Source organism: Pseudomonas sp. HAR-UPW-AIA-41 (genome assembly GCF_002304225.1).
In the GTDB taxonomy this organism is placed as follows: domain Bacteria; phylum Pseudomonadota; class Gammaproteobacteria; order Pseudomonadales; family Pseudomonadaceae; genus Aquipseudomonas.
This window is the reverse complement of sequence record NZ_NSLB01000007.1, coordinates 1-56,460: the sequence shown is the minus strand read 5'-3', so window position 1 is coordinate 56,460 and position 56,460 is coordinate 1. Positions and strand designations below refer to the sequence as shown.

Annotated in this window: 53 protein-coding genes (1 of these 53 only partly in view); 30 read left to right on the top strand and 23 right to left on the bottom strand. The window is 61.6% G+C overall.

All coding sequences use genetic code 11. The features are described 5' to 3' along the window. Positions 1–2,257, top strand: partial view of a BPTD_3080 family restriction endonuclease gene (locus CK486_RS13960; protein ID WP_095940921.1) — the 3' portion only. 881 nt of this gene lie to the left of the window's left edge; the window shows 2,257 of its 3,138 coding nt (coding positions 882–3,138); the start codon falls outside the window, past its left edge; the stop codon is at positions 2,255–2,257. A gap of 4 nt (positions 2,258–2,261) precedes the next feature. Here CK486_RS13960 and CK486_RS13955 read toward each other — a convergent pair whose 3' ends face one another. After that, entirely contained in the window at positions 2,262–2,564 is a 303-nt protein-coding gene (locus tag CK486_RS13955; protein ID WP_095940920.1) for a hypothetical protein, read from the bottom strand. A 70-nt stretch (positions 2,565–2,634) separates the two neighbouring features. On the opposite strand from CK486_RS13955, the gene CK486_RS13950 reads away from it, so the two are divergent. Beyond that, positions 2,635–4,872, top strand: a complete 2,238-nt coding sequence (locus CK486_RS13950) for an NERD domain-containing protein kinase family protein (protein WP_095940919.1) — start codon at positions 2,635–2,637, stop codon at positions 4,870–4,872. 522 nt (positions 4,873–5,394) lie between these two features. On the opposite strand, the gene gyrB is transcribed toward CK486_RS13950, so the two are convergent. From gyrB to dnaA, 4 genes are read right to left on the bottom strand one after another with little or no spacing between them, the layout of a single operon-like run. Then, positions 5,395–7,815, bottom strand: coding sequence for a DNA topoisomerase (ATP-hydrolyzing) subunit B (gene gyrB, locus CK486_RS13945; RefSeq protein ID WP_095940918.1), 2,421 nt, complete (start codon positions 7,813–7,815; stop codon positions 5,395–5,397). Positions 7,816–7,817: 2 nt separating this feature from the next. After that, positions 7,818–8,912 carry a DNA replication/repair protein RecF gene (gene recF / locus CK486_RS13940; RefSeq protein WP_095940917.1) on the bottom strand — a complete coding sequence of 365 codons (1,095 nt, stop codon included), beginning with the start codon at positions 8,910–8,912 and terminating at the stop codon, positions 7,818–7,820. Between the two features lie 10 nt (positions 8,913–8,922). Next, entirely contained in the window at positions 8,923–10,026 is a 1,104-nt protein-coding gene (gene dnaN / locus CK486_RS13935) for a DNA polymerase III subunit beta (RefSeq protein ID WP_095940916.1), read from the bottom strand. Positions 10,027–10,062: 36 nt separating this feature from the next. Further along, positions 10,063–11,553, bottom strand: coding sequence for a chromosomal replication initiator protein DnaA (gene dnaA / locus CK486_RS13930; RefSeq protein WP_095940915.1), 1,491 nt, complete (start codon positions 11,551–11,553; stop codon positions 10,063–10,065). A 503-nt stretch (positions 11,554–12,056) separates the two neighbouring features. On the opposite strand from dnaA, the gene rpmH reads away from it, so the two are divergent. The 23 genes from rpmH to CK486_RS13815 all read left to right on the top strand — a co-directional run bounded on the left by rpmH (position 12,057) and on the right by CK486_RS13815 (position 34,728). Further along, positions 12,057–12,191 (top strand): 50S ribosomal protein L34, encoded by a 135-nt coding sequence (rpmH, locus tag CK486_RS13925; RefSeq protein ID WP_021702523.1) that lies wholly within the window; start codon positions 12,057–12,059, stop codon positions 12,189–12,191. Positions 12,192–12,204: 13 nt separating this feature from the next. Beyond that, on the top strand, positions 12,205–12,609 hold the full coding sequence (gene rnpA / locus CK486_RS13920; protein ID WP_095940914.1) for a ribonuclease P protein component: 405 nt from the start codon (positions 12,205–12,207) through the stop codon (positions 12,607–12,609). After that, positions 12,602–12,847 (top strand): membrane protein insertion efficiency factor YidD, encoded by a 246-nt coding sequence (gene yidD, locus CK486_RS13915; RefSeq protein WP_095940913.1) that lies wholly within the window; start codon positions 12,602–12,604, stop codon positions 12,845–12,847. Before rnpA ends, yidD (CK486_RS13915) begins: the two co-directional genes overlap by 8 nt. Positions 12,848–12,849: 2 nt before the next feature. After that, positions 12,850–14,520: a membrane protein insertase YidC gene (yidC, locus tag CK486_RS13910; protein ID WP_095940912.1), complete on the top strand. Its 1,671-nt coding sequence runs from the start codon at positions 12,850–12,852 to the stop codon at positions 14,518–14,520. A 75-nt stretch (positions 14,521–14,595) separates the two neighbouring features. Then, a complete protein-coding gene (gene mnmE / locus CK486_RS13905; RefSeq protein ID WP_095940911.1) occupies positions 14,596–15,963 on the top strand; it encodes a tRNA uridine-5-carboxymethylaminomethyl(34) synthesis GTPase MnmE in 1,368 nt (455 codons plus the stop codon). Between the two features lie 470 nt (positions 15,964–16,433). After that, complete coding sequence (mnmG, locus tag CK486_RS13900) at positions 16,434–18,326, top strand: tRNA uridine-5-carboxymethylaminomethyl(34) synthesis enzyme MnmG (protein WP_095940910.1); 1,893 nt, start codon at positions 16,434–16,436, stop codon at positions 18,324–18,326. Then, the gene (gene rsmG, locus CK486_RS13895; protein ID WP_095940909.1) at positions 18,326–18,970 is read left to right on the top strand and encodes a 16S rRNA (guanine(527)-N(7))-methyltransferase RsmG; all 645 of its coding nucleotides are present in this window, start codon (positions 18,326–18,328) and stop codon (positions 18,968–18,970) included. Before mnmG ends, rsmG begins: the two co-directional genes overlap by 1 nt. Before the next feature lie 12 nt (positions 18,971–18,982). Continuing rightward, entirely contained in the window at positions 18,983–19,771 is a 789-nt protein-coding gene (locus tag CK486_RS13890) for a ParA family protein (RefSeq protein ID WP_095940908.1), read from the top strand. Between the two features lie 8 nt (positions 19,772–19,779). Beyond that, positions 19,780–20,652 carry a ParB/RepB/Spo0J family partition protein gene (locus tag CK486_RS13885; protein ID WP_095940907.1) on the top strand — a complete coding sequence of 291 codons (873 nt, stop codon included), beginning with the start codon at positions 19,780–19,782 and terminating at the stop codon, positions 20,650–20,652. A gap of 148 nt (positions 20,653–20,800) precedes the next feature. Continuing rightward, on the top strand, positions 20,801–21,205 hold the full coding sequence (locus CK486_RS13880) for a F0F1 ATP synthase subunit I (protein ID WP_371915504.1): 405 nt from the start codon (positions 20,801–20,803) through the stop codon (positions 21,203–21,205). Positions 21,206–21,221: 16 nt separating this feature from the next. Further along, positions 21,222–22,091: a F0F1 ATP synthase subunit A gene (gene atpB / locus CK486_RS13875; protein ID WP_095940906.1), complete on the top strand. Its 870-nt coding sequence runs from the start codon at positions 21,222–21,224 to the stop codon at positions 22,089–22,091. A 90-nt stretch (positions 22,092–22,181) separates the two neighbouring features. Continuing rightward, positions 22,182–22,439 (top strand): F0F1 ATP synthase subunit C, encoded by a 258-nt coding sequence (atpE, locus tag CK486_RS13870; protein WP_003097235.1) that lies wholly within the window; start codon positions 22,182–22,184, stop codon positions 22,437–22,439. Positions 22,440–22,492: 53 nt separating this feature from the next. Further along, the gene (locus CK486_RS13865) at positions 22,493–22,963 is read left to right on the top strand and encodes a F0F1 ATP synthase subunit B (protein WP_095940905.1); all 471 of its coding nucleotides are present in this window, start codon (positions 22,493–22,495) and stop codon (positions 22,961–22,963) included. Between the two features lie 12 nt (positions 22,964–22,975). Continuing rightward, entirely contained in the window at positions 22,976–23,512 is a 537-nt protein-coding gene (locus CK486_RS13860) for a F0F1 ATP synthase subunit delta (RefSeq protein ID WP_095940904.1), read from the top strand. Between the two features lie 21 nt (positions 23,513–23,533). Continuing rightward, a complete protein-coding gene (gene atpA / locus CK486_RS13855) occupies positions 23,534–25,078 on the top strand; it encodes a F0F1 ATP synthase subunit alpha (RefSeq protein WP_095940903.1) in 1,545 nt (514 codons plus the stop codon). 50 nt (positions 25,079–25,128) lie between these two features. Next, positions 25,129–25,989, top strand: coding sequence for a F0F1 ATP synthase subunit gamma (atpG, locus tag CK486_RS13850; RefSeq protein WP_095940902.1), 861 nt, complete (start codon positions 25,129–25,131; stop codon positions 25,987–25,989). A 30-nt stretch (positions 25,990–26,019) separates the two neighbouring features. Continuing rightward, positions 26,020–27,396, top strand: a complete 1,377-nt coding sequence (gene atpD, locus CK486_RS13845) for a F0F1 ATP synthase subunit beta (protein ID WP_095940901.1) — start codon at positions 26,020–26,022, stop codon at positions 27,394–27,396. Positions 27,397–27,437: 41 nt separating this feature from the next. Next, complete coding sequence (locus CK486_RS13840; protein ID WP_095940900.1) at positions 27,438–27,857, top strand: F0F1 ATP synthase subunit epsilon; 420 nt, start codon at positions 27,438–27,440, stop codon at positions 27,855–27,857. A gap of 96 nt (positions 27,858–27,953) precedes the next feature. Beyond that, positions 27,954–29,312 (top strand): bifunctional UDP-N-acetylglucosamine diphosphorylase/glucosamine-1-phosphate N-acetyltransferase GlmU, encoded by a 1,359-nt coding sequence (gene glmU, locus CK486_RS13835; RefSeq protein ID WP_095940899.1) that lies wholly within the window; start codon positions 27,954–27,956, stop codon positions 29,310–29,312. A 163-nt stretch (positions 29,313–29,475) separates the two neighbouring features. Next, positions 29,476–30,246: a DeoR/GlpR family DNA-binding transcription regulator gene (locus CK486_RS13830; protein WP_095940898.1), complete on the top strand. Its 771-nt coding sequence runs from the start codon at positions 29,476–29,478 to the stop codon at positions 30,244–30,246. Between the two features lie 12 nt (positions 30,247–30,258). Continuing rightward, positions 30,259–32,094: a glutamine--fructose-6-phosphate transaminase (isomerizing) gene (glmS, locus tag CK486_RS13825; protein WP_095940897.1), complete on the top strand. Its 1,836-nt coding sequence runs from the start codon at positions 30,259–30,261 to the stop codon at positions 32,092–32,094. Positions 32,095–32,246: 152 nt separating this feature from the next. Further along, positions 32,247–32,810: a LemA family protein gene (locus CK486_RS13820; protein WP_095941009.1), complete on the top strand. Its 564-nt coding sequence runs from the start codon at positions 32,247–32,249 to the stop codon at positions 32,808–32,810. Between the two features lies 1 nt (position 32,811). Then, positions 32,812–34,728 (top strand): DUF2207 domain-containing protein, encoded by a 1,917-nt coding sequence (locus CK486_RS13815; protein ID WP_095940896.1) that lies wholly within the window; start codon positions 32,812–32,814, stop codon positions 34,726–34,728. 53 nt (positions 34,729–34,781) lie between these two features. Here CK486_RS13815 and CK486_RS13810 read toward each other — a convergent pair whose 3' ends face one another. The 11 genes from CK486_RS13810 to folE2 all read right to left on the bottom strand — a co-directional run bounded on the left by CK486_RS13810 (position 34,782) and on the right by folE2 (position 46,531). Beyond that, complete coding sequence (locus CK486_RS13810; RefSeq protein ID WP_095940895.1) at positions 34,782–36,212, bottom strand: 4Fe-4S binding protein; 1,431 nt, start codon at positions 36,210–36,212, stop codon at positions 34,782–34,784. Positions 36,213–36,427: 215 nt separating this feature from the next. Further along, on the bottom strand, positions 36,428–38,215 hold the full coding sequence (locus CK486_RS13805; RefSeq protein WP_176481712.1) for a TonB-dependent siderophore receptor: 1,788 nt from the start codon (positions 38,213–38,215) through the stop codon (positions 36,428–36,430). Positions 38,216–38,716: 501 nt separating this feature from the next. Then, entirely contained in the window at positions 38,717–39,298 is a 582-nt protein-coding gene (locus CK486_RS13800; protein WP_095940893.1) for a 6-carboxytetrahydropterin synthase, read from the bottom strand. Next, positions 39,292–41,217 (bottom strand): threonine--tRNA ligase, encoded by a 1,926-nt coding sequence (gene thrS, locus CK486_RS13795; RefSeq protein WP_095940892.1) that lies wholly within the window; start codon positions 41,215–41,217, stop codon positions 39,292–39,294. The genes CK486_RS13800 and thrS overlap by 7 nt, the downstream gene beginning before the upstream one ends. A gap of 34 nt (positions 41,218–41,251) precedes the next feature. Continuing rightward, complete coding sequence (locus CK486_RS13790; RefSeq protein WP_095940891.1) at positions 41,252–42,592, bottom strand: dihydroorotase; 1,341 nt, start codon at positions 42,590–42,592, stop codon at positions 41,252–41,254. Then, on the bottom strand, positions 42,585–42,830 hold the full coding sequence (gene yidD, locus CK486_RS13785) for a membrane protein insertion efficiency factor YidD (RefSeq protein WP_095940890.1): 246 nt from the start codon (positions 42,828–42,830) through the stop codon (positions 42,585–42,587). Before yidD (CK486_RS13785) ends, CK486_RS13790 begins: the two co-directional genes overlap by 8 nt. Beyond that, on the bottom strand, positions 42,827–43,234 hold the full coding sequence (gene hisI / locus CK486_RS13780; protein WP_095940889.1) for a phosphoribosyl-AMP cyclohydrolase: 408 nt from the start codon (positions 43,232–43,234) through the stop codon (positions 42,827–42,829). The genes yidD (CK486_RS13785) and hisI overlap by 4 nt, the downstream gene beginning before the upstream one ends. Continuing rightward, positions 43,231–44,103 (bottom strand): metal ABC transporter substrate-binding protein, encoded by an 873-nt coding sequence (locus CK486_RS13775; protein ID WP_095940888.1) that lies wholly within the window; start codon positions 44,101–44,103, stop codon positions 43,231–43,233. Before CK486_RS13775 ends, hisI begins: the two co-directional genes overlap by 4 nt. Before the next feature lie 9 nt (positions 44,104–44,112). Next, positions 44,113–44,973 (bottom strand): metal ABC transporter permease, encoded by an 861-nt coding sequence (locus CK486_RS13770; RefSeq protein ID WP_095940887.1) that lies wholly within the window; start codon positions 44,971–44,973, stop codon positions 44,113–44,115. Then, positions 44,973–45,638 carry a metal ABC transporter ATP-binding protein gene (locus CK486_RS13765; RefSeq protein ID WP_095940886.1) on the bottom strand — a complete coding sequence of 222 codons (666 nt, stop codon included), beginning with the start codon at positions 45,636–45,638 and terminating at the stop codon, positions 44,973–44,975. The genes CK486_RS13770 and CK486_RS13765 overlap by 1 nt, the downstream gene beginning before the upstream one ends. Beyond that, on the bottom strand, positions 45,635–46,531 hold the full coding sequence (gene folE2 / locus CK486_RS13760) for a GTP cyclohydrolase FolE2 (RefSeq protein WP_095940885.1): 897 nt from the start codon (positions 46,529–46,531) through the stop codon (positions 45,635–45,637). The genes CK486_RS13765 and folE2 overlap by 4 nt, the downstream gene beginning before the upstream one ends. A gap of 85 nt (positions 46,532–46,616) precedes the next feature. Between folE2 and dksA the strand changes: the two genes are divergently transcribed. The 3 genes from dksA to CK486_RS13745 are packed head-to-tail and all read left to right on the top strand — an operon-like array spanning position 46,617 to position 48,878. Continuing rightward, complete coding sequence (gene dksA, locus CK486_RS13755; protein ID WP_076424528.1) at positions 46,617–47,039, top strand: RNA polymerase-binding protein DksA; 423 nt, start codon at positions 46,617–46,619, stop codon at positions 47,037–47,039. After that, positions 47,032–48,237 (top strand): zinc metallochaperone GTPase ZigA, encoded by a 1,206-nt coding sequence (gene zigA, locus CK486_RS13750; RefSeq protein ID WP_095940884.1) that lies wholly within the window; start codon positions 47,032–47,034, stop codon positions 48,235–48,237. Before dksA ends, zigA begins: the two co-directional genes overlap by 8 nt. After that, positions 48,237–48,878 carry a DUF1826 domain-containing protein gene (locus tag CK486_RS13745; RefSeq protein ID WP_095940883.1) on the top strand — a complete coding sequence of 214 codons (642 nt, stop codon included), beginning with the start codon at positions 48,237–48,239 and terminating at the stop codon, positions 48,876–48,878. Before zigA ends, CK486_RS13745 begins: the two co-directional genes overlap by 1 nt. Here the strand turns inward: CK486_RS13745 and CK486_RS13740 are convergent. Then, a complete protein-coding gene (locus tag CK486_RS13740) occupies positions 48,875–49,228 on the bottom strand; it encodes an NADH:ubiquinone oxidoreductase (protein ID WP_095940882.1) in 354 nt (117 codons plus the stop codon). The two genes, CK486_RS13745 and CK486_RS13740, sit on opposite strands and share 4 nt — an antisense overlap. 123 nt (positions 49,229–49,351) lie before the next feature. Here CK486_RS13740 and CK486_RS13735 point away from each other — a divergent pair, with 123 nt between their 5' ends. Continuing rightward, on the top strand, positions 49,352–50,314 hold the full coding sequence (locus tag CK486_RS13735) for a GTP-binding protein (RefSeq protein ID WP_095940881.1): 963 nt from the start codon (positions 49,352–49,354) through the stop codon (positions 50,312–50,314). A gap of 19 nt (positions 50,315–50,333) precedes the next feature. Here CK486_RS13735 and CK486_RS13730 read toward each other — a convergent pair whose 3' ends face one another. Beyond that, on the bottom strand, positions 50,334–50,693 hold the full coding sequence (locus tag CK486_RS13730; protein ID WP_095940880.1) for a hypothetical protein: 360 nt from the start codon (positions 50,691–50,693) through the stop codon (positions 50,334–50,336). 112 nt (positions 50,694–50,805) lie between these two features. Here CK486_RS13730 and CK486_RS13725 point away from each other — a divergent pair, with 112 nt between their 5' ends. After that, the gene (locus CK486_RS13725) at positions 50,806–51,678 is read left to right on the top strand and encodes an alpha/beta fold hydrolase (protein WP_095940879.1); all 873 of its coding nucleotides are present in this window, start codon (positions 50,806–50,808) and stop codon (positions 51,676–51,678) included. Between the two features lie 14 nt (positions 51,679–51,692). Here CK486_RS13725 and CK486_RS13720 read toward each other — a convergent pair whose 3' ends face one another. From CK486_RS13720 to CK486_RS18095, 5 genes are all read right to left on the bottom strand, one after another. After that, positions 51,693–52,103: a DUF3301 domain-containing protein gene (locus tag CK486_RS13720; RefSeq protein WP_095940878.1), complete on the bottom strand. Its 411-nt coding sequence runs from the start codon at positions 52,101–52,103 to the stop codon at positions 51,693–51,695. A 109-nt stretch (positions 52,104–52,212) separates the two neighbouring features. Beyond that, positions 52,213–52,695 (bottom strand): acyl-CoA thioesterase, encoded by a 483-nt coding sequence (locus CK486_RS13715; protein ID WP_095940877.1) that lies wholly within the window; start codon positions 52,693–52,695, stop codon positions 52,213–52,215. Positions 52,696–52,862: 167 nt separating this feature from the next. Then, positions 52,863–53,618: an SDR family NAD(P)-dependent oxidoreductase gene (locus tag CK486_RS13710; RefSeq protein WP_095940876.1), complete on the bottom strand. Its 756-nt coding sequence runs from the start codon at positions 53,616–53,618 to the stop codon at positions 52,863–52,865. 167 nt (positions 53,619–53,785) lie between these two features. After that, a complete protein-coding gene (locus CK486_RS13705) occupies positions 53,786–55,423 on the bottom strand; it encodes a ShlB/FhaC/HecB family hemolysin secretion/activation protein (RefSeq protein ID WP_095940875.1) in 1,638 nt (545 codons plus the stop codon). 17 nt (positions 55,424–55,440) lie between these two features. Beyond that, positions 55,441–56,460 (bottom strand): MBG-2 domain-containing protein (locus CK486_RS18095; RefSeq protein WP_176481711.1); only part of this gene is annotated, 1,020 nt, incomplete at its 5' end.

Below are 56,460 nucleotides of genomic sequence, written 5' to 3'. Positions count from 1 at the left end.
GGACAAAGGCAAAGTCGAAGTTAAATACTTTGAGTCAGACGCTGCCTGGTTCAAGCGCATACGCCAGGAGTTGGGCACAGGTCGCGGTCGTAGCCCACATTGGTTGGTGTTCAATGACGAAGCACATCATGCCTATCGTCGTGGCGATAACATTGATGACGAGAGTGAAGCCTCACTCGAAGATGACAAAGACACTGCCAAGAAAAACGCCAAAGAAGCGACCATCTGGATCGAAGGCCTCGACCGTATCAACAAGCTGGCCAATGGCCGTAAGAACGGCATCAACCTCTGCATCGACCTCTCCGCCACGCCGTTCTATATCCAGGGATCTGGCAATGAGGTCGGAAAGCCTTTCCCCTGGATCGTTTCCGACTTCGGTTTGCTCGACGCTATTGAGTCCGGCCTGGTGAAGATTCCGGAACTGCCGACGGCGGACGTGGGTGGCACTGAAGAGGCTGCCTATTTCAACGTCTGGCGCTGGGTGGAGGCCAAAGCTGAAGAGGACGGTCACGGCAAGAAGCTCACTCCTCAGCTGGTCATGAACTACGCCAGCACACCGATTACCTTGCTTGCCACTGACTGGCACAAGAAGTTCCAAGAATGGGAGCTACTCCATAAAGAGAAGCAACGTTATCCCATTCCTCCCGTTTTCATCGTGGTTTGCCGTGATACCAAGGTGGCGAAGGAAGTCCATGGTTGGCTAGCCGATAACGAAGGCGGCTATGGCGAAGCACCTGAGTGGTTCCGCAATGAGCCGGGTCGTGAGGTCACAGTGCGAGTCGACTCCAAAATCGCGGAGGAGATGGAGGCTGGTAGTGGTAGCGATGAGGTAAGGCGTATGCGTTTTATCCTCGACACTATCGGTAAAGCCAAATGGCCGGGCGATAAAGTGCCTGAAGAGTGGTCAGAGCTGGTGCGCAAGCACAATGACAAGCTCAACAACGATGACGATGAGCAAGAGGACGATACTCAAGACTTGCAATGGATCGACGAGCGCATTCCGCCTGGTCGAGACATTCGCTGCATCGTATCCGTAGCCATGCTGGCGGAGGGCTGGGATGCCAACACTGTGACCCACATCGTTGGATTACGTCCGTTTGGCTCACAGCTGCTCTGCGAGCAGGTCGTAGGGCGGGCATTACGGCGTGCGAGCTACGTTGTTGATGAGGAGACAGGGCTCTTCACAGAGGAAACGGCCAAGGTATTTGGTGTTCCATTCGAGCTCGTTCCCTTCAAAACACGGTCTGTTGGCCCTGCTCCTGTACAACGAGAGCAACACCATATTTTCTCAATGCCAGAGCGCGAGCAGTACCGCATCGATTTCCCCATCGTCATGGGTTACCAAGAGGTCAACCAGTTCGACGTCGTGGTCGATTGGACTCAGGTAGCTCAGGTCACCATCGACCCGATGACACTGCCGACAACCGTTCAGGTTGGGCAGATGGTGGCGCCGGATGGACACCTGACGGCTTTTGGCGCTGGTAAGAAGTCTTCCGTGACACTGGCTGAATGGCGCGCGCTGTTCCGCGATCAGCAAGTCGCCTTCATTCTGGCTAAAGAAATCTGTAAGCAGTGGCGCACCGAACGTGGCGACAGCGTGCCAATAGGAACCTTGTTTCCAAAGGTACTGAATGCCTGTGCACGGTTCCTACGAGAAAAACTCGTGCTGAAGGGCGACTCTTGCGCCTGTGATGTATTGGCCAGCGGTAACTATACCCAGTCGGTAATCGGCAGCCTGTACAACGCGTTGCAGAGTGGTACCGAGGAAAAGCACGGGTTCTTGCCGGTCATTCCACAGGGTTCTGCTGGTCTCGGAAGCACGCTATACGTGGACTTTCATACGACCAAACCTATACGCGCAGTCACTAAGTGCCACCTGAACCTGATGGTGGCGGACACGAGTAAGTGGGAGCAGAGCGCAGGCTTCTTGCTCGATATCCATCCTGGCGTATTGAAGTGGGTAAAGAACGACCGTTTAGGCTTTGCCATCAGCTACCGCAAACAGAATATCAAGCACAGTTATGTGCCTGATTTCATTGCAGAGTTGGATATCGGGCTGAAGGTCATTATCGAGATCAAGGGTCAGTATAACGACGACGCGGATCTCAAGGCCAAAGCAGCTCAGCGCTGGGTTGACGCGGTAAACCGCAGCGGCGAGCACGGGCTATGGCATTACCTGGTGGTTCAGGATCCGTCCAAACTAGGTGTAGAACTCAATCAGTTGAGTTTGGAAAAGCTTCAAGGAAACGCGGCTTAACCTCTCACAACCAATGAGAAGGAATCTCCAGGGAGTAGTTCTTGGCCACTGTACTCAGCGTGGCCAGGATCTCTTGGTGGCGCACGGCATCTTCAGGCTGCCAGGATGTTTTCCGATCCAGCAGCCCCTTCAACTCGACCAGGTTGTACATCCCCAGCCGGTGAAAATTCCCCCAGCTGGGTATTCCGAACAAGTTGTAAATCACCACGGTGGAATCTCGCTCACTGGCCAGGCGTTTCTCGCCAACCAGCTTTTCAGCGGCTTCCTTGGCATCGTCATGATCGTCATAGGTGCTCAGCAGTTTCACGGTGTCTCTCTCTTAAAACTCACCTTCCATTTTACCGGATGGTTTTGGTAGTCAGGACAAGGAGTAAGTCATGGCAAAGCACGTCCCCTTCGCCAAAGCAGTCAACGTCGCAGAAGAGTGGGCATTTTCTCTGCTGAAAAACTCTCTCCCTGATCACTATTGGCTGCTGACCAACATCGAGCTGCTGACAGAAACCGGTCAGGCAATGGAAATTGATGCGGTCGTTGTTGGTGACTGGGGCGTATATTTGATCGACGTAAAGGGCTACAACGGGACGCTAGAGGCGGGTAAGGACGTTTGGCTACTGGATGGTCACCCTGTAGAGAACGCGTTGCGCAAGGCCAATCAGAACTCTCGTGTACTTGCAGGCCGTATCCGTAACCGAGCTGGAATTGGTTTGTACGCGCCATGGTGTCAGGGAGTGGTGCTGGTGACCGGTGATAAAGGTCATAGCATCTCGCTCATTAAGGATGAGCCCTCGTTACAGGTGTGGACTCCAGACACCATCACCAAGGCGTTGACCAGCGCTGAGGGGCTGACAGCCACCAAAGCCTACGAGCTGATCGATGCTCAGCGTGAACTTGTCCTCGCCACTCTTGGGCAATTGCGTCAGCAGATAGCTGAAAACAATAGATTCCAGCAGTACCAAAAAACACAGTGCCTGCTGGATCAAAATGGCCTTGAGCTATGGATGGCTGAGTATCGCCTGGAGAACTGGAACTCCAAGTGGATGCTGAAAATCGTTAACCGCCCCAATTGCACAAGCCAGGAGCGGCGCGAACAGCTGAAAACGCAATTGCGTGAGGAGTTTCGGCTACTGCAAGAGCTAGCTGGGTTAACCGGTGTGACCTATAGCGCACCGCTGATTGATGACGGTGAGCTGATGGTTTTGCCAATCAGCATGCCCAAGGGAAAACCACTTTCGCTGGTTGATCTCTCGGAGTATTCCAAGGAGTCAGCCAGGTCGACGCTGATTTCAGCCCTAACAGCGATCCAGGGCATCCATCGCCGTGGCGCCACACTGGGTAGGGTTTCCGCAAACTCGATCTATCTCACCGACGCGGGTGAGGTTTGCTTCATTGATGTACTAAACAACCATAGTGCTGGCGAAGACATCGACCTCATCACCTCACTGTTTAAACCCTTGATCGAAACTCTTCGATTAGCAATCTCAGAAAGCAGCGAAGCAGAAGGGCAGGAGGCCTCAGAGTGCCTATCACAGTTGATAGCGAACCTTATGAACGAGAGCGCCTCAACTGCACTGGCCTCGTCAGACGCTCCTTTTGCGGCTGAACCAGGCGCAATTCTCGACAATCGTTATGAATTGGTCGAACAGGTCGATGAAGATGCTTTTTCAAGCATCTGGCGGTCTCGTCACGTAGCTGGACGCTTCGATTGCGCGGTTCAGATCTACGACGATGCAGATGAAGTTTGGGAGTTGGTGGCTGATCAATATCATCAGCTCGCTCAGATTTATCATCCTGCACTGGAGCGGGTTTTCGATCTTGCTCGAATTCCCAGTACCGATGCTTATTTCATCAGTCGAGCATGGGCGAGTGGTGAGACGCTCTTTGACCAAGCGTCTATAAGTGCCGACGAGTTCCGGCACTGGCTGGAGCAATTACTCGCGGGCCTTGGCTACCTACACAAGCTGGGGTTCACCCACAGGAACATAACCCCCCTCAATATCCTAGTGGATGGCATCAGGGCAACCTTGGTTGGCATGAGCTCCTTGCCAGCAGAGGATCGTCGAGTAGGTGATCTTCGATATAAGTTTCCAGGCGTCATCGAGCATGGCTGGTCTCCTTTTGCAGATTTGTATGCGCTTTGGGCTTCATTGCTAGATGGCCTTCAACCCGGCGTATTGAAGCAAGCAGGGGGGGATCTTGAACGAGCGCTTGAGCAAATTACTCATCCTGCTCTTAATGAAGGACTGAAAGCCAAAGTAGCGAAACTGCTGAACGATGGCCCTGCATTCCATGCTGACGATTACGTTGTATGGTTTGGTTTGGAAATCGCTACCCAGCAAATTAAAGATTTACCTGAGGCATTCGCAAAAAGGTGGAGCATCAGCAAGGGGTACATGACGTTCATGGTTGTAGACATGCTGAACGATCAACGTCCCCGCATTCGCAGCCAATGGGTTCTCGATGCCTTAAGAACTAGGCGCATACCAGGAAACAAAACCAACAAAGCCTCGATGAATGCGACCTTCAGCAGAATGAAATCTGCCGGGATCGTCGAGGAGCACAAGACTAAGCATCGCCTGACTGAAGCCTTCTTGGTCGACTGGAACGCCTGTCAGTAGCTGCTCCAAAACTTAGCAAAAAGCCCCAGCGGACTCACGTCAGCAGGGGCTTCTACTTTCAAGCTACTGGCAGATTACTTTGGCAGAACCGCTTAACTTTGGCCGAAGTGGCAAATAACTTTGCCCACCTACAGCAGGGTGGCAGGGTGGCAGGGTGGCAGGGTGGCAGGGTGGCAGGGTGGCAGGCACATCAGCATGCGGTTCGTTTTAAAGAAGCCGCAAGCGTGTCGCATCGTACTGCCCATCAAGTCATCACTGATGGGCGATGCCCTTTTGATTGGCATAAATTGAAGCGCCCTTGCCGTCCTGCCGAATCTCCCAGAATTCGTCCACGCCAAAACGAGATTTTTCGCCTCATCCTTGTAGCTTCACTACACGGCTCGCCTGTGGGTGGTTGTGCGGCTATGCCTAAAAGACTGATCTACAAAGAAAAACCCCGGCGCTAGGCCGGGGTAGTGACAGAAATTGTCATGACAATAACTCGTTAAATCATGCCAATTAACCTGCCCGTCGACACAATCCTCAGACGTCGAGGTTGGACACCGCCAGAGCGTTGCTTTCGATGAAGTCTCGGCGGGGCTCTACGGCATCACCCATCAGGGTGTTGAAGATCTGATCGGCAGCGATCGCGTCCTCGATGGTCACCTTGAGCATACGGCGCACGTTCGGATCCATGGTGGTTTCCCACAGCTGTTCCGGGTTCATCTCGCCGAGACCCTTATAGCGCTGAATGTTGTGGCGCTTGGTGCTTTCCGTCATCAGCCAGTTGAGTGCGTCCTTGAACGTGGACACCGGCTTCTTGCGCTCACCGCGCTGGACGTAAGCACCGTCCTCCAGCAGGTTGTTCAGCTGCTCGCCCAGCGTGGTGACCGTCTTGTAGTCATTGCTGGCGAAGAAGTCACGGTTGAAGGTGATGTAGTTGGAGAGACCATGGGCCACCAGCTCCACCTCAGGCAGCCACAGGTGGCGCTCGCGGTCTTCACGCAGGCTGACGTTGTAGTTCAGACCGGAACGCTCGGCGTTCTTCAGGCGGGCATTGAAGCCGTCCAGCCAGGTCTGCATGGCGCTCTGGTCGCTCAGCTGCTCGACGCTCACGCGCGGCAGGTAAACCATGTGCTCGGTCAGATCCTGCGGATACAGGCGCGACAGGCGCTTGAGGGTGCGCATTACGGCACGGTAATCGTTAACCAGACGCTCCAGCGCGGCACCGGAAAGGCCCGGGGCGCTTTCGTTGACGTGCAGGCTGGCATCCTCCAGTGCTGACTGGGTCATGTATTCATCCATGGCCTCGTCGTCCTTGATGTACTGCTCCTGCTTGCCCTTCTTGACCTTGTACAGCGGCGGCTGGGCGATGTAGATGTAGCCACGCTCGATCAGTTCCGGCAGCTGACGGAAGAAGAAGGTCAGCAGCAGGGTACGGATGTGCGAACCGTCGACGTCGGCGTCGGTCATGATGATGATGTTGTGGTAACGCAGTTTCTCGATGTTGTACTCCTCGCGCCCGATACCACAGCCGAGGGCGGTGATCAGGGTGCCGACTTCCTGGGAGGAGAGCATCTTGTCGAAACGGGCTTTTTCCACGTTGAGGATCTTGCCCTTGAGCGGCAGGATCGCCTGGGTCTTGCGGTTACGTCCCTGCTTGGCAGAGCCGCCCGCGGAATCCCCTTCCACGATGTACAGTTCGGACAGCGCCGGGTCTTTTTCCTGGCAGTCGGCCAGTTTGCCGGGCAGACCGGCAATATCCAGCGCGCCCTTGCGGCGGGTCATCTCGCGGGCCTTGCGCGCGGCTTCACGGGCACGGGCGGCATCGATCATCTTGCCGACCACGGCCTTGGCTTCGTTGGGGTTCTCCAGCAGGAAGTCGCCGAAGTACTTACCCATTTCCTGCTCGACCGCAGTCTTCACTTCGCTGGAAACCAGCTTGTCCTTGGTCTGCGAGCTGAACTTCGGATCCGGAACCTTGACCGAAATGATGGCGGTCAGACCTTCACGGGCGTCATCCCCGGTGGTGGCGATCTTGAATTTCTTCGCCAGGCCTTCGGATTCGATGTAGTTGTTCAGGTGGCGGGTGAGGGCAGAGCGGAAGCCCGCCAGGTGGGTACCACCGTCGCGCTGCGGAATGTTGTTGGTGAAGCAGAGAATGTTCTCGTTGAAGCTGTCATTCCACTGCAGTGCCACTTCCACGCCAACGCCATCTTCATCGCGCTGCACATTGAAGTGGAACACCTGATTGACGATGGTCTTGTTGGTATTGAGGTACTCGACGAATGCCTTCAGACCGCCTTCGTACTTGAATAGCTCCTCTTTGCCGCTGCGCTCGTCCTTGAGGACGATGCCCACGCCGGAGTTGAGGAAGGACAGTTCGCGCAGGCGCTTGGCCAAGATGTCCCAGCTGAAGTGGATGTTCTTGAAGGTTTCATCCGACGGCTTGAAGTGAATCTGGGTGCCAGTGCCTTCACTGTCACCAACCGGTGCCAGGGGCGCCTGCGGTACACCGTGTACGTAGGTCTGTTCCCAGATTTTCCCGCTGCGGCGAATGGTCAGGACCAGCTCTTTGGAGAGCGCGTTGACCACTGAAACACCCACGCCGTGGAGACCGCCGGAAACCTTGTAGCTGTTGTCGTCGAACTTACCGCCCGCGTGCAGGACGGTCATGATGACTTCCGCCGCCGAAACACCTTCTTCCTTGTGCATGTCCACCGGGATACCGCGGCCGTTGTCGCGGACGGTGATGGACTCGTCGGTATGAATGGTGATGCTGATATCGGAGCAGTGCCCGGCCAGCGCTTCGTCGATGGAGTTATCCACCACTTCGAACACCATGTGGTGCAGGCCGGTGCCATCGTCGGTATCACCGATGTACATGCCCGGGCGTTTGCGTACGGCATCCAGACCTTTGAGCACCTTGATGCTTGTCGAGTCGTACGTGTTGTTTTCGCTCATGCCTACACTCCCACTGGTGTAATTCGACCTTGTTCCACGTGGAACATGGCGACCGGCGTATCCGTGCGCCAGCCATCCTGTAATAGTTCTTGGTCAACGCAGGTGATGAATACCTGACATTGCAAATCTTCCAGCAAGCGACACAGCGCCTGACGGTGCTGATCGTCGAGCTCCGAGGGAAGATCGTCGACCAGATAAACACAACGGCCTTTCTTGGCCTGATTGAGCAGATGGCCCTGGGCAATCCGCAACGCACACACCACCAGCTTCTGCTGGCCTCGCGACAGAATATCTGCCGCGCTGTGACTGTCTAAACGCAGGCGCAAATCGGCACGTTGCGGCCCGGCCTGCGTATGACCCAACTGCTGGTCCCGCGGCAAACTGGCGGACAGAACATCCTGCAGATCCCGGTCCTTGTCCCAGCCCCGGTAATAACTCAGGGTCAGCTCCGGCAGCTCTATCAACTGTGCCAGCGTCGCCTCGAACTCTGGCTTTAGCGCCTGAATATAACTTCGACGATAACCATCAAGCTCGTCGCTGGCCGCACAGAGTTCACGGTCCCAGGCAGCCTGCGCAACGGCGTCCAGTTTACCATGCCGCAGCCACGAGTTCCGCTGGCGCAGGGCTTTCTGCAAGCGTTGCCAGGCTGGCAGAAACCTTGGTTCCACGTGGAACACACCCCAGTCGAGAAACTGCCGGCGAACCTTGGGCGAGCCTTCCAGCAAGCGGAAGCTGTCGGGATTGATGAGCTGAATCGGCAGGGTCTCGGCCAGTTGCGCCGCACTGCGCGCATTCTGCCCGTCGATACGAATCTGAAACTCCCCCTCACGCTCACGCGCTACGCCGAGATTGCTCAGACGACCATCTTCCTGGCACACCTGACCGAACACGGTACAGCCAACCTGTTCGTGCTGGATAACCGGTTGCAACCGGGTGCTGCGAAAGGAACGGGCCAGCCCGAGCAGATGCACAGCCTCAAGCAGACTGGTCTTGCCGCTGCCATTGGCGCCAAAGAGGATATTGATGCGTGGGGAGGGGGAGATCGTCACCGGGTGCAGATTGCGCACCGCGGTGACGGAAACACGGGTGAGGGACATTCAGTCGGGATCAGAGGCGCATCGGCATAACGACATACGCGGAGTCGTCGTTGCCCGCTTCCTGTACCAGTGCACTGCTGTTGGAGTCGGAAAGGGTCAGACGAACCTGATCGGTCGTCATCACACCCAGCACATCCAGCAGATAGCTGACATTGAAACCGATTTCCAGATTGCCGCCGTTGTAGTCGACAACCACCTCTTCCTCAGCCTCTTCCTGCTCCGGGTTGTTAGCCTGGATTTTCAGCAGACCAGCCGCCAGCGTCAGACGGATACCGCGGTACTTCTCGTTGGAGAGAATGGCCGTACGGCTGAAAGCTTCACGCAGCGACTGGCGCTCGCCAATGACCAGCTTGTCGCCACCGCGCGGCAGTACACGCTCGTAATCCGGGAACTTTCCGTCGACCAGCTTCGAGGTGAAGGTGAACTCACCGGTGGTAGCGCGGATGTGGTGCTGACCCAGGACGATAGCCACTTCGGCTTCCTGTTCGGTGAGCAGGCGCGCCAGTTCAAGAATACCTTTACGCGGCACGATGACCTGATGACGACCTTCGTGTTCGATCTCGGCCTGCATGGAACACATGGCCAGACGGTGGCCGTCGGTAGCCACTGCGCGCAGCACGCCGGTGCTGACTTCAAGTAACATGCCATTGAGGTAGTAGCGGACATCCTGCTGAGCCATGGCAAAGCTGGTGCGCTCGATCAGTCGGCGCACCTTGGCCTGGGGCAGGTTCAGGGTGAACGAGCCCGGGCCTTCTTCGACAGTGGGGAAATCATTGGCCGGCAGCGTCGACAGGGTAAAACGGCTACGACCGGCTTTGACCAGCAGCTTCTGATCGTCGATGCGGATATCGATCAACGCATCACTCGGCAGGCTCTTGCAGATATCCATCAGCTTGCGCGCCGGCACGGTGATCTCACCAGCCTCGGCAGGCTCTTCAAGAGTCACCCTACCCACCAGCTCAACTTCAAGGTCGGTACCTGTCAGCGACAGTTGCTGGCCTTCAACCACCAGCAGCACATTAGACAGCACCGGCAGGGTCTGCCGGCGTTCCACGACGCCCGCGACCAGTTGCAGGGGTTTCAACAGGGCCTCGCGTTGAATGGTGAAGTGCATGGTCTAGTCCCTTGCCTCAAGGCGTAAGTATTGGAATCAGGTAGTCAGGGTACGCAGCAGATTCTTATAGTCTTCGCAGATGTCCGCGTCAGATTCCCTCAGCTCGGCAATCTTACGACAGGCATGCAGCACTGTGGTGTGGTCACGTCCACCAAAGGCATCACCAATTTCCGGCAGGCTGTGGTTGGTCAGCTCCTTGGACAAGGCCATGGCCACCTGACGCGGACGTGCCACCGAGCGCGAGCGACGCTTGGACAGCAGGTCGGAAATCTTGATCTTGTAGTATTCAGCCGTGGTGCGCTGGATATTGTCGATACTGACCAATTTATCCTGCAACGCCAACAGGTCTTTGAGCGACTCTCGAATCAGTTCGATGGTGATCGGCCGGCCCATGAAATGCGAGTGAGCAATCACCCGCTTGAGAGCACCTTCCAGTTCACGCACGTTGGATCGAATGCGCTGGGCGATGAAGAAAGCCGCGTCATGGGGCAGATCAACCTTGGCCTGGTCGGCCTTCTTCATCAGGATCGCCACGCGGGTTTCCAGCTCGGGCGGTTCGACCGCTACGGTCAAGCCCCAACCGAAACGCGACTTCAGGCGCTCCTCCAGTCCTTCGATTTCCTTCGGATAGCGGTCGCTGGTGAGGATCACCTGCTGGCCACCCTCAAGCAGGGCGTTGAAGGTATGGAAGAACTCTTCCTGGGAGCGCTCTTTCTTGGCGAAGAATTGAATGTCGTCGATCAGCAGCGCATCGACCGAACGGTAGAAGCGCTTGAACTCATTGATCGCGTTGAGCTGAAGAGCCTTGACCATGTCGGCGACAAAACGCTCGGAATGCAGGTAGACCACCTTGGCATTCGGGTTTTTCTTCAGCAGGTGGTTACCCACCGCATGCATCAGGTGGGTCTTACCCAAACCCACACCACCATAAAGGAACAGCGGGTTGTAACCGTGCTTGGGGTTATCTGCCACCTGCCACGCCGCAGCGCGGGCCAGCTGGTTGGATTTACCCTCAACGAAATTCTCAAAGGTAAAGGTACGGTTCAAGTAGCTGGTGTGCTTGAGCGCGCCTTCCACCTGAACTTCACGCTCGCTGCGCACCGGCTGCTTGGGCGCAACTGCCTGCAGCGGATCCTCGCCGCGTGCCGCCGCCTCGTCAGCCCCGGGCGTCTCGCCCCGCACCACGGTCACAGTGGGCTGCACATTGGCCGAGGCGGGGGCCACAGTAGCGTTCACTTCATTATTGGCCGGCGCAACAGCCGCCACTTTCGGGGCAGCTGCACGCTTGCTGCCGATCAGCAGTGACAAGGCCGGCACGCTGCCGTTACCTCGCTCGGCAAGCAGCTCCAGCAGACGTCCCAGATACTTCTCGTTGACCCAGTCGAGCACAAAGCGGTTAGGCGCAAAGACACGCAACTCATCCGCTGCGGCTTCTACCTGCAAAGGACGGATCCAGGTGTTGAATTGCTGGGCCGGCAGTTCGTCGCGCAAAAGCTCGATGCACTGCTGCCAAAGTTCCACAGACACGGACCATCCCCCAGGACAAGGCAAAAAACAGCCGCCATTGTAGCCCTGCGCGGGGCTAGTTATCCACACCCGAATGCGCGGCAAGCCCAAGTAAAATCAAGGCTTTATTCAGCAAATCAATAAACGGCGAAGGTTGTGGATAAGGCCTCCGGAGCTCCCCCTGGAAAGCTGTGCACAAAAAACCGCGAAACCGCCCTGTAGATAAATCGCCCTTTAATCCCCAGCTTTCCAGCAGGCTTGGCACAGTCCATACCCAGTTTTGACACTCACTTGTCCTGCGCTGGAAATCACGCTCCACGGGCGCTTGAACGACTTACCCACAGAAAGGGTGATGACCATTAAGCTCTATAAGTTCAAGCTCTTTTTCAAAGAGAAAAACCTTCTATCTATTATTCGAAGGCAAAGCGGATGAGAAATTGACCTTGCCGGCACATTTCTCTAGAATCGCGTGCTCTTTGAACCGGGGGCCCACTGGCCACCAGTGAACTTTCAGGTAAATCAACATGAAACGCACTTTCCAACCCAGCACTCTGAAGCGCGCTCGCGTTCACGGTTTCCGCGCACGTATGGCCACCAAGAACGGTCGTGCCGTCCTGTCGCGTCGTCGCGCCAAGGGCCGCAAGCGCCTGACCGTCTGATAGTCCGGAACGGGTGGTGAATCGGGGCTTCGGCCGGGAAAAGCGCCTGCTGACTCCTCGGCAATTCAAGGCAGTCTTCGATTCACCCACCGGCAAGGTTCCCGGTAAGAACCTGCTGATCCTCGCTCGCGACAACGGTCTCGATCATCCCCGTCTGGGACTGGTGATCGGCAAGAAGAGCGTCAAGCTCTCCGTTGAACGCAATCGCATCAAGCGCCAGATTCGTGAATCACTTCGCCTGAACCAGGACCAGTTGTCCGGTTGGGATATAGTCGTGGTTGCCCGCAAGGGCCTGGCTGACGCGGAAAACGCCGAACTCAGCCAACACTTCAGCAAACTCTGGAAGCGCTTGTCGCGAAGCCGCAGCAAACCGGAGAACCCTGCCGTCGCCCGTCAGGCAGGATCTGATCATGCGTAAACTGGCCATCGCTCCGATCCAGTTCTACCGCTACGCCATCAGCCCCTTGATGGCCAGTCACTGTCGTTTCTATCCCAGTTGTTCCTGCTACGCCCAAGAAGCCATTGAAACTCATGGTTTCCTGCGTGGCAGCTGGCTCGCCGTGCGCCGACTCGGTCGCTGCCACCCCTGGAACCCGGGCGGTTATGATCCGGTTCCAGCTGCACCCACTTCCAAATCCTCTTCGATGGCCGAGTAATCATGGATATCCAACGCTCGATCCTGATCGTCGCCCTGGCAGTCGTGTCCTACCTGATGGTTCTCCAGTGGAACAAGGACTACGGCCAGCCAGTCATGCCGACTGCACAGACCACCACCAGTACTCCGGCAAGCACTCTGCCGGACACCACCGCAGCAGGTCAGGCTTCGGCTGATGTACCGCCGGCCAGTACTGAAGGCGCAGTGGTTCCTCAGGCCTCGGTCAGCACCAATACCGCGCTGATCAATGTGAAGACCGACGTACTCACTCTGGCCATCGATCCGCTTGGTGGTGATGTGGTTCAGCTGAGCCTACCGAAGTTTCCGCGCAGCCTGCAGTACAAAGACGTGCCGTTCCAGCTGTTCGATAACGGTAACGAGCGTACCTACCTGGCCCAGAGCGGCCTGACCGGCGCCAACGGCCCGGATGCACGCTCCACTGGCCGTCCGCTGTACAGCAGCGAAGCAAACAGCTACAGCCTAAATGAGGGTAAGGACCAACTGGTAGTCGACCTGCGCTTCAGCGAAGCCGGTGTCAGCTACATCAAGCGCTTTACCTTCAAGCGCGGGCAGTACGATTTCGCTGTCCGTTACCTGATCGACAACCAGAGCACTCAGCCCTGGACCGGCAGCCTGTTTGCCCAGATCAAGCGTGACAACAGCTCGGATCCATCCTCGACTACCGCCACTGGCACCGCCACTTATCTGGGTGCTGCTCTGTGGACTGCCGACGAGCCTTACAAGAAGGTTTCGCTGGATGACATGGACGACAAGGCCATTCGCGAGAGCGTGCAGGGCGGTTGGGTAGCCTGGCTGCAGCACTACTTCGTCACCGCCTGGATTGCCGACAAGGATCAGACCAATCAGGTCATGACCCGCAAGGACGCTCAGGGCAACTACATCATCGGTTATACCGCGCCGGCCCTGAACATTCCGGCGGGTGGCAAGGCGGAAGTCGGTGCGACCCTGTATGCCGGTCCGAAGGATCAGGACAACCTGGGCAAGCTCTCTCCCGGTCTGGAACTGACCGTCGACTACGGCTTCCTCTGGTTCATCGCCCAGCCGATCTTCTGGCTGCTGGAACATATCCACAGCATCTTCGGTAACTGGGGCTGGTCGATCATCGCCCTGACCATCATCATCAAACTGGCCTTCTTCCCGCTCTCGGCCGCCAGCTACAAATCGATGGCGCGCATGCGTGCGGTAGCGCCGAAGATGCAGGCGCTTAAAGAGCAGTACGGCGACGACCGTCAGAAGATGTCGCAAGGCATGATGGAGCTGTACAAGAAGGAGAAGATCAATCCGCTGGGTGGCTGTCTGCCGATCCTGGTGCAGATGCCGGTGTTCCTGGCCCTTTACTGGGTGCTGCTGGAAAGCGTGGAAATGCGCCAGGCCCCCTGGCTGGGCTGGATCGTCGACCTGTCGATCAAGGACCCGTACTTCATCCTGCCTTTGATCATGGGTGCCACCATGTTCATTCAGCAGCAGCTTAACCCGACGCCGCCGGACCCCATGCAGGCCAAGGTACTGAAGCTGATGCCGGTAATCTTCACCTTCTTCTTCCTGTGGTTCCCGGCTGGTCTGGTGCTGTACTGGGTGGTCAACAACATCCTGTCCATTGCCCAGCAGTGGTACATTACCCGGCAGATTGAGGCATCCGGCGCCAAAGCCTGATCCTGATACCGCCTGACAACGACGCCCCCTTGTGGGGCGTCTTGCTATCCGCCATTCGCATTGAGGGAGCGCGCCATGAATCCCAACCAGGACACCATCGCCGCTGTCGCCACCGCTACCGGTCGTGGCGGCGTCGGCATTATCCGCGTCTCTGGCCCGCGTGCCCGCGCCATGGCGATCACCCTCGGCGGACGCGAGCCGAAACCCCGCTATGCCCATTACGGCCCGCTGTTCGCTGACAATGGCGACGTGCTGGATGAAGGCTTGCTGCTGTTCTTCCCTGGCCCTCACTCCTTTACCGGGGAAGATGTGCTGGAGCTGCAGGGCCATGGCGGGCCGGTAGTGCTCGATATGCTGCTGCGCCGCTGCCTGCAGCTGGGCGCACGCATGGCCCGCCCGGGTGAATTCAGCGAACGTGCCTTCCTCAACGACAAACTCGATCTGGCGCAGGCCGAAGCCATTGCCGACCTGATCGAAGCCAGCTCGGAACAGGCGGCGCGCAATGCCTTGCGTTCGCTGCAAGGGGAGTTCTCCCGGCGCGTACATGCGCTGACCGAGAAACTCATTGAGCTGCGCATCTACGTCGAAGCCGCGATCGACTTTCCGGAAGAGGAAATCGATTTTCTGGCCGACGGCCATGTGCTGTCGCAGCTGGATGCCGTGCGTCAGGAACTGGCCGGCGTGCTGCGTGAAGCCGGGCAGGGGGCCCTCCTGCGCGATGGCATGACCGTGGTCATCGCCGGCCGCCCGAATGCCGGCAAGTCGAGTCTGCTCAATGCCCTGGCCGGACGTGAAGCCGCTATCGTCACCGATATCGCCGGTACGACCCGTGATGTCCTGCGCGAACATATCCACATCGATGGCATGCCACTACACGTGGTGGACACCGCGGGGCTGCGCGATACCCATGATCAGGTTGAACGCATAGGCGTCGAGCGGGCGCTCAAGGCCATTGGCGAGGCCGATCGTATTCTGCTGGTGGTCGATTCCACAGCTCCCGAGGCGGATGATCCCTTCGCCTTGTGGCCGGAGTTTCTCGAACAACGCCCCGATCCGCACAAGGTCACCCTGATCCGCAACAAGGCGGATCTGTCGGGCGAGACCGTCGGTTTGGAAACCTGCGTTGATGGCCATGTTACGCTGACCCTCAGCGCCCGTGGTCTGGAGGGGCTGGATCTGCTGCGGGAACACCTCAAGGCCTGCATGGGCTACGAACAGACCAGCGAAGGCAGTTTCAGTGCCCGCCGTCGGCACTTGCAGGCCCTGCAGCAGGCTTCGGCGAGCCTCGAACATGGGCGCAGCCAACTGACCGTTCTGGGCGCTGGCGAACTGCTGGCCGAAGACCTGCGCATGGCCCAGCAGGCACTGGGCGAGATCACCGGCGCCTTTACCCCCGATGACCTGTTGGGCCGGATCTTCTCCAGCTTCTGCATCGGCAAGTAACTACACAGTCATACTCATACCTGAATAAAGCTCTGTGAGTGCCGCGCAGGGCTCGCTTTCGCCTGCCAGAAACCGGCCAAGCCCTGTGGATAAGCAACCGTGAGCAGGCTGGATAAGCCCGGTATGAAAAAGTGGATAAGGGCCTCTGTGTATAAGTTATGATTCCATCCACAGGCTCAGGGCGTTTTTCCCAAAGGCTCAATCCCGGTTATACGCAGAGTTATTTCAGGCTGAAAGCCTTTACTGACATGAGCTACAGCAATCTATCCACAGAAAGTGGTCTCTAAAGAAATAAACATAAAAATAAGTCTTTAAAAGAAAAACTCTTCTTTAAATCTTTTAAGAGCACCAGCAAGAGCTGGTTATTTTTTGTCCAAAAGGCTTCTGTCCACAGCGTGAAGTCCCTATAATGCGTGCCCTTCCCGCTTTTCAATCAAAAAGCCCCCTTCAGAACAGGCACGAGGTGCGTGGTGGATTTCCCTTCCCGTTTTGACGTGATCGTGATCGGTGGCGGCCATGCCGGTACCGAAGCTGCACTGGCAGCTGCACGCATGGGGGTGAAGACCCTGTTGTTGACCCACAACGTGGAAACCCTCGGTCAGATGAGCTGCAACCCGGCTATCGGCGGGATCGGCAAAAGCCATCTGGTCAAAGAGATCGACGCTCTGGGCGGCGCCATGGCGCGCGCTACCGACAAAGGTGGCATTCAATTCCGCGTGCTCAACAGCCGTAAAGGGCCAGCCGTGCGGGCTACCCGTGCCCAGGCCGACCGGGTTCTGTACAAGGCGGCTGTTCGCGAAATTCTGGAAAACCAGGCCAACCTGTGGATATTTCAGCAGGCCTGTGATGATCTGATCGTCGAGCAGGGTCAGGTCAAAGGTGTGATCACCCAGATGGGCCTGCGTTTTCATGCGGAAAACGTCGTGCTCACTGCTGGAACCTTCCTCGGCGGCCTGATTCATATCGGCCTGCAGAATTATTCCGGTGGCCGTGCCGGCGACCCACCCTCGATCGCCCTGGCCAAGCGGTTACGCGAATTACCACTGCGCGTCGGTCGTCTGAAGACCGGCACACCGCCGCGCATTGATGGCCGTTCGGTGGATTTCTCGGTGATGACCGAGCAACCGGGTGACACACCGATTCCGGTCATGTCGTTCCTCGGTTCGCGTGAAGATCATCCACGGCAGGTCAGCTGCTGGATTACCCACACCAATGCGCGCACACACGAGATCATCGCCAGCAACCTCGATCGCTCGCCGATGTATTCGGGTGTGATAGAAGGCATCGGGCCACGTTACTGCCCGTCAATCGAAGACAAGATCCATCGCTTCGCCGACAAGAGCAGTCATCAGGTGTTCCTCGAGCCCGAAGGGCTGACCACCCACGAGCTGTATCCGAACGGTATTTCCACCTCGCTGCCCTTCGATGTGCAGCTGGAGATCGTGCGCTCCATCCGTGGCATGGAAAACGCCCACATCGTGCGTCCCGGCTACGCCATCGAGTACGACTACTTCGATCCGCGCGATCTGAAGTACAGCCTGGAAACCAAGGTCATCGGCGGGCTGTTCTTCGCCGGGCAGATCAACGGCACCACCGGTTACGAAGAAGCCGGCGCCCAGGGCCTGCTGGCCGGTTGTAACGCTGCGCTGCGTGCACAGGGCAAGGACAGCTGGTGCCCGCGCCGCGACGAGGCCTACATCGGCGTTCTTGTGGATGATCTGATCACCCTCGGCACTCAAGAGCCGTACCGCATGTTCACCTCGCGCGCCGAGTACCGTCTGATCCTGCGTGAGGACAATGCCGACCTGCGCCTGACCGAAAAGGGCCGCGAGCTCGGCCTCGTCGATGATGAGCGCTGGGCCGCTTTCGAAGCTAAACGCGAAGGCATCGTCCGCGAAGAGCAGCGCCTGAAGAGCACCTGGGTTCGTCCGGGCACACCACAGGGCGATGCCATTGCCGCGCGATTCGGTACGCCGCTGGCCCACGAGTACAACCTGCTCAATCTGCTGTCGCGCCCGGAAATCGATTACGCCAGTCTGATCGAGGTCACCGGGGAGGCCGAGGTGGACGCCCAAGTCGCCGAGCAGGTCGAGATCAAGACCAAGTACGCCGGCTACATCGATCGCCAGCAGGAAGAGATCGAGCGCCTCCGCGCCAGTGAAAACACCCGTCTGCCGGCTGATATCGACTATGCCGGTATCTCCGGGCTGTCCAAGGAAATTCAGCACAAGCTCGGCAATGCCCGTCCGGAAACTCTCGGTCAGGCCGGACGGATTCCGGGCGTGACCCCGGCGGCGATCTCGCTGCTGCTGATCCACCTGAAAAAACGCGGCGCCGGCCGCCAGCTGGAGCAGCGCGCCTGATGTCGGTTACTGCACAACACGCCGCCGAACTGCAGCAGGGTGCGGCTGAACTGGGGGTAACGCTCACGGAGCGTCAGCACGAGCTGCTGCTGGCCTACCTGGCGCTGCTGATCAAGTGGAACAAGGCTTACAACCTGACCGCCGTGCGCAATCCGGACGAAATGGTTTCACGCCATCTGCTCGACAGCCTATCGGTGGTGCCCTATGTGGCTGCAGGTGGCGACACCTGGCTGGATGTGGGGAGCGGAGGCGGCATGCCGGGTATTCCGCTGGCCATCCTGTTTCCCGAGCGGCAGTTCACCCTGCTCGACTCCAACGGCAAGAAAACCCGCTTCCTCACCCAGGTCAAACTCGAGCTCAAGCTCGACAACCTGCAGGTGGTGCATGCCCGGGTTGAGGCCTTTCAGCCGGAACAGCCCTTTGCCGGCATCTGCTCGCGGGCCTTCAGTTCGCTGGAAGACTTCAGCAACTGGACCCGTCACCTCGGCAACGAGGCGACCCGCTGGCTGGCAATGAAGGGCGTGCAACCGGATGACGAGCTGCAGGCGCTGCCGCAGGACTTCCGTGTCGAGCACTGCCATGTGCTCAAGGTTCCCGGTTGCCAAGGTCAGCGCCATCTGCTGATACTGCGCCGCACGATTTAAGGGAGAAGCAGCATGGCCAAGGTGTTCGCAATCGCCAACCAGAAAGGCGGAGTGGGCAAGACCACTACCTGCATCAATCTGGCCGCTTCGCTGGTGGCGACCAAGCGCCGCGTGCTGCTGATCGACCTCGACCCGCAAGGCAACGCCACCATGGGCAGCGGTGTCGACAAGCAGGCTCTCGATTATTCGATCTACGACGTGCTGATCGGCGAATGTTCGGTTGGTGATGCCATGCAGTTTTCCGAGCATGGCGGCTACCAGCTGTTGCCGGCCAACCGCGACCTGACCGCCGCGGAAGTCGCGCTGCTCGACATGCCCGGCAAGGAACAGCGTCTTCGTCAGGCCCTGCAGCCGATTCGCGACAACTACGACTTCATCCTCATCGACTGCCCGCCGGCGCTGTCGATGCTGACGGTCAACGCGCTGGTTGCCGCCGATGGTGTGATCATCCCCATGCAGTGCGAGTACTACGCACTCGAAGGGCTGTCCGACCTGCTCAACAGTGTGCAGCGCATTGCCGAGCGCCTCAATCCGACGCTGAAGATCGAAGGCCTGCTGCGCACCATGTACGATCCGCGCATCGGTCTGACCAACGATGTCAGTGCCCAGCTCAAGCAGCACTTTGCCGACAAGCTGTACGACGCGGTCATCCCGCGAAATGTGCGCCTGGCCGAAGCCCCCAGTTACGGTATGCCTGCACTGGTTTACGACAAGCAGTCGCGTGGCGCCCTTGCCTATCTGGCGCTGGCCGGCGAAGTGGTTCGCCGTCAACGCAGCAAAGCCAACTCAGTTCCCGCCTAAGGAAAACCATGGCCATCAAGAAACGCGGACTCGGACGTGGTCTCGACGCGCTGCTGGGCGGTTCGAGCCCGGCGACCCTGGAAGAAGAAGCGGCCAAGGTCGACAGCCGTGAGCTGCAGCACCTGCCCTTGGACCTGATTCAGCGTGGCAAATACCAGCCGCGCCGCGACATGGATCCGCAGGCGCTGGAAGAGCTGGCCAACTCGATCAAGGCCCAGGGCGTGATGCAGCCGATCGTGGTCCGTCCGATCGGCGCTGGTCGCTTCGAAATTATTGCGGGTGAACGCCGCTGGCGCGCCAGCCAGCAGGCCGGACTGGACAAGATTCCGGCCATGGTGCGTGAAGTACCCGATGAAGCGGCCATTGCGATGGCGCTGATAGAAAACATCCAGCGCGAAGACCTCAACCCGGTGGAAGAGGCGGTTGCCCTGCAGCGGCTGCAGCAGGAGTTCGAACTGACCCAGCAGCAGGTCGCCGATGCCGTGGGTAAATCGCGCGCGACCGTGACCAACCTGCTGCGCCTGATCGCTCTGCCGGAAGAGATCAAGACCATGCTGTCGCATGGTGACCTGGAAATGGGCCATGCCCGTGCCTTGCTCGGCTTGCCACTGGAGCAGCAGGTGGAAGGTGCGCGGCACGTTGTCGCACGCGGCCTGACCGTGCGCCAGACCGAGGCACTGGTTCGTCAGTGGCTGAACAGCAAAAGCCAGCCTGTGGAGAAGCAAAAGGCTGATCCGGACATCGCTCGCCTGGAGCAGCGTCTGGCCGAGAAACTGGGCTCTCCGGTACAAATCAAGCATGGCCAGAAGGGCAAAGGGCAACTGGTCATTCGTTACAGCTCGCTGGATGAACTGCAGGGCGTGTTGGCTCACATTCGCTAACAAATGTACCGGCCGGCGAATGATCGGAAATAGTGCGTCAGCAGTTGAATAGGGGGGGTTAGCCACCTATACTCTGCGCGCAATTTTGTCGGCACAAAGTATGCCAAGTTGCAGACTTAACCGGCCGACAGAGAGGACTGTGAGCACGATGGGAACCCGCAAGCCAGATAGCCTGCCCTTCCATCGATCGCCGGCGATTCGCCTGTTGCTCGTCCAGTTGTGTGTGCTGCTGAGTGCAGCTTTGGCCCTGTATGGACTGCGTGGGCATGTAGCCGGGTATTCCGGTGTGGCGGGCGGCCTGATTGCGCTGCTGCCGAATGCGTATTTTGCCCACAAGGCCTTCCGCTATCGCGGTGCCCGGGCAGCCCGGGAAATCGTCCGTTCTTTCTACGCGGGTGAAGCCGGCAAACTGATTCTGACGGCAGCGTTGTTCACGCTGGCGTTTGCAGGAGTGAAACCACTGGATGTACCGGCGCTGTTCGGTACATACCTGCTGACCCTGATGGTCAGCTGGTTCGCCCCCCTGCTGATGGGCAAACTTTCGAGACCTTAGAGCGTTTGAGGCAAACATGGCAGAACAAACCGCTTCGGGCTATATCCAGCACCACCTGCAGAACCTGACCTACGGGCAACTGCCGAATGGTGACTGGGGCTTCGCCCACACTGCAGCTGAAGCAAAGGCAATGGGCTTCTGGGCCTTTCACGTCGACACCCTGGGCTGGTCCCTGGCGCTCGGCCTGATCTTTATCATGCTGTTCCGCATGGCCGCCAAGCGTGCCACCAGCGGCCAGCCGGGTGCCCTGCAGAACTTCGTTGAAGTCATCGTCGAATTCGTCGATGGCAGCGTCAAAGACACCTTCCATGCGCGCAACCCGCTGATCGCGCCGCTGGCTCTGACCATCTTCGTCTGGATCTTCCTGATGAACCTGATGGACCTGGTGCCGGTGGACTTCCTGCCGATGCTGGCCGCCAAGATCAGTGGTAATGACCATCTGTTCTTCCGCGTGGTGCCGTCCACCGACCCGAACGCTACCCTGGGTCTGGCCTTCTCCGTATTTGCCCTGATTGTCTACTACAGCATCAAGGTCAAAGGTATCGGCGGCTTCCTGGGTGAACTGACCCTGCACCCGTTCAGCAGCAAGAACATTGCTGTTCAGATCCTGCTGATCCCGGTGAACTTCCTGCTTGAGTTCGTGACTCTGGTAGCCAAGCCGATTTCGCTGGCCCTGCGTCTGTTCGGCAACATGTATGCCGGCGAACTGATCTTCATCCTGATTGCCGTGATGTTCGGCAGTGGCATGTTCCTGCTCAGCACCCTGGGTGTTGCGCTGAACTGGGCGTGGGCTGTGTTCCACATCCTGATCATCACCCTGCAGGCCTTCATCTTCATGATGCTGACCATCGTGTATCTGGCGATGGCACACGAAGACAGCCATTAAGAGGCTTTTGCCTCTGTAGGTAACAAAAAAGCTTTACCGCTTTACTTTGAAAAACCCTAACCAATACGACGTAAAAAGTCGGGAGGAAAAATGGAAACTGTAGTTGGTCTCACCGCGATTGCTGTTGCCCTGCTGATCGGTCTGGGCGCTCTGGGTACTGCCATTGGCTTCGGCCTGCTGGGCGGCAAGTTCCTGGAAGGCGCTGCTCGTCAGCCGGAAATGGTTCCGATGCTGCAAGTTAAAATGTTCATCGTGGCTGGTCTGCTCGACGCCGTAACCATGATCGGTGTGGGTATTGCCCTGTTCTTCACCTTCGCGAACCCCTTCGTTGGTCAAATCGCCGGCTAATCACTCGTTTCGAGTGATTGGTGTGACGAACAACGAACGAGCGAGGTGTTGGCGTGAACATTAATGCAACCCTGATTGGTCAGGCCATTGCCTTCTTCGTTTTTGTACTGTTCTGCATGAAGTTCGTATGGCCGCCGGTCATTACTGCTCTGCGCGAACGTCAAAAGAAGATTGCTGATGGCCTGGACGCTGCCAACCGTGCGGCTCGTGACCTGGAGCTGGCCCAAGAGAAAGTGGGTCAGCAACTGCGCGAAGCCAAGACACAGGCAGCCGAAATCGTTGAGCAAGCCAAGAAGCGTGCTACCCAGATCGTCGACGAAGCTCGCGATCAGGCTCGCACCGAAGGCGAGCGCCTGAAGGCGCAGGCTCAAGCCGAGATCGAACAGGAACTGAACAGCGTCAAAGACGCCCTGCGTGCCCAACTGGGTGCTCTGGCCGTCACCGGTGCTGAGAAGATCCTGGGTGCCAGTATCGATCAAAACGCGCACGCGGAGCTGGTTAACAAACTGGCCGCCGAAATTTAAGCGAGGGCGATCATGGCAGAACTGACCACGTTGGCCCGACCTTACGCTAAGGCAGCTTTTGAGCACGCCCAGGCAAATCAGCAGCTGGCCTCCTGGTCGGCCGTGCTGAACCTGGCTGCTGCAGTTTCGCAAGACGAAACAGTGCAGCAGGTGCTCAAGGCCCCGCGTCTGACGAGCGTAGAAAAGGCCAATACCTTTAACGAGGTAGTTGGCGACAAGTTCGACGCCCAGGCACAGAATTTCATCCACGTGCTGGCCGAAAATGAGCGTCTCCTGCTGTTGCCGGAGATTGCCGCCCTGTTCGAGGTCTTCAAGGCCGAGCAGGAAAAATCGGTAGACGTGGAAGTCACCAGTGCCTTCGCATTGAGCACAGAACAGCAAGACAAACTCGCCAAGGTTCTCAGCGCACGGCTCAGCCGAGAAGTGCGTCTGCACGCTGCGGAAGACTCCTCCCTTATCGGTGGTGTCATCATCCGCGCGGGCGACCTGGTTATCGATGGCTCGGTTCGCGGCAAAATCGCGAAACTGGCCGAAGCGTTGAAATCTTGAGTTTGAAGGGGCAGCAGAGCAATGCAGCAACTCAATCCTTCCGAAATTAGTGAAATCATCAAGGGACGTATCGAGAAACTCGACGTCTCTTCCCAGGCCCGCAACGAAGGCACCATCGTCAGCCTGTCTGACGGTATCGTGCGTATTCACGGTCTCGCCGACGTTATGTACGGTGAAATGATCGAGTTCCCGGGCGGCGTCTATGGCATGGCCATGAACCTTGAGCGCGACTCCGTCGGTGCTGTGGTTCTGGGTTCCTACCAGTCGCTGGCCGAGGGCATGAGCGCCAAGTGCACCGGCCGCATCCTGGAAGTACCGGTTGGTCCGGAACTGCTGGGTCGCGTCGTTGACGCACTGGGTAACCCGATCGACGGCAAAGGCCCGCTGAACAACGTCGCTACCGACGCTGTTGAAAAGGTTGCACCGGGCGTGATCTGGCGTAAGTCGGTCGACCAGCCGGTACAGACCGGTTACAAGTCGGTTGACGCCATGATCCCGGTAGGCCGTGGCCAGCGCGAGCTGATCATCGGTGACCGTCAGATCGGTAAGACCGCTCTGGCCATCGACGCCATCATCAACCAGAAGAACAGCGGCATCCGCTGCGTCTACGTTGCCATCGGTCAGAAGCAGTCGACCATCGCCAACGTGGTACGCAAGCTGGAAGAAGCTGGCGCTCTGGCCAACACCATCGTGGTAGCCGCTTCGGCTTCCGAATCCGCTGCGCTGCAGTTCATCGCACCGTACGCTGGTTGCACCATGGGCGAATACTTCCGCGACCGCGGTGAAGACGCCCTGATCGTGTACGATGACCTGTCCAAGCAGGCTGTTGCCTACCGCCAGATCTCCCTGCTGCTGCGCCGTCCGCCGGGCCGCGAAGCTTACCCGGGCGACGTGTTCTATCTCCACAGCCGTCTGCTGGAGCGCGCTTCCCGCGTATCCGAAGAGTACGTTGAGAAGTTCACCAATGGCGCTGTGACTGGCAAAACCGGTTCCCTGACCGCTCTGCCGATCATTGAAACCCAGGCTGGCGACGTTTCCGCGTTCGTTCCGACCAACGTGATCTCCATCACCGACGGCCAGATCTTCCTGGAATCGGCCATGTTCAACTCGGGCATCCGTCCGGCGGTCAACGCCGGTATTTCGGTATCCCGCGTGGGTGGTGCTGCTCAGACCAAGATCATCAAGAAGCTCTCCGGTGGTATCCGTACCGCTCTGGCTCAGTACCGCGAACTGGCGGCCTTCGCCCAGTTCGCTTCTGACCTGGACGAAGCCACCCGCAAGCAGCTTGAGCATGGTCAGCGTGTTACCGAGCTGATGAAGCAGAAGCAATACGCGCCGATGTCCATCGCCGACATGTCTCTGTCGCTGTATGCCGCTGAGCGTGGCTTCCTGGTAGACGTAGAAGTCGCCAAGATCATCAGCTTTGAGCAGGCCCTGATCGCCTACTTCAACCGTGAGAACGCCGTTCTGATGGCGAAGATCAACGAGAAGGGCGACTTCAATGACGATATCGACGCTCAGCTGAAAGCTGGCATCGAGAAGTTCAAGGCCACCCAAACCTGGTAAGCCGCAGCGGGGGTCGCAAGATCCCCGCTTGCTAACCTGATAGGTGTCAAATGGCAGGCGCAAAAGAGATTCGCAGCAAGATTGCGAGCATCAAAAGCACGCAGAAGATCACCAGCGCCATGGAAAAGGTGGCGGTCAGCAAAATGCGCAGAGCTCAAATGCGCATGGCGTCGAGCCGTCCCTATGCGGAGCGTATCCGCCAGGTAATTGGTCATCTGGCCAACGCCAACCCGGAATACCGCCACCCGTTCATGATCGAGCGCGAAATCAAGCGCGTAGGTTATGTCGTGGTGAGCTCGGACCGTGGTCTGTGCGGTGGTCTGAATACCAACCTGTTCAAGGCTCTGGTCAAGGACATGTCGAGCAATCGTGAGCAAGGCGTGGAGATCGATCTCTGCGTGGTTGGCAGCAAGGGTGCGGCATTCTTCCGCAACTTTGGTGGCAACGTTGTTGCTGCGATCAGCCACCTGGGCGACGAACCGTCGATCAACGATCTGATCGGTAGCGTCAAGGTCATGCTCGATGCTTACCTCGAAGGTCGCATCGATCGTCTGTCCGTGGTCTCGAACAAGTTCATCAATACCATGACGCAAAAGCCGACGGTGGAACAACTGGTTCCGCTGGTGGCTACTCCGGAAGCTGAACTCAAGCACCACTGGGACTACCTGTACGAACCCGACGCCAAACAGCTGCTCGACGGCCTGATGGTGCGTTATGTGGAGTCGCAGGTGTACCAGGCAGTGGTTGAGAATATCGCTGCTGAACAGGCAGCCCGGATGATCGCGATGAAGAACGCCACCGACAACGCCGGCGAACTCATCAAAGAGTTGCAGTTGATCTACAACAAGGCTCGTCAGGCTGCGATCACCCAGGAAATTTCGGAAATCGTCGGCGGCGCTGCCGCGGTTTAAGAACGGTTCAAATATTCAGAGGAACCAAAGATGAGTAGCGGACGTATCGTTCAAATCATCGGCGCCGTTATCGACGTGGAATTCCCGCGTGATCAAGTGCCGAATATCTATGAAGCGCTGAAAGTAGTCGGCGCTGAAACCACTCTGGAAGTTCAGCAGCAGCTGGGCGACGGCGTGGTTCGTTCCATCGCCATGGGTTCGACCGAAGGTCTGAAGCGTGGTCTGGACGTTACCAGCACTGGTAAAGCCATCTCCGTACCGGTCGGTAAAGCGACCCTGGGCCGGATCATGGACGTACTGGGCAACCCGATTGACGAAGCCGGCCCGATTGGCGAAGAAGAGCAGTGGGAAATCCACCGCGCTGCGCCGTCCTATGCCGAGCAAGCTGGCGGCAACGAGCTGCTGGAAACCGGCATCAAGGTTATCGACCTGGTTTGCCCGTTCGCCAAGGGTGGTAAGGTCGGTCTGTTCGGTGGTGCCGGTGTAGGCAAGACCGTAAACATGATGGAACTGATCCGTAACATCGCCATGGAACACAGCGGTTATTCCGTGTTCGCTGGTGTGGGTGAGCGTACTCGTGAGGGTAACGACTTCTACCACGAGATGAAGGATTCCAACGTTCTCGACAAAGTGGCCCTGGTTTACGGCCAGATGAACGAGCCGCCAGGCAACCGTCTGCGCGTGGCACTGACCGGCCTGACCATGGCCGAGAAGTTCCGTGACGAAGGTCGTGACGTTCTGCTGTTCGTCGACAACATCTACCGTTACACCCTCGCCGGTACCGAAGTATCCGCACTGCTGGGCCGTATGCCTTCCGCAGTAGGTTACCAGCCGACTCTGGCCGAAGAGATGGGCGTTCTGCAGGAGCGTATTACCTCCACCAAGAACGGCTCGATCACCTCGGTACAGGCCGTATACGTACCTGCGGACGACCTGACCGACCCGAGCCCGGCGACCACCTTCGCCCACTTGGACGCCACCGTCGTACTGTCGCGTGACATCGCCTCCCTGGGTATCTACCCGGCCGTGGATCCGCTGGACTCCACCTCCCGCCAGCTCGATCCGCTGGTTGTAGGTGTGGAGCACTACGAAACCGCGCGTGGCGTGCAGTACGTTCTGCAGCGTTACAAGGAACTGAAGGACATCATCGCGATTCTGGGTATGGACGAACTGTCGGAAGCCGACAAGCAGCTCGTATCCCGTGCGCGTAAGATCCAGCGCTTCCTGTCGCAGCCGTTCTTCGTGGCCGAAGTCTTCACCGGCTCGCCAGGCAAGTACGTTTCCCTGAAGGACACCATCGCTGGTTTCAGCGGCATTCTGAAAGGTGAGTACGATCACCTGCCGGAGCAGGCGTTCTACATGGTTGGCAGCATCGACGAAGCCATCGAGAAAGCCAAGAAACTGTAATCCCCTGTGCGCCCGGCAACGGGCGCTCGTGAGGCAAGCGTATGGCTATTACTGTCCATTGCGATATCGTCAGCGCCGAAGCGGAGATTTTCTCCGGTCTGGTGGAGATGGTGGTTGCGCACGGCAACCTGGGCGATCTGGGTATCGCTCCGGGTCACGCCCCGCTGATCACCGATCTCAAGCCGGGTCCGATCCGTGTGATCAAGCAGGGCGGCGAGCAGGAGGTGTTCTACATCTCCGGTGGTTTCCTCGAAGTGCAACCGAACATGGTCAAGGTTCTTGCCGACACCGCGATTCGCGCTGCCGATCTCGATGAAGCCGCTGCTCAGCAGTCGCTGCAGGAAGCGGAGAAGGCTCTGCACGCCAAGGGCGCGGAGTTCGACTACGGTTCTGCCGCCGCTCGTCTGGCGGAAGCCGCTGCTCAGCTGCGTACCGTGCGTCAGATGCGTAATCGCTACTGATCTGCGGTTGCAAGGCAAAGCGTAAGAGAAGGGTAGCCTCGGCTACCCTTTTTCTTGTCTGTGATTTACCCGTTCCAGGGATTTAAGGAAGTCATCATGTCTCTCGATATCGTCATTCTCGCAGCCGGTCAGGGCACACGCATGCGCTCGGCGCTGCCCAAGGTGCTGCACCCGGTAGCCGGCAAATCCATGCTCGCTCATGTGATCGATACGGCCCGTCAGCTCTCGCCGCGCAAGATCCATGTGGTGATCGGTCATGGCGCTGAACTGGTGCGCGAGCGCCTGGCGGCAGACGATGTCGACTTTGTTCTGCAGGCCGAACAGCTCGGTACCGGGCATGCTGTGGCGCAGGCATTGCCGCATATCGAGGCGGACAAGGTTCTGATTCTTTACGGTGACGTGCCGCTGACCCAGGTGGAAACCCTCAGCCGTCTGCTGGCACAGGCCAGCGACTCCCAGTTGGGCCTGCTCACCGTCAATCTGGCCGATCCAACCGGCTACGGACGCATCATTCGCGACGAGGCCGGCATTGTGCAGGCCATTGTCGAACACAAGGATGCCAGCGAAGCCCAGCGCACCATTCGCGAAGGCAACACCGGCATTCTCGCCGTACCGGGCAAGCACCTGGGTGACTGGCTTGGGCGTTTGTCCAACAGCAATGCCCAGGGCGAGTACTACCTGACCGACGTGATTGCCATGGCTGTGGCCGACGGACTGGTGGTGGCCACGGAAACCGCGCAGGAAGAAATGGAAGTGCTGGGTGCCAACGATCGCATCCAGCTGGCGCAACTGGAGCGTTACTACCAGCAGCGGGCCGCCCGCCGCCTGATGACCCAGGGCGTGACCCTGCTCGACCCGGCCCGCTTCGATCTGCGGGGCGAAGTGACTGTAGGTCGTGATGTGCAGATCGACATCAACGTGATCCTCGAAGGCAAGGTAGTCATCGAGGATGGCGTGCAGATCGGCGCCAACTGTGTGATCAAGGACTCCATCCTGCGCCGCGGCGCCATCGTCAAAGCCAACAGCCATCTGGAAGGTGCCGAGTTGGGCGAGGGCGCCGATTGCGGTCCGTTTGCCCGCTTGCGTCCGGGCGCGAAGCTCGGCGCCAAAGCGCATGTCGGCAACTTCGTCGAACTGAAGAATGCCGTACTGGGCGAAGGCGCCAAGGCCGGTCACCTGAGCTATCTGGGGGATGCCGAGATTGGTGCGCGTACCAACATCGGCGCCGGCACCATCACCTGCAACTACGACGGTGCCAACAAGTTCAAGACGGTGATGGGCGAGGACGTCTTCATCGGCTCCAACAGCTCCCTGGTTGCGCCAGTGACCCTGGGCGATGGCGCCACCACCGGGGCGGGCTCCACCGTGACCCAGGACGTGCCGTCCAAGGCCCTGGCCGTCGGCCGTGCCAAGCAGCGCAATATCGAAGGCTGGAAGCGCCCGACTAAAAAGTAGGCTGGGTGGAGCGTAGCGATACCCTGCAGTGGGTTAAGCCGCGTCGCGGCGAAACCCGGCGATTGAAAGGCGGCTCAGGCCGCCTTTTGTCGTTTTCCGGGTTGACCTTGTAAGCGTCTTAGGTTTTGATTTGCGTCATTATCTTTCGAATCGAAACTTAAAGATGTCGAAACGCAATACCCCCCAGCGGCGCCATGCCATCCTTGCCTTGCTCAACGAGCAGGGCGAGGTGAGTGTCGATGCTCTGGCCAAGGCGTTCGCCACGTCGGAAGTGACCATTCGCAAGGACCTTGCCGAGCTGGAGAAGAACGGCCTGCTGCTGCGCCGCTATGGTGGGGCGCAATCGATGCCGCAGGAGCTGATTGGCGAGCCTGCGCAACCCTTGTCGCCGTACAAGCTGGCGATTGCCCGGGCGGCGGTACAGCTGATTCGCGAACACGCACGAGTCATCATAGACAGTGGCAGCACCACGGCGGCGATGATTCCGCAGCTGGGCCACAAGCCCGGTCTGGTGGTGATGACCAACTCGCTGAACGTGGCCAATGCCCTGCGCGAGCTGGAGCACGAGCCGGTGCTGCTGATGACCGGTGGCACCTGGGATCCTCACTCGGAATCCTTCCAGGGCCAGGTGGCCGAACAGGTGCTGCGCTCCTACGACTTCGACCAGCTGTTCATCGGTGCCGCAGGGCTCGATCCTGAGCGCGGCACCACCACCTTCAATGAGCTGCTGGGCCTGTCACGGGTTATGGCCGAGGTGGCGCGCGAAGTCATAGTGCTGGCCGAGAGCGACAAGCTCGGGCGCAAGATGCCCAACCTGGAGCTGCCCTGGAGCAGCATCCACACCCTGATTACCGATACGCGCCTGCCCAAGGCAGCGCAGGAACAACTGGCTGAGCGAGGGATCAGAGTGATTCTCGCCAGTCCGACTGCTTAAGGAGCATTGCCTATGTGTGGCATCGTTGGCGCTATTGCCGAGCGCCAGATCAGTGCGATCCTGATCGAAGGCCTGAAACGTCTGGAATACCGGGGTTACGACAGCGCCGGTGTGGCGGTGTTTACCGATGAGCAGCAACTGCAGCGCTGCCGTCGCATCGGCAAGGTAGCCGAGCTGGAGCAGGCGCTGACCGCCGCGCCGTTGGTCGGCCGTTTGGGCATCGCCCATACACGCTGGGCCACCCATGGCGCGCCGACTGAGGCCAATGCCCACCCGCACTTCTCTGCAACCGATCTGGCCGTGGTGCACAACGGCATCATCGAGAACCACGAAGAACTGCGTACCCGCCTGCAGGGGCTGGGCTATGTATTCAGCTCGCAAACCGATACCGAAACCATCGTGCACCTGCTGCATCACCTGCAGAAGACCCACGTGGATCTGGCCGATGCACTCAAGGTGGCGGTGCAGCAGCTGCATGGTGCCTACGGTCTGGCCGTCATCAGTGCCAGTCAGCCGGATCGCCTGCTCGCGGCGCGCAGCGGCAGCCCGCTGGTCATCGGTCTGGGCATTGGTGAAAACTTCCTGGCCTCCGACCCGCTGGCTTTGCGCCAGGTCACCGACCGCTTCATCTACCTGGAAGAAGGCGATATCGCCGAGATCCGCCGCGACAGCTTGCAGATCTGGGATCAGGCCGGCCAACCGGTACAGCGCGAGACGGTGCACTACAAGGAAAGCGCCGAGGCCGCTGAGAAGGGCGCCTACCGCCACTTCATGCTCAAGGAAATCCACGAGCAGCCCAAGGTTGTGCAGCGCACCCTGGAAGATCGCCTGGCTGCCGACCATGTGCTGATCCAGGCCTTCGGCCCGCAGGCCGCCGAACTGTTCAGCCAGGTGCGCAATGTACAGATAGTCGCCTGTGGCACCAGCTTCCACGCCGGCATGGTGGCGCGCTACTGGCTGGAGAGCCTGACCGGTATTCCCTGCCAGGTCGAAGTGGCCAGCGAATTCCGTTACCGCAAGGTGGCCGTGCAGCCGGGTTCCCTGTTCGTCAGCATCTCCCAGTCCGGTGAAACCGCCGACACCCTGGCGGCCCTACGCAATGCCAAGGACAGCGGTTATCTGGCCAGTCTGGCGATCTGCAACGTCGGCACCAGCTCACTGGTCCGCGAATCCGATCTGACCCTGCTGACCCGCGCCGGCCCGGAAATCGGCGTGGCCTCGACCAAGGCCTTCACCACCCAGCTGGTTGGCCTGCTGCTGCTGACCCTGTCTCTGGGCCGTGCCCGGGGCACCCTGGATGCGGCGATTGAAGCTCAGGCGGTGCAGGCCCTGCGTGGCCTGCCGAACCTGTTGGAGCAGGCCCTGGGCATGGACCGGCAGATCGAGAAGGTCGCCGAGTTGTTTGCCGAGAAGCACCACACCCTGTTCCTCGGTCGCGGCGAGCAGTACCCGGTGGCGATGGAAGGAGCACTCAAGCTCAAGGAAATTTCCTACATCCATGCCGAAGCCTATCCGGCCGGCGAGCTCAAGCATGGGCCGCTGGCGCTGGTCGACAGCGACATGCCGGTAGTCACCGTGGCACCGAACAACGAGCTGTTGGAAAAACTCAAATCCAACCTGCAGGAAGTGCGTGCCCGCGGCGGCCAACTGATCGTATTTGCCGACGAGGCCGCGCGCATGGAGAACGGCGAGGGCACCCTGGTGGTGAACATGCCGCATGCCCACGAGCTGCTGGCACCGATTCTCTACACCCTGCCGCTGCAGCTGCTGTCGTACCACGTCGCCGTGCTCAAGGGCACGGACGTCGACCAACCGCGCAACCTAGCCAAGAGCGTTACCGTCGAGTAACGCGAAAAAGCCGCTGCTTCTGGCGGCTTTTCTGCGGAAGAGCGGTCAATCCCGACAAAGTGCAACCAGTCACGCACGACGAAGCGCTGATGCAGTAGCCTTGTTCATCGGTGTGCCGTCCATTTCGGATGGCACCGGATGAGGATGGCGGGATGGGTCAGGGAACGCTGATCGTGCTGCTCGGTGGCGTGGCGCTGCTGGGCTGGGGCGTGTGGGTCTACAACCGTCTGGTGTTCAACCGTCAGCGGGTGGCTGAGGCCAGCAGTGGCGTGGATGTGCAGCTCAAGCGCCGTTCCAGTCTGATTCCGGCGCTGGTCGGTTGCGTGCGCCAGTACATGGCCCATGAGCAGGACACGCTGCAGGCGCTGGTGAACGAACGCAGCCGTGCGCTGGAGCTGGGCGAAGCCGCGCTGGCGGCGCGTGCGCCGGTGGAGGCGCAGTTGTCCGGCAGCCTGCGCCAGCTGTTTGCTCTGGTAGAGGCATACCCGGAACTCAAGGCCGATGGCCAGTTCCTTGAGTTGCAGCAGGCCATCAGCGAGTGCGAGGAGCATATCCAGATGGCGCGGCGCTATTACAACGGCGCGGTGCGCGAGTTGAACGTGCTGGTGGAGTCGGCGCCAAGCAACCTGCTGGCGCGCCTGTTCAACTTCACCCCGGCCGAGTACTTTGCCCTGGCGGCGCCCGAGGAAGGGCAGTCCCCCAAACTGGAGTTCTGAGATGCAAGGATGCTGGCGTGTACTGTTGCTAAGCCTGTGCCTGTGGCCGCTGGGATTGCCGGCGGCCGAGGTGATCGAGGATTTTGCCGTCGAGCTCGGCCTCGGCCGTGACGGCATGCTGACGGTGACTGAACGCATCACCGTACAGGCCGAAGGGCGCGACATCCGCCGCGGCATCTACCGCGATATTCCGGTGCGCTACAGTCTGCCTTGGGGACTGGTGCGGCAGACGCCGATCAACAAGCTCACCGCCACCCGCAATGGCCACCCCGAGTCGGTGAAGCGTGAGCGTCAGGGGGCCTATCAGCGTTTCTACCTGGGCTCGCCGGACATCCTGTTGGAGCCGGGGCGCTACACCTATGAACTGCATTACCGCGTCGACCCGCAGCTGATTGCCCGTCCGGGCGTCGACGAGCTGTACTGGAACGTCACCGGCAATGGCTGGAGTTTTCCCATCCAGCAAGCCTCCGTGGACCTGAGCCTGCCTGCCGGTGCGCGCATTGCCGAGCTGGCCGGTTACACCGGCGGCAATGGTTCGCACGGGCAGGATTATGAGGTACTGGAGCAGAGTGACAACCGCCTGCGCCTGCGCACCACGGCGCCGCTGGAGGCTTACCAGGGGCTGACGGTGGCCGTGGCCTGGCCGGCGGGCGTGATCGAGCGGCCGGTGGCGGGTCAGCGCTTTCTGCGCGTGCTGTTCGACAACGCCGGCCTGAGCTTCGGCCTTGCCATGTTGCTGACCACCCTGGGCTACTACTGGCAGACCTGGCGCAGGGTCGGTCGCGATCCGCACAAGGGCATCCTGATCCCGCGCTTTGTCGCCCCCAAGGGGCTGCTGCCGGTGGATGTCGCCTACCTGTGGACGCGCGGCACTCTGAATGAGGCCAAGGCGCTCGGCATCTGTTTCACCGACTGGGCCATTCGCGGCCATGTGCGCCTGGAGGACCGGCCGCGCGCCGACGGCTTCCAGCTCAAGCCCGGCAGCCAGCCTCGCGACGATCTGCAGCCGGCGGAACTGGAGCCACTGCGCCTGCTGTTTCCCAACGGCGCGCAGAGCAAGACGCTGACCCTGGGCAGCAGCTATGAGCCGAAGCTGGCCGAGGCGCACAAGCGCCTGTGCGATCGACTGGAGACCGAGGGGGCGCTGTGGTTCAGCCGCAATCGCGGCGCCTGGGCGCGCGGTCTGGTGCTGGCGATCATCGGCATTCTTGGCAGCGTGCTGCTGGGCGTTGCTCCTGGCGATGATCTGGGCATGGCCATTGGCGGCCTGCTGTTCACTTTCGGCTTCGGTCTGCCGGGAGGATTGCTGGCCAAGCTGGCGATCGGTGAAAGCAGTTGGGGCACGCGCATACCGCTGCTGTTCGGCGGCGGCATGTTCCTGCTGGCCTCCTGTATCGGCCTGGGCCTGCTGGTATCGGTGAGTTCGCCGTTGCTGCTGGTGATACTGGCCGGCCTTCTGGCGCTGGTGATCGGTTTCTTCTTCTGGCTGGAAGCGCCCACGGTCGAGGGTCGCCGTTTGCTCGACGAGGCCGAGGGCTACCGCGAGTACCTGAGCTTGGCCGAGACAGATGTGCTGGCGCGTGCTGCCGACGCCCCGGCCATGAGCATTGCTCTGTACGAGCAGCACCTGCCCTATGCCATGGCGCTGGGGGTTGAGGAGCAATGGAGTGCGCGCTTCAGTGCCGCCCTGCAAAGCGGTCTGATCGATCAGAGCCAGCGTGACTATCAGCCCGACTGGTACCGTGCGCGCAGCACTTTCAGCTCGCCACAGGCACTCAGCTCGGCACTGTCGAGCAGCCTGGTCAGTGCCACTGCCAGCGCGGCTACGCCACCGGCCAGTTCATCGTCGTCCAGCGGTTCCTCGGGCGGCGGTTCATCCGGTGGTGGCAGTGGCGGCGGTGGCGGTGGCGGCTGGTAAGAGCCTGAAGAGCGACTGGACCATTGCGGCCAGTCACTCGATGGGTGCCAGGTTCAGTGATGCATATGTGGCAGTGGCAACAGGATAAATGCCGCCACTTTAATCAGCATCACCGCGCTATATAGCCAGATTGGCGCGCAGGCCAGCGCCCAGATGGCGAGCAGTTGTGCCTTGCCGGTTGTCCAGCGCGAGGCCCGTTGCCAAGTCAGTCGCAGGCTCCAGAGTATGCCCAGCCAGGGCAGCAGGTTGACGACCTTCAGCCAGGTATCGCCGCGTTGGGCGAAGGGCTCGGCATGCCAGGCGTAGCCGAGTAATGCGCCTGTTTCATTGACCAGCGCCGGGCCGTACTTCATGGCAAAGGTACCAACCGCATGGGGGATCAGGCCGAGGATGGCCATGGGTGCCAGTGCGTAAGCCAGGTCGAGTGCCAGTGTCTGTGGCGGTTGTTTGAGTAGGCGCGCTGCCGCCCGATAGCCCAGCGTCGCAACAGGCACGGTCAGCAGTAGGGCGAGCAGCAGTGCCAGCAGCCCAGAGAGATTCCAGGTATCGGTGCTCAGCGCCAGGCTTTGGTGCAGCCACTGGCCAGCCACATTCCACGGCAGGCTGTCGCGCAGGCCGGTGTGTTGCAAACCGTGCAGAAACTGAATACCCACGCCGGCAATGGCCAGAATCAGGATGATTACCCAGTAGTCATGTGGATCAGCGCGTTTGATGGGCTGGCTCAGGTTTTTGCCCGGACGCATCCAGTGCAGTTCGGCGCTGTCGCAGGCTTGCACGCAATCGAGGCACAGGGTGCAGTTGTCCATGTTGTTGCGTTCCTCGAAGCGGAACGGCGACAGGTGGTAATGACAGGCTTTGGCGCATTCGAAGGTGCTGCAACTGCTGCAGTCGCTTTGTTCAGTGCGGATGCTCAGGCCCCCAGCCTTGCCGTGACTGGCCAGCACCCGACCCAGCGGACAGATGTGCTTGCAGTAGGCCATGTCGGCATAGAACAGGAAGCAGCCGACAGCGAACAGGGTGAACAGCAGGAAGTACCAGGCTGTGGTTTGAGTGGAGGCGCTCAGCAAGCTGGGGGCGCTGAAAGCCAGTACCCAATAGCCCAGGAATATCAGGCTCAGGCTGATCCAGGCGCCCCGCAGGGCCCTGGGAAAGCGCCGCTTCAGGCTGAAGCGTTGCAGCCACTTACCCAGCGCGCCATGCGGGCAGACGGCACAGAATGCCGGTCCCAGGCTGGGGGTGATCACGCAGGTCAGCAAGGGCCAGAAGATGCCCCAGAACAACAGGACGGTGAGGCCGTCCTTGCGGTCTTCACTGAAAATCCCCAGACCAATGGCCAGCAGTAACAGCGAGACGCTGATCAGTTGCAGGCTGGTCATGAATACTGGGTGGCGCAGTACCGGGCCAAGCAGGGGCAGGCCCGTCAGATTCAGGCCGCGTGCCGTAGCTTTTGAATGGCTTTCCCGCGCAATGATGTGTTCGTTCATGTGGTTTTCCTCAACCTGCCGGCGCGGAGGCCGGCAGGCGCGTTAGGCTCAGAACTCGACACGGCTGCCGACGTAGAAATAGCGGGCGTCAGGATCGGTCCTGCCGCCGCCAGTGCCGGCGTTGTTGTTGACGTAGTTGCTGGGGTCACGCTGATCGAAGACGTTGTCGATCCCGGTAAACAGCTCGACCTGCTCGGTCAGGTTGTGGCTGATGTTCAGATCGACCAGCGTCTGACGGGTGTCATACAGCGGGCAGTTGACCCGGCAGTCCGGCTTGCGCGACAGGTAGTCGCCGGTGTGGCGGGCGCGGGCGTGACGCGCCAGTCTTCAGCCAGGGCATAGCTGCTTTCCAGGCGGTAGGTGCGCCGAGCACGGCCTTCCAGACGTTGATCCGTATTGGCATCAATGGCATCCAGCCAGTCATAGCCGGCTTGCAGGGTCAGAGCGTCGGTGGCTTGCCACTTGGCATTCAGCTCAAGGCCACGGATACGTGCCTTGTCCACGTTTTCATACTCATAGAAGCCCCGGAAGCGACCGCCACCAATGGGCACGCTGCGCACCAGGCGCGCGTTGATCAGGTCATCCACGTCACTGTGGTGCAGCACGGCATCCAGATCGAGATCGCCCAAGGTGCGGCCGAACGCCAGCTCCCAGGATTTCGATTGTTCTGGCTGCAGGTCCGGGTTGCCGGTGATGACGCTGGAGCCACCGCCGCGACTGAAGCTGGCGTACTGCTCCAGTAGCGAGGGGGCGCGGAAGCCTTCGCCATAACCCAGGCGGGCGCGCCAGCCTTCATCACTCCAACCCAGACTGGCTTTGGGGGTGAGGGCGTTGTCGAAGTCGTCGAAGCGGTCATAGCGGCCGCCGGCAACCAGTGTCCACGACTCATTGATCTGCCATTCGTCCTGCAGCAGCGCAAAGCTGTTATCGCGGGCCGCCGACTGCGAGTTGATGGTCACATCCAGCTCGTCACGGTTATAGCCACCGCCGAGAGTCAGCTTGTGGCTGTCGAAGATCGGCAGGCTATACAGCGCGTCACTTTGGTATTGCTTGTAGAGCGTGTTTTCTTTCAGCGTCTCGGGGAAGCTGCGGTTGGTAGCACCGCTGCTGCGGCCATAACTGCTGCGCAGTTTGAGTTCGCCGGCACCGATCAGTCGTTGATAGTCGAGGCCGTAGAAATTGCGTTGCTCGTCTTCATAGTTGCTGTAAGCCACGCTATCGAAGACAGGCGGGCCGCCACCGGGGCGGCGCACCAGTGCTTCGGCATCGCGGTCATTGTCGCGATCGAAAATTTCTACTGCCCAGCCCAGCGATTGCACCTCATTCGGTGTCCACTTGCCTCGGTAGGCGGCCGACAGGTTGATCAGCCGCCCGGCATCGTCCTGAGTCGAATCCTCGTGGTGCAGAGGCTGGCGCTGCTCCTGTTCCAGCGTCAGCGAGTGGCCCAGGGTACTGTCGCCAAAGCGTGCGTTGAGCCCTGTCTGCAGGGTTTCGCGTCCCTCGCGTGCGGCACCGGCGGTTACCTGAGTGCTGATCCCCGGGTCTTCACCCGGCTGGCGCGTGATGATGTTGACGACCCCACCCAATGCATCCGAGCCATACAGTGAGGACATGGGGCCTCGTACGATCTCGATACGTTCGATATCGAAGGTGCTGATCTGGTTGGGGTTGTTGCTGCTGTAATTGTTGGTACGGCGCTGGCCGTTGATCAGTACCAGGCTCTGGTTGCTGTTGAAGCCGCGAATCGAAATGGCGCCGGTGGCACCGGAATTGTTGGTTTGTACACCGGTGGCGGACTTGAGCACCTCGGTGACGCTATGAGCTGAGTGCTGGTTCAGCTCTTGACGATCGATCACCTGGACCGAGGCCTGTACATCTTCAATTGGCTGCGGAGTACCGGTGGCGGTCACCACCATTTCTTCCAGCTCCAGAGGAGCAGCAAACAGAGAGGAACTGGTGGCGCAGGCAAGGGCCGTGAGTGCCAAAGCGGGAATACGGGACATGGATAGATTCCTGAGTGCAAAGACATGCCCGGCACAGCATTGGCCAGGCGTTAACACAAGCATCAGGCGTGGGTAGGGGGAGCTCGGTTGGGGGGCGCTAGCAAGAAGGGGGGATACCACCGCAGCAACTGATCCTGCAGTTGAGCGGCCTGGCTATCCAACATCGGGGGTGCTGGCGGCAGATACGACCAGACCGGCAGTGTGCTGGCCTGAGTGGCGCATTGCGCACAGAGTGTATGGCCTGAGTCGTCTTCGTCACTGACATCCAGCCATTGCGCACCCTGAGAGCTGCAGAACAGCATGAAGTCGCTAGCCGTCATCAATGGCGCTGCCCAGACCAGCAAGCTGGCACGTAGCAGCATGCCGGCAAGGGCAAAGGCGATTAGCCAGTCGCGAGATGATTGGGAAAGCGGCATCAGGGTGACCTTTTAGGGGGCATTATTGTATTGGAAACTCTTTTGCCTGCAGCCGGACTGATTGCCGCAGGCGCCCTCTTGAATGTCAGCATAGTGGTGCGTTGCGCGAGCGTCGATTTTCCAGCAGCCGCTGAAACAATCCCGGATCCCGCCACTCCTGGCAGATGCGTTCGGAGAAGCGGATCTGCTCCAGCCGGAAATCGCCCATGCGCGGGTTGTAGGCATCCTCGCGGAAGCACTGGGCATAGCCGGTTTCGGTCTCGTGGGCGATCACCGAGTGCAACCGCACGTCCTGTTCGCCGTTGACCATCTCGGTCAGCTGCAGCAGGCCGTCCACCAGGCGGAAGATCACCCGGGAGAACTGCTCGGCGCTGGGCGATACCGGCAGGCTGATCCAGCGCTCGGAGAAGCGCTGGCAGCTGGCAATGTAGTTGGGGTCGTCACCGTCCCAGAAGGTTACTGCGTGGTCGAAGGCGTCGATCAGGTCGCGCACATCGCCTTTGAGCAGCCCGAAGTCGTAGACCATCTGGCCGTTATCCAGAGCGTGGGCCTCCAGCAGCAGTTCGATCTTGTACGAGTGGCCGTGCAGCGAGCGCGAGCAGCGCCGGCTGCTGCAGCCGCGCACGATATGCGCGCTCTCGAACTTGAACAGCTTGCGGATCAGCATGCCGGCTCCTGGCCGGGCATACGTGCCTCCGTGTGCAGCCGTTCGACCAGATCATTCAGCGCCAGGCTGCCGAGGTTGTCGCCGGCGCGGCTGCGCAGGGTGACGCGGCCCTCGGCCTTCTCCTGTTCGCCGATCACCAACAGGTAGGGCACCTTCTGCAGGGTGGCTTCGCGGATCTTGTAGCCGATCTTCTCATTGCGCAGGTCCGCCGCCGCACGCAGGCCGGCGCGCTTGAGGGCGGCGAGTACCTGGCGGGCGTAGTCGTTCTGCCCTTCGGAAATGGTCAGCACGGCCGCCTGCTGCGGGGCTAGCCACAGCGGGAACAGCCCGCTGTAGTGCTCAATGAGAATGCCGGTGAAGCGTTCCAGCGAGCCGAACAGGGCGCGGTGCAGCATCACCGGGCGTTCGCGTTCGCCCTGTTCGTTGACGTAGCTGATGTCGAAGCGCTCCGGCAGGTTGAGGTCCACCTGCAGGGTGCCGCACTGCCAGTCGCGGCCGATCGCATCGCGCAGGACGAACTCCAGCTTGGGCCCGTAGAACGCACCTTCGCCGGGGTTTAGCTGGTAGTCGATGTTCATCCGTTGCAGCGCGCCGGACAGCGCGCCTTCCAGCTGATCCCAGGTGGCGTCGCTGCCGATGCGGTTGGCCGGGCGGGTGGACAGCTTCACCGCCACTTCGTTGAAACCGAAGTCACGGTAGATGGCGAACACCAGGGCGATGGTGTCGGCGCATTCCTGTTCCATCTGCGCGGCGGTGCAGAAGATGTGCGCGTCGTCCTGGGTGAAGTGGCGCACGCGCAGCAGTCCGTGCAGCGCGCCGGACGGCTCGTAGCGGTGCACCTTGCCGAACTCGGCCATGCGCAGCGGCAGGTCGCGGTAGCTCTTCAGGCCGCGGGCGAACAGCGCCACGGCACCGGGGCAGTTCATCGGCTTGAGGGCGAAAACGCGCTCGTCCTCGGTGCTGGTGGTGAACATGGCCTCGCGGTAGTTGAACCAGTGCCCGGAGGTTTCCCACAGGCTGCGGTCCATCACGTCCGGGGTGTTGACCTCGACATAGCCGGCGGCGTCCTGCTGCTGGCGCATGTAGTTGATCAGCTGCTGGAACAGGGTCCAGCCCTTGGGGTGCCAGAACACCGAGCCCGGGGCGCAGTCGTCGAAATGGAACAGATCGAGTTGCGGGCCGAGCTTGCGGTGGTCGCGCTTACCGGCTTCTTCCAGACGGGTGAGATGGGCCTTGAGCTCTTTGCTGTTGGCCCAGCAGGTGCCGTAGATGCGTTGCAGCGCGGCGTTCTTCGCATCGCCGCGCCAGTAGGCGCCGGCCACCTTGGTCAGCTTGAACGCCTGCAGATGGCCGGTGCGCGGGATATGCGGGCCGCGGCAGAGGTCTTCGAAGTCGCCCTGGCGGTACAGCGACAGCACTTCGCCGGCCGGAATGTCGCGGATCAGCTCGGCCTTGTAGTGCTCACCCTGGGCCGCGAAATGGGCGATGGCTTCATCACGTGGCAGCTCGCGGCGGCTGACGGGCAGGTCGGCGGCTGCCAGCTCGCTCATACGCGCCTCGATCAGCGCCAGGTCATCTGGGGTGAAGGGGCGCTCGAAGGCGAAGTCGTAGTAGAAGCCGTCCTCGATCACCGGGCCGATGGTCACCTGGGCGCTGGGATACAGCTGCTTGACCGCCATGGCCAGCAGGTGTGCGCAGGAGTGGCGCAGCAGCTCCAGGCCCTCGGGGTCGCGCGCGGTGATCAGGCTGAGCTGGGCGTCGTGGTCGATCAAGGCGCTGGTGTCCACCAGGCGGCCATTCAGGCGGCCGGCCAGGGCGGCCTTGGCCAGGCCGGGGCCGATATCGGCGGCGACTTCGGCCACGCTCAGGGGTTGGGCATAGTGACGCTGGCTGCCATCGGGCAGGGTGATGCTGGGCATGTCGGTTCTCTGATCAGGTCGGTTAACGGAGGGCTCAGCCGCGCTGGTAGCGCAGCGGCAACCCCTGGCAATCGTGTTGCAGCTGGCCCTCATGCCAGGCCAGTTGGCCGGAGACGACGGTGCTGCGTACGGCATGGCGGAAGGCGCGGCCCTGGAAGGGCGTCCAGCCGCAGTGGGCGAGGATCGGGTCGGCGGCCACCGGGCGCGGCTCGGCCAGGCGTTCGATCAGCGTCAGGTCGGCCCAGTAGCCTTCGCGCAGGTAGCCGCGCTGCTCGATGGCAAAGCGCTGCGCCACCGCATGACTGGTCTTCTCCACCAGAGTGGTGAGGGGCAGCAGGCCGTCGGCCACCAGTTCCAGCAGGGCCGGCAGGGCGTGCTGCACCAGCGGCAGGCCGGACGGCGCCTGCAGGTAGGGGCGCTGCTTCTCGTCCAGGGTATGCGGGGCGTGGTCGGTGCCGATGATGTCCAGCCGCCCGCAGAGCAGAGCTTGGCGCAGGGCGTTGCGGTCGGCCTGGGTCTTGATCGCCGGGTTGCACTTGATCAGGTGGCCGAGCGCCGCGTAGTCGCGGTCATCGAAGTACAGGTGATGGGCGCAGACCTCGGCGGTGATCTGCTTGCCGGCCAGCGGGCCTGGCTGGAACAGGCTCAGCTCGCGGGCGGTGGTGATGTGCAGCACGTGCAGCTGGGTATCGAAGCGGCGCGCCAGGCTCACGGCCAGGCTGGAGGACTGGTAGCAGGCCTCGGCATCGCGGATCAGCGGGTGCTGATCGGGCGGAATCTGCTCGCCATAGCGGTTGTGCCAGAGCAATTCGCGCTCGCGGATGCGTGGGGTGTATTCGCAGTGGGTGAGGACAATGGTCGGGCAATCACGGAACAGGCGCTCCAGCGAGGGCAGGTCGTCGACCAGCATGTTGCCGGTGCTGGCGCCCATGAACACCTTCACCGCCGCCACCCGGTTGGGGTCGAGTGCCGCGACGATGTCGAGGTTTTCGTGGCTGACGCCGAAGTGGAAACCGAAGTTGGCCATGGAGCAGCTGGCCGCGCGTCGCTCCTTGGCCTCCAGCGCATCAAGATTGAGCGTTGGCGGGTTGGTGTTGGGCATGTCCATCACGCTGGTGATGCCGCCGGCCACGGCCGCGCGGGATTCCGTGGCGAAGCTGCCCTTGTGCGGCGCGCCGGGGTCACGGAAGTGCACCTGGTCGTCGATCATGCCCGGCAGCAGGTACTGCCCGGCGGCGTCGATCTCGGTGTGGGCATTGAGTCCGCTGATGCTGGTGGCGATCTTCTCGATGCGGCCGTGGCGTACCAGCAGGTCAGCCTCGAACTCGCGGCCCTCGTTGATCAGGCGGGCGTTCCGGATCAGCAGATCAGTCATGGGGATGTTCCCGATTGCAGTGAGGGGGCGTTGGCACCGGGTCATAACCGCCCGGGTGCCAGGGGTGGCAGCGGCCCAGGCGGCGCACGGCCAGCCAGCTGCCACGCAGCGTTCCGTGGCGTTCGATGGCTTCGATGGCGTAGTGCGAGCAGCTGGGATGGAAGCGGCAGCGCGGCCCGAGTAGGGGGCTGATCAGGTACTGGTAGAGCCGCACCAGGCCCAGCAGCGGGCGTTTCATTGCGGCACGCTGATCACGCACACCCGTTCATCGCGGATGGCGTTGTAGAAGCAGTTGGGGCGACCGGTGTGGCAGGCCGGGCCCTGTTGCTCGACCAGTAGCAGCACGGCGTCGCCGTCACAGTCCAGGCGTGCCTCGACCAGCCGTTGGCGGTGGCCGCTGGTTTCGCCCTTGCGCCACAGTTGCTGGCGCGACCGCGACCAGTAGCAAACCTGACCGCTGGCGAGGGTTTCCTCCAATGCCGCCCGGTTCATCCAGGCCAGCATCAGCACCTCGCCGCTGTCGTGCTGTTGGGCGATGGCGGCGATCAGGCCGTCGGCACTCCAGGGGATGGCCGCCAGCACCTCGGCCAGCGGGCGGCTGTCGCCCAGCCCGGCCTGCTCCAGTTGCAGCCACAGGTTCATGGTTTGAGCGCGGCCAGCAGGGTGTCGAGGTTGTGCTGGAACATGCCCAGGTAGGTGCTGGCCGGCCCCGCGCTGGCCAGGGCATCGGAATACAGGGTGCCGCCGACGCGGGCTCCGGCCTCGTCGGCAATCTGCCGTACCAGACGCGGGTCGCGGATGTTTTCCACGAACACGGCGCGCACGCCTTCGCTGCGCAGCTGACGGATCAGTGCGGCGACTTCGGCAGCGGACGGCTCGTCATGGGTGGACAGGCCCTGCGGCGCGATGAACTGCAGCTGCCAGGCCTGGCCCAGGTAGCCGAAGGCATCGTGGCTGGTCACCACCTTGCGCTGGCTGGCCGGCAGGTTGGCCAGGCGCGAATTGGCCTGCTTGAGCAGCGCATGCAGCTTGGCCAGGTAGGTGTCGCGGTTGGCGGCGTAGGCGTCGGCATGCGCCGGGTCGAGCTGGCTGAGCGCCTGGGTGATGTTGCGCACGTAGATCTCGGCGTTGCTCAGGCTCTGCCAGGCGTGTGGGTCGGCGACTTTCTCGCCGTCCTCCTTCAGCCACAGCGGCAGCACGCCCTGGCTGGCGTCGATGCGCCGGCCGCGCGCTTCGCTGCTGGCCAGCAGGCGTTCCAGCCAGGGCTCGAAGCCCAGACCGTTGGCGATGATCAGGTCGGCCTGCAGCAGTGTGCGCGCATGTTCCGGGCTGGGTTCGAAAACATGGGCGTCTTCGTCGGGCCCGACCAGGTTGGTCAGGGCGATGTGCTCACCGCCAACGGCGCGGGTCAGGTCGGCGAGGATGCTGAAGCTGGTGACCACCTGCGGCTTGTCGGCGGCGGGCAGTGACAGCGGCAGGAGCAAAGCGATCAGGGCGAGCAGGGCGCGCATGGGTTTTCCTCAGGGCGATGTGGGTAAGGGGGCCGGGCGCCAGAGACCGTGGACCGGCCCGGCGATCACCGAGATCAGGTAGGCCAGCCCGGCCAGCAGGACGATGCAGGGTCCGCTCGGCAGGCCGGCGTGGTAGGACAGCAGCAGGCCGAGCCAGACGCTGGCGGCGCCGATCAGCGCGGCGAGCAGCAGCAGGTGTGGCAGGTGGCGGCTCCAGAAGCGCGCGGCGGCGGCCGGCAGCATCATCAGTCCGACCACCATCAAAGCGCCGATGGCCTGGAAGCCCATCACCAGGTTCAGCACCACCAGGGCCAGGAACAGGCCGTGCACCAGCGGACCGATGCGGCTGACGCTGCGCAGGAACAGCGGGTCGAGGCTGTCCAGCGCCAGCGGGCGGTAGATCATCAGCAATACGGTCAGGCTGATGGCCGCCACGCTGAGCATGCCGTGCAGGGTGGGCAGGTCCACCGCCAGCGCCGAGCCAAACAGCAGGTGCATCAGGTCCAGCTTGCGCCCGGCCAGGCCGAGCAGCAGCACGCCGCTGGCCAGCGAGATGGGGTACAGGGCGGCCAGGCTGGTGTCTTCGCGCAGCCCGGTGCGACGCGTGACCCAGGCGGCCAGCATGGCCATGCCCAGGCCAGCGACCAGGCCACCGGCGGTCAGCGCCGGCAGGCTCAGGCCGAACAGCCAGAAGCCCAGCGCGGCGCCGGGCAGGATGCCGTGGGCGATGGCGTCGCCAATCAGGCTCATGCGCCGCAGCATCAGGAACACCCCCAGCGGTGCGGCGCTGCAGGCCAGTGCCAGGCCACCGAACAGGGCGCGGCGCAGGAAGGCGAATTCGGCGAAGGGCTGCCACAGCGGGTCGATCATCAGGCCACGCGCTCCAGCCGCGCGCCGCGCAGCTCGCTGACCGGCGCCAGGATGCAGCCCTGTGCGGACACCAGCAGGGCGTTGTCCAGCCAGTCGCTAAGGTGGCCCACGGCGTGGCTGACCACCAGCAGCGTGCGGCCTTCGGCCTGCCACTGGCGGGCGCGTTGCCAGAACAGCGCCTGGCCTTCGGCGTCGAGTGCCGCTTCCGGTTCGTCGAGCAACAGCAGACGGGCACCGGTCAGGTCGAGGCGGGCGAGCAGGGCGCGCTGCAGCTGGCCGCCGGACAGCGCCTCCAGCGGCAGTGCCTGCAGCCCGTTCAGCTGCCAGCGCTCCAGCGTCTGCTCCAGCCTGGCCCGTTGTGCGGCGCGCGAGTGCTTCTGCGACCACAGTCCGCCGGCCACCAGGGCGTCCAGGCGAATGGGAAACTGGCGGTCGAAGGCCTGCTGCTGGATCAGCACGCCGATGCCGCCCTGGCGTGGCGCCTCCACCCGCACCCGGCCCGCCAGCGGCGCCTGCCAGCCGGCGATGACCTTGAGCAGGCTGCTTTTGCCGCAGCCGTTGTGGCCGATCACGGCGGTCAGGCTGCCGGCTGCCAGGTGCAGGTCCAGCGGCGGGGTCAGTGGCCGGCCGGGCGGTCCCCATTGCAGGCCCTCGCAGCGGATCATGCCGGCCGGCTCCACTGGCTGCGGGCCACGGCGTCGTGGGCATGCAGGCTTTCGGCGTGCACCACTTCTAGGGCGAAGCCGAGCAGCCCGTCCTGCTCGCGCAGGCTATGGTGCAGGCGGCGCGCGGCGTCCTCGCAGAACATCAGGTTCTGCCCGTTGGCCAGGGCGAAGGCCTGTTCATCGGCGCGTTTGACCGCCGTCTGCAGGGCGGTACCCAGGGCGGCCTCGGCGCTGTCCAGCCAGTGCAGCAGTGGCAGCTCCTGCAGCGTCGGGTCCAGGTGCAGCTGCAGGCGCGCCTCGCTGCGCTGGCTGTGCGGGGTGGCAAGGATGCCCTGTGAGCTGCCCAGCCATTCGATGATATCGGCATGATCGAGTGATTTGCCGGCAAAATCGTCCACAAATCGCTTCTGAATCAGTTGCCGGGCCAGCGCCGCCGAGCACGGGCAGGTCGAGGAATAGCCCAGTGTCAGCTGCAGTTCCACGTGAAACCCCGTGGCGTCCAGCCGGGTGTTGAGCTCCACGGGGTAGGCCTTCCAGCCGGCCAGCGGGCTGACCAGGGCCGGGCGCTTGAGCAGCAGCTCGCCGCGCAGGTTGAGGTAGGCGCGTTGCGACAGGCCTTCGTGGCTGTCCAGGAACTGGCGCAGCACCCGCTGCACGGCCGGCAGGCTCAGCGGCTGGTGTTCCAGGGCTTCCAGTGCCAGGTACAGGCGCGACATGTGAATGCCCCGCGCGCTGGCATCATCCAGGCTGACCCCGGCATCCACCCGGCAGGCCAGCGGCATGCCGGCCAGCTGCACGGGCAGGGCGATCTGCTGCATGCCGACGAAGTCCAGCGCGGGCTGCGCCTGGGCGCTGGTTTGCGCGGCAATATCGGGGAGAGTCAGGGCGTTCATCGGGAACCTGTGGCGGCGAGGGCGGTTGTTCAAAATGTTATGTTATAACAAAATAAAGCGACACCCCTGACGAGTCCACCCCGTGATCAGCGAAGCCGACCTGCTTGCCATGCCTGCCGACACCTACATGAACGAGGTGCAGCAGGCGTTCTTCCGCCAGCGCCTGCTGGAGCAGCGTGCCGAGCTGCAGCAGCGCATCGACGAGGAGTTCGGCCAGCTGCGCGAGCAGCAGCCGGCCAGCGATCCGGCCGATCTGGGCAGCGCCGAGGAGCAGCGCCAGTGGCAGCTGCGCCTGCTGGAGCGGGAGAAGAAGCTGCTCGACAAGATCGACGAAGCGCTGGAGCGCCTGGCCCGCGGCGAGTACGGCTGGTGCAGCGAGACCGGCGAGCCGATCGGCCTGCGCCGTCTGCTGCTGCGACCCACCGCCAGCCTGTGCATCGAGGCCAAGGAACGTCAGGAACAACGCGAACGCCATATCCGTGATGTGCGAGGAAACCCCAATGGATAACCGCTTACCCGTCACCGTGCTGTCGGGCTTTCTCGGCGCCGGCAAGAGCACCCTGCTCAACCACGTGCTGAAGAATCGCGACGGCCTGCGCGTGGCGCTTATCGTCAACGACATGAGTGAGATCAACATCGACGGCAGCGAAGTGCAGCGCGACGTCAGCCTCAACCGCGCCGACGAGAAGCTGGTGGAGATGAGCAACGGCTGCATCTGCTGCACCCTGCGCGAAGACCTGCTGGAGGAAGTCGCGCGGCTGGCCCGCGACGGCCGCTTCGACTACCTGCTGATCGAGTCCACCGGCATCAGCGAGCCGCTGCCGGTGGCCGAGACCTTCACCTTCCGCGACGAGCAGGGCCAGAGCCTGTCCGACCTGGCGCGCCTGGATACGCTGGTGACGGTGGTCGACGGGGTGAACTTCCTGCGCGATTTCCATGCCGCCGAGAGTCTGGCCAGTCGCGGCGAGACGCTGGGTGAGGAAGACGAGCGCTCGATTACCGACCTGCTGATCGAACAGGTGGAGTTCGCCGACGTCATCCTGATCAGCAAGACCGACTTGATCTCCAGCGCCGAGCGCGAGGAACTGACGGCCATCCTGCGCGGACTCAACACCGAGGCCGAGATCGTGCCGATGGTGATGGGCCAGGCGCCGCTGGCGAAGATCCTCAACACCGGTCGCTTTGATTTCGACCGCGCTTCCCAGGCGCCCGGCTGGCTCAAGGAGCTGCGTGGCGAGCACGTGCCGGAGACCGAGGAGTACGGCATCGCCTCGACCGCCTACCAGGCGCGCCGGCCCTTCCACCCAGAGCGCTTCTTCGCTTTCCTCAATCGCGAGTGGGTCAATGGCCGCCTGCTGCGCTCCAAGGGTTACTTCTGGCTGGCCAGCAAGTACCAGGAGGCCGGCAGCTGGTCGCAGGCCGGCGGCCTGATGCGCCATGGCTATGCCGGGCGCTGGTGGCGCTTCGTGCCCAAGACCCAGTGGCCCGAGGACGAGGACGGTCTGCGCACCGTCATGAGCAAATGGAGCGCCGAGGTCGGCGACTGCCGCCAGGAGCTGGTGTTCATCGGCCAGAACATCGACTTCGCGCGCCTGCGCGCCGAGCTGGACGACTGCCTGCTGACCGACGCCGAAATGGCCGCCGGCCCCGAAGCCTGGCAACGCCTGCCCGACCCCTTCGGCGCCTGGACCGAGGAGGCCGCCTGATGCTGGCGCTCAAGCTGCGACCGCCGCCCCGCGCGTGTCTGGGGGCCGAGCCCGAGGTGCTTGCCGAGGCGCTGCAGGAGGGCGTCAACCTGGCGGTCTGGCAGCGCCGCCTGGCGCCGCAGGTCGAGGACTTCGTGCGCATCCTGCTGGCCCAGCCGCTGGAGGTGGCGGAGTCCGTGCAGATCGAGGTGGGCGCCGACGAGCAGCTGCGCCTGCCCGCGCTGCTGCGGTCGCAGGCCGACTTTCATGGCTATGACGCCTTCATTGCCGATCTCACCTGGCTGGCCGAGGCATTTGCCTGCCTGCTCGGTGCCCGGCGTATCGGTCTGCGTCTGCGCAGCCTGACCAAGCCGATGTGCCCGCGCTTCCACGTCGACCACGTGCCACTGCGGCTGATCAGCACCTACGCCGGGGTGGCCAGTGAATGGCTGGAGGAAGGCGGCATGGACCGCCGCCGTCTCGGCGAGGCTCAGGCCGAACCGCATGACGGCGAGCGCATCCAGCGTCTGGAAGCTGGCTGGGTGGCGCTGGCCAAGGGCGAGAAATGGCCGGGCAATGAAGGCGCCGGGTTGATTCACCGCTCGCCGACTCCGCCGCCGGGTGAGCGTCGTCTGCTGCTGACGCTGGACTGGCTGGCCTAGCGCGCCATCCACACGCCCTTGTACTGCTGCTCGCAGGCGGGCTTGAGATAGGTCGCATCGGTGGCCACGCCGTAGTAATGGATGTCCTGCTGGTAGGGCGTGCCGCTGACCTTGGCGCCGCGGCACACGCCGTAGCTGCTGCTCGGGCATTGCGGGGCGAAGCTGACTTCGACCTTCTGCCCCTTCAGCTGCGGGGCACAGAAGCCGTTGCGGAACAGCTGCTGGGGAATGGTGCGGTTCTCCTGACACAGCTTCACATCCAGCTGATTGCTCTGGCTGTGGATGATGCAGGCCTCGGCCTGTGCCAGCAGGGGCAGGCCGGCCAGCAGGAGGGTCAGGACAATACGCATGATGGGCAATCCGCTGAAAATAAGGCGCGACTCTAGCAAGCCCGTGCGGCGCGCAAAACCCGGCGCTTGAGTGGTCCCCCTGCTTGATGCCTAATCGGCGCTTTGCGCCGTCCGAGAGAAGCCATGCTCAGTCATATTCCCACCCACCTGATTGCCGGCCCGCTGGGCGCAGGCAAGACCAGCCTGATCCGCCACCTCTTGGCGCACAAGCCGGCGGGTGAGCGCTGGGCGGTGCTGATCAACGAGTTCGGCCAGATCGGTCTGGATGCGGCACTGCTGACGACCGGCGCGGATGGCATCGGTCTGGCCGAGGTTCCCGGAGGCTGCCTGTGCTGCGTCAATGGCGCGCCCTTTCAGGTCGGACTCTCGCGGCTGCTGCGTCAGTCGCGCCCGGACCGGCTGCTGATCGAGCCCTCCGGTCTTGGCCATCCCGCCGAGCTGCTGCAGCAACTGGCTGCGGCGCCCTGGGAGGGGGTGCTGGCGCTGCAGCCCTGCGTGCTGGTGCTGGATGCCCAGGCGTTGGCCAGCGGCGAACTCCTGCCCGCCAGTCAGCAGGCGGCGCTGGGCGAGGCCGGCCTGCTGGTGCTGAACAAGGCCGAGGGGCTGGACGCTGATGCACGAGCCCGGGTGCAGGCTGCGTTGCCGCCCTGTCCGCTGATCTGGACCAGCCAGGGAGCGCTGGCGTTCGATCAGTTGCCGGGTCATCAGGTGCAGGCCGGCGCCGAGCAGGCCGGACTGAAACTGCCGACGGGAACTGCGCCGCTGGCACAGATCTGGACGTCGCCCGAGCAGCCGATCTGCCAGGTACAGCAGGCCGCGGAGGGCTGGAGCATCGGCTGGCGCTGGCATCCCAGTCAGCAGTTCGACCTGCTGCGGGTTCAGCAATGGCTAGGGGCGCTGAACTGGCGCCGCGCCAAGCTGGTGCTGCAGACCAATGCCGGCTGGCTCTCGGTCAACGCGCTGGACGGTGCCCCGCTGCACTGGCAGAACAGTGAATGGCGCAAGGATTCGCGGCTGGAGCTGATCTTCGCCGAGGCTCAGGACGAGTCGGCGTTAAACGCAGCGATGCAGGCTTGCCGGAGCTGATTGCGTTTGTCTGGTTGCCTCAGCGCCAGAAGTGTTCGACCAGGCTGCCAAGCACCAGCACTGCCATGCAGGTCGCGCTGACATACAGCGCTTTGGGCGAGCTGAGCCAGCGCAGCAGATTTTGCCGGGGTTCGGCGCGCAGGGCCTGAAACATCGGCTGGTGAACCGGATCGATGCGCAGGGCAAACAGACGGTCGCGGTAGAGCAGCTCGCGCGCCCTGGCCATCTGGCTGTACAGCGGCAGGCGCAGGGCGAAATGCAGCTCGCCATCCTCGGCACGTCCCATTGCCAGCAGATGGCAGTCGATGCCGCAGGCATTCAGTTGTTGCCCCAGATGCTCGATAAAGCCTTCGTGAGTGGATTCCAGCAAGACGAACATCCTGTTCCCTCCTTGTGTGCAGCCGCGGACTATGCCCGATGGCCACAGAACTGACGAGTCGCCCGACAGCGCCGATACTATGCGGGTTGAGTTTGCTCAAGGCTGTTTACCCATGCACCTGCTTCCCTGGTCCCACTCCTGTTCCGCCGGTTTTACCCTGCGTGGCTGGCACACGCCGCCGTCGGGCAAACCGCTGCTGCACTTCCTGCACGGCAACGGTTACTGCGGACGGGTCTATGAGCCGCTGCTGGCGCTGTTGGCCGAGGATTTCGACCTGTGGCTGTGCGACGTTCAGGGTCATGGCGACAGCGATCACGGCGGGCGTTTTCACGGCTGGAACCGCAGCGCCGAGCTGGCCGTGGAAGCCTTTGAGGCAGGTCGCGGGGTGTTCGGCGCGGTGCCCTGTTTCGCCGTCGGCCACAGCTTTGGCGGGGTGCTCACCAGCCTGATCCTGGCGCGCCATCCCGAGCTGTTCCGGCGTGCCGTGCTGCTCGATCCGGTGCTGTTTAGCCCGACGATGATCGGGGTGATGGCCCTGTCCGATGTGGTGGGTCTGAGCCAGCGCAATACACTGGCGCAGAAGGCCCGTGGCCGCCGCCGCGAGTGGCCGGACCGACAGGCGGCCTGGAAGAGCCTGCACAACCGCGGCATGTTTCGCGGCTGGGACGCCGCAGCTTTCAACGCCTACATCGAGCATGCGCTGAAGGACAGCGCGACCGGCGTCGAACTCAAGTGCAAGCCGAGTCGCGAGGCGGAAATCTTCGCCTCTTTCCCGCGCCGCCTGTGGCCAAGTCTGGCCAAAATCGCAGTGCCCACCCAGGTGCTGCATGGCGAACGCAGTTATCCCTTCGTGGCCAAGTCGGTGGCGCGCTGCTGTGCTAGCAATCCGCACTTCAGTGGCCAGGTGGTCGCCGGCGGGCATTGCTTCATGCAGGAGTTTCCCGCTGCCAGTGCGGCGCGGGTGCGTGACTTCCTGTTGCGCTGAACCGGGCTACAGGCTCAGCCGTCGCTGCCATCGCGCCGGGGAGGCAGGCTCGGGTGGCTGCGCTTCCATTCGGCGATATGCACCACATTGGCACTGTCCTGTGCCGTGGTTTGGTGCGGGTGGGCGTCCAGCTGAATATGGCCGAGCTGCTGGCCGAACATGCTTAGGTTGCCGCGCAGGCGCTGGTCGCCGGTGACGGTGAACTCGAAATCGTACAGCCGCGCCAGGCGCAGATGACCGCGTCCGTCGCGCTGCAGGCGCAGGCCGCGCAGGGCGACATTCTCGTCGAGCAATTCGATATCCAGCCGGGCGCAGTGCTGGCGTGCCAGCAGCAGGGCGCGCTCGCGAATGCCATGACCGCGCCACAGCCACGCGGCGACGGCGAGAAAAAGCATAACCAGGGTCATATCGGCGAGGCTGAACATGCGGGCGTTCCTCAGCGGCTTGCTGTCAGCTTAAACCATGCGCCTGGCCGCCGCAGCCGGGGCGGCCGGAAACCATGATCGGTGCACCGCCCGGTGTCACCGGCGTGCCTCAGTGTTGCTCGGCAATCGCCTGGTAGCGGGCTTCCAGCTCCTGACGCAGGGCCCGGCGCTGCTGAGCCTGGGCAAAACGCCGCTTGCCCTCGGCGGTCTGCGGCTGCAGTGGCGGAACGGCCACCGATTTGCCGTTTTCGTCCACGGCCACCATGGTGAAGAAGCAGCTGTTGGTGTGGCGGACCAGACGCTTGTGGATGTCTTCGGCGACTACCTTGATGCCGACTTCCATGGAGCTGCGCCCGGTGTAGTTGACGGTGGCGAGGAAGGTCACCAGATCACCGACATGGATCGGCTGGCGGAAGTTGACCTGATCCACCGACAGGGTCACCACGTAGCAGCCGGCATAGCGGCTGGCGCAGGCATAGGCGACCTGATCCAGGTACTTGAGCAGGTTGCCGCCGTGCACATTGCCGGAAAAATTGGCCATGTCCGGGGTCATCAGCACGGTCATCGAGAGTTCGGGGTTGGCAGCGTCCATCGGGATACCTCGTTGCGGGGTGGGCTTGATACGCCGAGCGGCGTCTCGGGTCAAGCGTTGGGCGCTGCCCCGTATGCAAGAGTCCGACCAGGCTACTCGGCGATCCCTTAGTGCTGCTGCCGAGCCGACGCAGGTGGCTTTTGCCGGCTGTGCTGCAGGGCAATGTCCTATTTGCCCGCCGAGAGCCCTAGGTCGATGGCCAGATCGGCGCCGGTAATGGCGCTGGCCGTCGGCTGGCAGAGGAAGTACACCAGCTCGGCCACTTCGGCGGGCTGGACGAAGCGGGCCTTGTCACCCTGCGGGTACTTGTCCAGCAGGCCGCGGTAGTAGGCCATCGGGTTGCCGTTGCCATATTGCTGGGCCTGGAAGGCCAGCATGGGTGTGTCGATATCGCCCGGCGATACCGTGTTGACCCGCACGCCATGCGGCGCCAGATCCAGCGCCAGGGTCTTGCCGAGCAGGGTCAGGCCACCCTTGCTGGCGCAGTAGGCGGCGGCGTTCTGGTTGCCCTGATGACCGGCATCGCTGGAGATATTGACGATGCAGCCGCGGGTTTCCTTCAGGTGCGGGATGGCCGCCGAGCACATGAAGAAGGGCGCCTTGAGGTTGACCGCCATGACCAGGTCGAAGTCTTCCTCGGAGAAGGTGTCCACCGGGCCTTCGCGCCAGATGCCGGCGGCGTTGACCAGTGCATCCAGGCGGCCGACGCGGCCGAGGGTGCGCTCGACCACGTCGCGACAGGCAGCGGCCGTGCGCAGGTCGGCGGTTATGCAGCCAGCCAGCGGCATTTCATGGCCCAGCTGGGCCAGCCCGGCGGCGTTCTGGTCGGTGACCACCACCCGCCAGTTGCCCTGGTGAAAACGCTGCGCCAGGGCGCGGCCGAGGCCGCCGGCGGCGCCGGTGATCAGTACGACGGGTTGCATAGAATAAGGCCTGATACGTCCAGTTAAGGGGTACGTAGCGCTATGGTTCTCGGAGCTCGTTTAGGGGGTCGCTACTAATACGGTGCGGCTGCGCTTTACACTCTGGCGTATCCGCTTGCCGACAGTGCTCGTGCTAACGGTGTACATCCCGATACCCATTGTGATCGTCAGAATGTCCTTACAACCTGTGCCCAGATGCGCGGAGTCCTTGCTACGTCGCTTTCGGGATCTGCATTTCCAAGGCGCCAGGCGGCGAAGGTACTGATCTGCCATTCCTGAGCGGCCCAGCGTGCGCCTACACCTGCGCCTGAGAGGTTGCGATGGTTGTCTTCCGGCGTCCAGGGCTCCTTGTTGAGCCGAACCTGACCATGATCGAGGAAGGTGGACAGTTGCCAGGCCTCGTTCAAGGCGTAACGCAGCTCCATGTTGGCCAGCCAGCCTTGATCGCCTGATGCCTCGCCCTGCGGATAGGCCCGAACGCCATAGGCACCGCCAAGGTATAGCTTCTCGACGCTGTCTAGGTTGCCGTCGGCCCATTGCGCCTGCAGCTGGGAATAGAGACTGAAGCGATCGCTGAGGCGTTGCAGACGAACCAGGCTGGAATTGATCTTGTGGAATCGGCCGCGGGTGCCGGTTGTTAGGTCATCGCCGCGCTGCGCCTCTGCGCCGTCAATCGTCAGGCTGCCCTGACTCCAGGACAGCGCGAAGCTGTTGACGGCGCCACCCAACAGCGTGTCACGACTGTTGCCGTTAAGCGAAAGAAGAGTCACACGGTCACGTTTGTCGCTTTTTTGGTCGACCAGGTCGACGTCATCCTTGAGGCGCTTGTCATCAAACTGGAGCTGGCCATAGAGGCTGAAATCGCGGGAGCGTACCAAGGGTTGCAGCGCGAAGACGCTGGCGATGCGTGCATTACCATGGGCCTCGATATCTTCGAAGTCCTTACCCAACTGGTAGTCCATGTCCGAGTAGGCCAGGCCGAACTGAGTTGCCCATGGTCCGAGTGGTAACTGGTAGGCGATGCGTCCATAGCGCTGCTCTTCTTCTGAACCCATAGCGCGTAAGGTCAGACGGTCGCCGAGCCCAAGCGAGTTATTGAAATCAACGGTGGCGCCTAGACGGTATTCGCCGACAAAGCGATTCCCGTAGTTGTCGGCATCCACCGAGCCAGAGATCAGCGGAGCACGCTGTACGTCCACTAGCAGATCAGTGGTCCCGGTGCTGGTGCCGGGACGCAAGGTCGATTTCACTTCGACGCCGGGCGTGTCCTGGAGTAATAGCAGGCTGCGTTCGAGCGTTTTGCCTTGCACTGCATCGCCTGGCTGCAGTGCCTCCAATGGGGCGATGGCGCTGCCGCGCAGCCCTGCTTGGTCGTTGATCTGCACTTGGCCGTAGCGCCCTTCGAGCACGGCGATCTTTACTATACCGCCCTCGATCTCCTGGGCGGGAAGGTAAGCGCGGGTCAGCGGATAGCCGCGCTCTCGGTAGAGGCGAGTGATGCGGTTGGCAGCGATTTGCAACTGACCAACTGTCAGCTCTCGTCCAGCAAGATCAGCAAGTTGTGCGAGTAGCTCGGCACTGGGCAGAGCCTCATTGCCTTCGAGGATGAATCCATTGACTTGCAGGCGTGGGCCGGCCTCGGCCAGCGGATCTGGCGGTGCGTCAGGCAGGTTGATGTCCAGACGTTGTCTGGCAGGTAACTGCAAGGGGGCCTGATCAACGCTTTGTTGCACCTGGCCGGCATCTGGTGCTGTGGCAGCATGGGCGCTCAGCGTGATCAGAGAGGCGGCAAGACCCGCCAGCATAGAACTCGGACGCAACTTCAGATTCCTTCTGGAAGACGGATACCGCTATCGACGAGGTTCAGCTGCAGACCGGAGGTCTCGACGTCGAAGAGTTTCGGGCTGGTCATCATCAAGGGGCGGGAGGGTAGTTCATCGGTCTGTTGAGCGGTCAACTGTGCCGCTGCGAGCTGCGGATCGACGAGGTTGGCCAACGGGGAGAGGTTGCCAATCACGGTCAGTATGCCGTCCACATAGGTGATGTCGTAGTTGGCCAGCCCGGTGCCTCGGGCATTGCTGGCGACGATGGCGTAGTTGCCTGCGCTGGCGTTGAATAGCGAGCCCAGGCTGGTGAGATCCATCCCATTGACCTGATCACCCGCAATCAGGCCCGAGGTGGTGAAGCCACTCAGCGAAGCAGTTTGGCCGTAGGTCTTGTTGGCATTGCTGGCAGTGATGGTCAGCGCGGCCTTGTCGATGGTCAGGGTGCCGGCGAGCATCTCGATGTCATAGCCGAACTGGCTGGAATAGAGCCCGCTCGCACGCAGGTTGGCGCCGCTGTAGGTGCCGGCGTTGGCGCTGTTGGCGGTGTAGAGGGCGCTGCCGGAAACCAGGGCCGGGTCGTAGCCGATGGGGTACACCAGGGCGCCGGTGCTGCTGGTGGCGCTGCCGTCGTAGGTCTTGCTGGCGTTGCCGACGTTGACGCTGAGGGCAGTCATGAAGCTGCGCAGCAGCGGCGCGCTGTGGCCCTCGTACATGCGCCAGGTGGCACCCGTGCCGCCGGCGTCATCGATACTCCAGCCGGCCGCCACGAAGGGCGCCAGGCGGGTGAGCTGGGCGCTGGTCAACCCGGAGATGCCGCTGCCATTGCCGGCCCCGGCGCCCTGGGCCAGGCCGCTGGTGGTGGTGTTCCAGAAGCTGCCGGTGGCGGTGCCGACATTGCTGCCCACCAGGCCGCCGACCGCGCCGACGCTGGAGCTGGCCGTGCCTGTGGAATAGACACGCAGCAGGCTGCCGTCGTTGAACCCGACCAAGCCACCCGCCGTGGCGCTGCCCTGGGC

What these genes read in the sequence shown, in the direction of transcription:
- CK486_RS13950 (WP_095940919.1), top strand. Translation starts at nt 2,635, where the DNA reads ATGGCAAAGCACGTCCCCTTCGCCAAAGCAGTCAACGTCGCAGAAGAG.
- gyrB (WP_095940918.1), bottom strand. Translation starts at nt 7,815, where the DNA reads ATGAGCGAAAACAACACGTACGACTCGACAAGCATCAAGGTGCTCAAA.
- recF (WP_095940917.1), bottom strand. Translation starts at nt 8,912, where the DNA reads ATGTCCCTCACCCGTGTTTCCGTCACCGCGGTGCGCAATCTGCACCCG.
- dnaN (WP_095940916.1), bottom strand. Translation starts at nt 10,026, where the DNA reads ATGCACTTCACCATTCAACGCGAGGCCCTGTTGAAACCCCTGCAACTG.
- rpmH (WP_021702523.1), top strand. Translation starts at nt 12,057, where the DNA reads ATGAAACGCACTTTCCAACCCAGCACTCTGAAGCGCGCTCGCGTTCAC.
- yidD (WP_095940913.1), top strand. Translation starts at nt 12,602, where the DNA reads ATGCGTAAACTGGCCATCGCTCCGATCCAGTTCTACCGCTACGCCATC.
- yidC (WP_095940912.1), top strand. Translation starts at nt 12,850, where the DNA reads ATGGATATCCAACGCTCGATCCTGATCGTCGCCCTGGCAGTCGTGTCC.
- mnmE (WP_095940911.1), top strand. Translation starts at nt 14,596, where the DNA reads ATGAATCCCAACCAGGACACCATCGCCGCTGTCGCCACCGCTACCGGT.
- rsmG (WP_095940909.1), top strand. Translation starts at nt 18,326, where the DNA reads ATGTCGGTTACTGCACAACACGCCGCCGAACTGCAGCAGGGTGCGGCT.
- CK486_RS13890 (WP_095940908.1), top strand. Translation starts at nt 18,983, where the DNA reads ATGGCCAAGGTGTTCGCAATCGCCAACCAGAAAGGCGGAGTGGGCAAG.
- CK486_RS13885 (WP_095940907.1), top strand. Translation starts at nt 19,780, where the DNA reads ATGGCCATCAAGAAACGCGGACTCGGACGTGGTCTCGACGCGCTGCTG.
- CK486_RS13880 (WP_371915504.1), top strand. Translation starts at nt 20,801, where the DNA reads ATGGGAACCCGCAAGCCAGATAGCCTGCCCTTCCATCGATCGCCGGCG.
- atpB (WP_095940906.1), top strand. Translation starts at nt 21,222, where the DNA reads ATGGCAGAACAAACCGCTTCGGGCTATATCCAGCACCACCTGCAGAAC.
- atpE (WP_003097235.1), top strand. Translation starts at nt 22,182, where the DNA reads ATGGAAACTGTAGTTGGTCTCACCGCGATTGCTGTTGCCCTGCTGATC.
- CK486_RS13860 (WP_095940904.1), top strand. Translation starts at nt 22,976, where the DNA reads ATGGCAGAACTGACCACGTTGGCCCGACCTTACGCTAAGGCAGCTTTT.
- atpA (WP_095940903.1), top strand. Translation starts at nt 23,534, where the DNA reads ATGCAGCAACTCAATCCTTCCGAAATTAGTGAAATCATCAAGGGACGT.
- atpG (WP_095940902.1), top strand. Translation starts at nt 25,129, where the DNA reads ATGGCAGGCGCAAAAGAGATTCGCAGCAAGATTGCGAGCATCAAAAGC.
- atpD (WP_095940901.1), top strand. Translation starts at nt 26,020, where the DNA reads ATGAGTAGCGGACGTATCGTTCAAATCATCGGCGCCGTTATCGACGTG.
- CK486_RS13840 (WP_095940900.1), top strand. Translation starts at nt 27,438, where the DNA reads ATGGCTATTACTGTCCATTGCGATATCGTCAGCGCCGAAGCGGAGATT.
- glmU (WP_095940899.1), top strand. Translation starts at nt 27,954, where the DNA reads ATGTCTCTCGATATCGTCATTCTCGCAGCCGGTCAGGGCACACGCATG.
- CK486_RS13830 (WP_095940898.1), top strand. Translation starts at nt 29,476, where the DNA reads ATGTCGAAACGCAATACCCCCCAGCGGCGCCATGCCATCCTTGCCTTG.
- glmS (WP_095940897.1), top strand. Translation starts at nt 30,259, where the DNA reads ATGTGTGGCATCGTTGGCGCTATTGCCGAGCGCCAGATCAGTGCGATC.
- CK486_RS13820 (WP_095941009.1), top strand. Translation starts at nt 32,247, where the DNA reads ATGGGTCAGGGAACGCTGATCGTGCTGCTCGGTGGCGTGGCGCTGCTG.
- CK486_RS13815 (WP_095940896.1), top strand. Translation starts at nt 32,812, where the DNA reads ATGCAAGGATGCTGGCGTGTACTGTTGCTAAGCCTGTGCCTGTGGCCG.
- CK486_RS13810 (WP_095940895.1), bottom strand. Translation starts at nt 36,212, where the DNA reads ATGAACGAACACATCATTGCGCGGGAAAGCCATTCAAAAGCTACGGCA.
- CK486_RS13805 (WP_176481712.1), bottom strand. Translation starts at nt 38,215, where the DNA reads ATGTCCCGTATTCCCGCTTTGGCACTCACGGCCCTTGCCTGCGCCACC.
- CK486_RS13800 (WP_095940893.1), bottom strand. Translation starts at nt 39,298, where the DNA reads ATGCTGATCCGCAAGCTGTTCAAGTTCGAGAGCGCGCATATCGTGCGC.
- thrS (WP_095940892.1), bottom strand. Translation starts at nt 41,217, where the DNA reads ATGCCCAGCATCACCCTGCCCGATGGCAGCCAGCGTCACTATGCCCAA.
- CK486_RS13790 (WP_095940891.1), bottom strand. Translation starts at nt 42,592, where the DNA reads ATGACTGATCTGCTGATCCGGAACGCCCGCCTGATCAACGAGGGCCGC.
- yidD (WP_095940890.1), bottom strand. Translation starts at nt 42,830, where the DNA reads ATGAAACGCCCGCTGCTGGGCCTGGTGCGGCTCTACCAGTACCTGATC.
- hisI (WP_095940889.1), bottom strand. Translation starts at nt 43,234, where the DNA reads ATGAACCTGTGGCTGCAACTGGAGCAGGCCGGGCTGGGCGACAGCCGC.
- CK486_RS13775 (WP_095940888.1), bottom strand. Translation starts at nt 44,103, where the DNA reads ATGCGCGCCCTGCTCGCCCTGATCGCTTTGCTCCTGCCGCTGTCACTG.
- CK486_RS13770 (WP_095940887.1), bottom strand. Translation starts at nt 44,973, where the DNA reads ATGATCGACCCGCTGTGGCAGCCCTTCGCCGAATTCGCCTTCCTGCGC.
- CK486_RS13765 (WP_095940886.1), bottom strand. Translation starts at nt 45,638, where the DNA reads ATGATCCGCTGCGAGGGCCTGCAATGGGGACCGCCCGGCCGGCCACTG.
- folE2 (WP_095940885.1), bottom strand. Translation starts at nt 46,531, where the DNA reads ATGAACGCCCTGACTCTCCCCGATATTGCCGCGCAAACCAGCGCCCAG.
- zigA (WP_095940884.1), top strand. Translation starts at nt 47,032, where the DNA reads ATGGATAACCGCTTACCCGTCACCGTGCTGTCGGGCTTTCTCGGCGCC.
- CK486_RS13745 (WP_095940883.1), top strand. Translation starts at nt 48,237, where the DNA reads ATGCTGGCGCTCAAGCTGCGACCGCCGCCCCGCGCGTGTCTGGGGGCC.
- CK486_RS13740 (WP_095940882.1), bottom strand. Translation starts at nt 49,228, where the DNA reads ATGCGTATTGTCCTGACCCTCCTGCTGGCCGGCCTGCCCCTGCTGGCA.
- CK486_RS13735 (WP_095940881.1), top strand. Translation starts at nt 49,352, where the DNA reads ATGCTCAGTCATATTCCCACCCACCTGATTGCCGGCCCGCTGGGCGCA.
- CK486_RS13730 (WP_095940880.1), bottom strand. Translation starts at nt 50,693, where the DNA reads ATGTTCGTCTTGCTGGAATCCACTCACGAAGGCTTTATCGAGCATCTG.
- CK486_RS13725 (WP_095940879.1), top strand. Translation starts at nt 50,806, where the DNA reads ATGCACCTGCTTCCCTGGTCCCACTCCTGTTCCGCCGGTTTTACCCTG.
- CK486_RS13720 (WP_095940878.1), bottom strand. Translation starts at nt 52,103, where the DNA reads ATGTTCAGCCTCGCCGATATGACCCTGGTTATGCTTTTTCTCGCCGTC.
- CK486_RS13715 (WP_095940877.1), bottom strand. Translation starts at nt 52,695, where the DNA reads ATGGACGCTGCCAACCCCGAACTCTCGATGACCGTGCTGATGACCCCG.
- CK486_RS13710 (WP_095940876.1), bottom strand. Translation starts at nt 53,618, where the DNA reads ATGCAACCCGTCGTACTGATCACCGGCGCCGCCGGCGGCCTCGGCCGC.
- CK486_RS13705 (WP_095940875.1), bottom strand. Translation starts at nt 55,423, where the DNA reads ATGCTGGCGGGTCTTGCCGCCTCTCTGATCACGCTGAGCGCCCATGCT.